Below are 57,125 nucleotides of genomic sequence, written 5' to 3'. Positions count from 1 at the left end.
CGTAGAACTGCTCGCCCTCCTGCGTCAGGTCCAGCGCTCGCGTGGAGCGCCGCACCAGTTGCGTGCCCAGGCGCGCTTCAAGCCTGGCGATGAGCTTGCTCACGGCAGAGGGCGTCATGTTCAGGGAGCGCGCAGCGGCAGAGAAGCCGCCACGCTCGACCACTCGAACAAAGACTTCCATCTCGGCAGCGCGATTGATTTCGACCCGGGCCATCAAGACGGTTTATTTATGATTTGAATTCACCAATCTTAGTCTTCGAAGCGCCCTAGTCAAAACTGAAGCTGGCCCGCAAAGTACTGCCCATCATGCCAATCTCACTTCTAGCTTTGGCTGCGGGCGCCTTCGGCATCGGCAGCACCGAATTCGTCATCATGGGCCTGCTGCTGCAGGTTTCCACCGACCTCGGCGTCGGCGTCACCACCGCCGGCCTTCTGATCTCCGGCTACGCGCTGGGCGTTGCCGCGGGCGCACCGTTGCTCACGCTCGCGCTGCGCAAGCAACCGCGCAAGCGTGTGCTGCTCATGCTGATGGCCATCTTCACCCTCGGCAACGTGGCGTGCGCGCTGGCGCCGAGCTACGGTTGGCTGATGGCCGCGCGCGTGCTAACGGCGCTCGCCCACGGCACCTTCTTCGGCGTCGGATCGGTGGTCGCGACCGGCCTGGTACCGCCCGAGCGCCGCGCCTCGGCGATCGCCATCATGTTCACCGGCTTGACCGCCGCCACCTTGCTGGGCGTGCCGGCTGGCGCTTGGCTCGGACTCCACTACGGCTGGCGCGCCACCTTCTGGGCGGTGAGCCTCATTGGCGTGGTGGCCTTCATCGCCATCGCCGCGTGGGTTCCCGCTCAGCGGCAAGACAAGGCCGTGCCGGCGCTTCGTGACGAATTGGCCGTGTTGATGCGGCCCGGCGTCCTACGTGGATTGGCGCTGACCGTGCTGGGATTTGCAGGCGTTTTCGCGGTGGTCACGTACATCCAGCCGTTGCTGACCGAGGTGACGGGGCTGTCGCAAGCCGCCGTCTCGCCCGTGCTGCTGGTGTTCGGTGGCGGCTTCGCTGTCGGGAATCTGCTTGGCGGGCGGCTTGCGGACCGGGGCACCCTGCCCGCGGTGCTCACCACGCTGGCGCTGCTTGCCGCCGTTCTGGCAGTCATGCAGTGGGCGATCGGCTCGGCCTGGACCGCGGTGCCGTACTTCGCATTGCTTGGCGCCGCCGCATTCGCCACGGCAGCACCCATGCAGATGCGCGTGCTGGAGCAAGCTGCGGGCGCGGGCCAGAACCTGGCGTCCAGCCTGAACATCGCAGCGTTCAACATCGGCAACGCACTGGGCGCATGGGTCGGTGGCATGACCGTGGACCATGGCCCAGGCTTGCCCGCCCTCGGCTGGGTCGCCGCCACGCTCACGGTCGGCGGGTTGCTCATCGCGCTTTGGAGCCGCGGCGCGGACCGCCTCTCCGCCCGGACGATCCCGGCGCAAGCCTGAGCCGATCGAGCCGATCGAGCCGCTTGAGCCGGTCAGTAGCGGCGGCGCGGCGCGTCGAGCAAGGAGGCGATTCGAGCGACTCCACCCGAACCGCTCGCCGCACGCCCGATGAACGCGCCGGCCACCGCGCCAATCAAGGCGCGGCCCAGCAGCGACCGATTGCGGCTACCGGCAACCGCCATCAGCGCCAGGCCGACGCCCAACACGATGATGTGTTCGCCGGGAAAGTCTGGCCGACTCGCATCGGCGTCGCGTATCGATCGGATCCAAGTAGAAGCTTTGTCCATGGGGCTCTCCATTGCGCGTAAAGCTCGTTGATAACCGCCATTGCGAAGCACCACGTGTAGGTGGCCGCCGCGGGCCCACGGCGGCGATCAGGCCTCGATTGTTTCCTTTGAGTGAACGCCGTGGTTCGTTTTTCGAGGGTTTATACCTAGAAAACAGGTTCAAAATTCGTTGCACAGGCAAGCAATTCAGCAAGCCTGGGTGAACAAGGCCCGAGCGCTGTAGTCGACAACCACTTTCAAGACGACGACTGCCCCAGACCCCGTTCGATTTGTTGAAACACCCTCGAAAAAGGAACCTGAAAATGAACACCGCCAAGATCATCGCCGCTACCGCCGTCGCCCTGCTGGCCGCCGCCGGTGCCCAAGCCGAAACCTACGAAGGCGTGCACGCCCTGACCGGCGAGCGCACCCGCGCCGAAGTGCAGGCCGAAGCCCGCGCCGTGGTGGGCAACCCCTACGCCGACGCCCAGTTCGCCGGTGTGACCGCCCTGCCCGGTGGCGCCGTGGACCGCGCCGTCGTCTACCAACAAGCCGTCGCTGCCGCGCACAACCCGCTGCAAAACCTCGACAGCAAGGCTTTCGTGAACAGCCAGATCCCGGCTGCCTACACCCAAGGCTCCCTGGCCGTGCGTCGCCAGGAACAGCGCCAAGCCGGCCTGTAATCTGCTGCGGCGCGCACCGCGCCGTCGATCAAACAAAAAGGGCTGCCAGCTTGTGCTGCAGCCCTTTTTTGCATGTGGGAGATAAACGGCGTCGAGACAGGACCTAGAACGGAATGTCGTCATCCATGTCGTCAAAGCCCGACGACGACTTGGCCGGCGCCTGGCGCGGCGCTGCCGCGGGTGCACGCGGAGCAGCAGCCGGCGCGCGCGAATAGCCGCCACCGCCGCCGCCACCACCGCTTCCGCCTGCGTAACCACCGCCGCCGCCGTATCCCCCGTCATCGTCCGACGGACCGGAGCCGCCCTGGCCTTGACGGCTGCCCAGCATCTGCATGGAATCAGCACGGATTTCGGTCGTGTAGCGCTCGTTTCCGTCCTTGTCGGTCCACTTGCGGGTGCGCAGCGAGCCTTCGACGTAGACCTGCGAACCCTTGCGCAGGTACTGGCCGGCGATTTCGGCCAGGCGGTCGTTGAAGACCACGTTGTGCCACTCGGTCAATTCCTTTTGTTCGCCGGTCTGTCGGTCCTTCCAGCGGTCGGTGGTGGCGATGCGCACGTTGCACACCTGACCACCGCTCGGAAAGGTGCGGGATTCCGGGTCGCGGCCGAGGTTGCCGACGATGATGACTTTGTTGACCGATGCCATGGGAGCTGCCTTCTTTGATTAGGCAGAAGTCTACTCGCCTCCACTCCCGAGGCACGCATCGGCCGATGCGCCAGCCTGGCGTGGGCGCGGATCAGCCTGTCACAATGTGATCTAAGCGATGAACCACGAGCCGGACTTTTTCCAGAATCTGCGCGCCGAACTCTCCGGTTGGCGCTCCTGGATCGACCGGGCAATCGTCCTCACGTACGCCATCGCCGCCGGGCTTTTCGTGGTGGGCTTCACCATCGCTGCCGACTGGGCCTTCGCCCAGTTCGAATCGATCTACCACCGCTGGCCATTGGCGGTGCTGGTCTGGACACCGGCGCTCACGGCGCTGATCGCGTGGATCACGCTGCGCTGGTTCCCCGGGGCCGCAGGCTCCGGCATCCCCCAGATCAAGGCGGCCCTTTCCCCAGCGCTGCCGCCCGAGCGCCGGGGCCTGTTCGTTTCGTTGCGCCTCACCCTGGCCAAGATCGTGCTGGGCGTGGGCGGCTTTGCGGCCGGTCTGTCGGTGGGCCGCGAAGGCCCATCGGTACAGGTTGCGGCGGGCGTCATGCAGCACGCCCGCCGATGGCTGTCGCCGGGCAGCAGCATCGACACGCGCGCCCTGCTCACCGCAGGCGGGGCAGCCGGCATCGCCGCCGCGTTCAATGCGCCGCTGGCCGGGGTGGTGTTTGCCATCGAGGAACTCACAGGCCGCCTCGAAGCCCGCGCCGCCGGCCTGATCATCACGTCGATCGTCCTGTCCGGCCTGGTGGCCGTTTCCGCGTTCGGCAACCTGACTTATTTCGGCGTCATCCGCGTGCCGCCGCTGGGCTGGGAGCTGCTCGGTCCCGGCGTGCTCGTGGCATTGGTGTCCGGCGCGGCCGGCGGACTGTTCTCCCGATTGATGGCCGTCTCGCTCACAGGCATGCCGGACCGCTTCAATGCCTGGCGCGCCCGCTGGCCAGTGCGCTTCGCGGCGGCCGGGGGCCTGGCCATCGCGGTCATCGGCCTGGTGACCGAAGGCGCCACATTCGGCGCCGGATCGGAAACCGTCAAGCGCGTCTTGGCCGGCGAGGTGGAACTGTCACCGCTTTACGCACTGCTCAAAGGCGTCGTCACCTGGATCACCGCCTGGTGCGGGGTGCCGGGCGGCATCTTCGCGCCATCGCTTTCGATCGGCGCCGGGCTCGGCGACGTGGTGGCGCGCCTGGCCGACCCGAGCCTGTCGACCGCGTTGATCGCCATGGGCATGGCCGGTTTCCTGGCCGCCGTGACACAGGCGCCGTTGACGGCCTTCATCATCGTGATGGAGATGGTGGATGGTCACTCCATGGTGCTGAGCCTCATGTCCTCGGCCATGCTGGCCAGCCTGGTCTCGCGCATGATCAGCCGGCCTCTGTACGAAGCACTGGCCGAGCACATGGTCGCCAAGGCCGTCAGCAGTCCGGCGCGGACGGAGCCCGAGAACGAGCGCTGATCAGCGCGGGGCTCTATCATGGCCGGTTGCCCCGCAGCCTGCCGAACCCGCTCCGCCCGTGAACGCCCCCACCGAAAAGACCGAAGCCGCCTACCTCGGCGCCGCCCTTGCCCAGGCGCGCATCAGCATCCGCGGCGCGCGCACCCACAACCTCAAGAACATCGACCTGGACATCCCGCGCAACAAGCTGGTGGTCATCACCGGGCTGTCGGGGTCGGGCAAGTCCAGCCTGGCTTTCGACACGCTTTACGCGGAAGGCCAGCGGCGCTATGTGGAAAGCCTGTCGGCTTATGCACGGCAGTTCCTGCAACTGATGGACAAGCCCGACGTCGACATGATCGAAGGCCTGTCGCCGGCGATCAGCATCGAGCAGAAGGCCACCAGCCACAATCCGCGCTCCACCGTCGGCACGGTGACCGAGATCCACGACTACCTGCGCCTGCTGCTGGCCCGCGCCGGCACGCCGTTCTGCCCCGATCACCAGCTGGCGCTGCAGGCGCAGACGGTGAGCCAGATGGTCGATGCGGTGCTGGGGCTACCCGACGAGCCGCGGCTGATGATCCTCGCACCGGTGGCGCGCGAGAAGAAGGGCGAGTTCACCGAGCTCTTCACCGAAATGCAGGCCGCCGGCTATGTGCGCTTCCGCGTCGACGGCCAGATCCATGAATACAGCGATCTGCCGCAGCTCAAGAAGAACGAGAAGCACGACATCGATGTGGTGATCGACCGGCTGCGCGCGCGGCCCGACATGCAACAGCGCCTGGCAGAAAGCTTCGAGGCCGCCCTGCGGCTGGCCAATGGCCGCGCCATCGCGCTCGAGCTGGGCAGCGAAGGCTCGGCCGACAAGGAGCACCTCTACAACGCCAAGTTCGCCTGCCCGATCTGCCACTACTCCTTGGCCGAGCTGGAGCCGAGACTCTTCTCCTTCAACTCGCCCATTGGCGCCTGCCCGTCCTGCGACGGCCTGGGACACCGCGAGTTCTTCGACCCGACACGCGTGGTGTCCTTCCCGTCGCTGAGCCTGGCCAGCGGCGCGATCAAGGGCTGGGACCGGCGCAACGGTTACTACTTCAGCATGCTGGAGAGCGTGGCCAAGCACTACAAGTTCGACATCGACGCGCCCTACGAGTCGTTGCCGGCATCCGTTCAGCAGACGCTGCTGCACGGCTCGGGCAGCGAGGAGATCAAGTTCAGCTACACGCTGGAATCGGGGGCGCAGGCGGGCAAGAAGCTCACGCGCAAGCATCCCTTCGAAGGGGTCATTCCGAACATGGTGCGGCGCTACCGCGAGACCGATTCGTCGATGGTGCGCGAGGAGCTTGCCCGCTACCGCAACGTTCAGCCCTGCCCGGACTGCGGCGGCTCGCGCCTGCGCATCGAATCGCGCAACGTGTTCCTGGTGGGTGAGCCCGCGCAGGCGGGCGAGCCGCCCGGGCGCATGGCCATCTACGAGATCAGTCGCCTGACGCTGCGCGAATGCCTGGCCTACTTCCAGGGCCTGCATCTTCGCGGCGCCAAGGCCGAGATCGCCGACAAGGTCGTGCGCGAGATCGGCCTGCGCCTGAAGTTCCTCAACGACGTGGGCCTGAACTACCTGAGCCTCGACCGCAGCGCCGACACGCTGTCTGGCGGCGAAGCGCAGCGCATCCGGCTGGCCTCTCAGATCGGCTCGGGCCTGACCGGGGTGATGTACGTGCTGGACGAGCCCAGCATCGGTCTGCACCAGCGTGACAACGACCGCCTGATCGGCACCCTCAAGCACCTGCGTGACATCGGCAACAGCGTGATCGTTGTCGAGCACGACGAAGACATGATCGCCGCGGCCGACCACGTCATCGACATGGGGCCGGGCGCCGGCGTGCACGGTGGCCGGGTGATGGCGCAGGGCAGCTACCAGGAGGTGGCGGACACGCCCGAGTCGCTCACTGGCCAGTACCTGTCCGGCCGGCGCAGCATTGCCGTGCCGGCGCGGCGCACACCGCGGCTGCCGGTCTTGCGCGACGAAGCCGCCGCCAAACCCGCAGCGGCCGAGGCCAAGCGGTCACGCTTTCCGCTCAGCCCTGCTGCCCAGCGCCGCGCGGCCAAGGAAGCCGAGCTGGCAGCCCAGCGCAACGAGGCCGCGGATGCCCACGCGCTGCAGTTGATCCGCGTGATCGGCGCCACCGGCAACAACCTCAAGAACGTCAGCGTCGACTTTCCGGTGGGCCTGCTCACCTGCGTGACCGGCGTGTCGGGCTCGGGCAAGTCCACGCTGGTCAACGACACGCTCTACGCGGCGGCGGCGCGGCAGATCTATCGCGCGCATGAAGAGCCCGCGCCGTACGAGGCCATCGAGGGCCTCGAGAATTTCGACAAGGTGATCAACGTCGACCAGTCGCCCATCGGCCGCACGCCGCGCAGCAACCCCGCCACCTACACCGGCCTGTTCACGCCCATCCGCGAGCTGATGGCCGAGACCAACACCGCCAAGGAACGCGGTTACGGGCCGGGCCGCTTTTCGTTCAACGTGGCCGGCGGACGCTGCGAGGCGTGCCAGGGCGACGGCGTGGTCAAGGTGGAGATGCACTTTCTGCCCGACGTCTACGTGCCCTGCGAGGTCTGCCACGGCCAGCGCTACAACCGCGAGACGCTGGAGGTGCAGTACAAGGGTCGCAACATCGCGCAGATCCTCGACATGACGGTCGAGGCCGCGCACGAATTTCTCAAGGCCGTGCCGGCCATCGAGCGCAAGCTGCGCACGCTGCTGGACGTGGGCCTGTCTTACATCAAGCTGGGCCAGAGCGCGACCACCTTGTCGGGCGGCGAGGCACAACGCGTCAAGCTGGCGCTCGAGCTCTCCAAGCGCGACACCGGTCGCACGCTCTACATCCTGGACGAACCCACCACCGGCCTGCACTTCGCCGACATCGAACTGCTACTCAAGGTGCTGCATCAGTTGCGCGATGCCGGCAACACCATCGTCGTGATCGAGCACAACCTCGACGTGATCAAGACGGCCGACTGGCTCATCGACATGGGTCCCGAAGGCGGCGCCGGCGGCGGTACCGTGGTGGGCGAGGGCACGCCCGAGCACCTGGCCACCAACGAGGCCAGCCACACCGGCCACTATCTCAAGCGCCTGCTCGAACGCGCCTGATTTGTAACAGCCCCGGCTCGACCGATGAATCGGGAGGGCGGGCGTCGTCTATGCAGAGGCGGGCCGACTTCCGGGCCCGAGGAGCACAAGACATGCTGAAAGCCACTTCGGACGACAAGCTCGTCACGTTGATCAACATCTTCACCGTGGCCCCCGAGAACCACGATGCATTGGCGCGCCTGCTCAGGCAAGGCACCGAAGAATGGACCAGCAAGACGCCGGGCTTCGTGACATCGACCGAGCGTGTGCAGGCGCTGGCCAAAATGGAGTCCTTTCATCTGCGACGCCAGTTCCACCGTCACTGCTGGCGCCTGAACTGCGGCGCAAGGCCGCGCGCTACGCGATGGAAGGGCTGGAAACGCGCCCGGTCTGAGCGGGCCTTCCATCCAGCCGCTCAGCGCTGACCGATGCGCGCGTCGGGGCCGAACACGGCCTTGAGGTCGCGCGGCTGCGAGCGCCAGTACTGCGGCGGTGCTTCCACGCTGGCGCCCAGCTCGCCGGCCGCGCGCCAAGGCCAGTGCGGCTCGAAAAGAATGGTGCGGGCGATGGCAATGGCATCCGCGTCGCCTTCGGCAATGACGGCCTCGGCCTGGGCCGGCTCGGTGATGAGCCCCACCGCGATGGTCGGCAGCCCGCAGGCCTGCCGGATCCGCCGGGCGAACGGCACCTGGTAGCCGGGCCCGAGCGCGATCTTCTGCAGCGGCGAGACGCCACCGGAAGAAACATGGATGAAATCGGCCCCGCGCTGTGCCATCTCCGTGGCCAGCACCGCGCTTTGCTCGACGTCCCAGCTCGGCAGGCCGGCTTCGCCTTCCAGCCAATCGGTCGCCGAGATGCGCAGGCCTACCGCGACATCACGAGAGACCGCCGCGCGCACCGCATCGAACACTTCCAGCGGAAAGCGCATCCGGTTCTCCAGCGAGCCGCCATAGGCATCGGTGCGCTGGTTCGAGACAGGCGAAAGAAACTGGTGCAGCAGGTAGCCGTGGGCCGCATGCAACTCGATCAACTGCACACCCAGGCGCTGTGCACGCTTCGCCGCCTGTACGAACGCCGCCTTGATGCGGGCCAGCCCCGCATCGTCCAAGGCCACCGGCGCGGGCTCGCCTTGCGCATGCGGCAAGGCGGAAGGTGCGCAGGTGGTCCAGGCGCCTTCCTCGGGCTTGAGGCTCGCGCCGCCCTGCCAGGGCACGTGGCTCGATGCCTTGCGCCCGGCATGGCCGAGCTGGATGCCGATGGGCATCGACGAGAACCGCCGCATGGCCTCGAGGACATGGGCGAGCGCCGCTTCGTTGTCGTCGCTGTACAGCCCCAGGTCGCCCAGCGTGATGCGGCCGATGTCCTCGACGGCCGTGGCCTCGATGATCAGCAGCCCCGCGCCCGACATCGCCAGCTGGTTCAGATGCACGAAGTGCCAGTCACCGGCATTGCCGTCCAAGCAGGAGTACTGGCACATGGGCGCGATGACGATGCGGTTGCACAGCGTCAGAGGGCCGAGGTCAAGCGAAGAGAAGAGGGCGCTCAAGAGGTGTTCCTTTGCGTGCGTCATGCATTTGCAAAGGCCGGCGCGGCCGGCCACGAGCGCCGGTTATAGCGGGATCGCGACAAGCCTGCAGGGGCAGGCCTACATGCGGCCCTTCCAGGGCACCACCCAGCCTTCGATGCGTCGCATCAGCAGATCGAACAGCAAGGCGACGATGCCAATGACGATGATGCCCATCACCACCACGTCGGTGCGCAGGAAGTTCGATGCGTTGAGCACCAGTTGCCCCAGGCCCGCGGTGGCCGCCACCATCTCGGCGGCCACGAGCGTGGTCCAGCCGAAGCCGATCGCGATGCGCATGCCGGTCAGGATGTCCGGCATGGCTGCGGGCAGCACCACGTGGCGCACCACCTGCCAGCGATTGGCGCCCATCGACAGCGCAGCGTTGATCTGCTCGCTGCCGACCGAACGCACGCCGGCGCGCGCCGCCACGGCCAGTGGCGCAAAGCAGGCCAGGTAGATCAGCACGACCTTCGACGTCTCTTCGATGCCGAACCAGATGATGACCAGCGGCAGGTAAGCCAGCGGCGGCAGCGGCCGGTAGAACTCGATGACCGGGTCGAACACGCCGCGCATCGTGCGCGACACACCCATCAGGATGCCCACCGGAATGGCGGTGACGCAGGCCAGTGCAAACGCGCCGAACACGCGCCCGAGGCTCCACAGGAAGTGCTCCAGCAGCGGCTTGCCGCCCTGGCCCTGTCCTTTCACCGCGGCGACGAACGCGTCCCACACCGAACCCGGAGACGGCAGCACCAGCGGCGGTAGCCAGGCGAAATGCGCCGCCGCCCACCACAGCAGGCAAAGCACCAGCACCGTGGCGATGCTGATGACGGTCGTGCTCCCCTCGCCCGGCCGGCGATGGCCGTGCACCTTGCGGGTGGGCGATACGGGCGATGCGGGCGCCGAAGCAGGTGCCGCGCCAGTCGCGGGCTTGGGCGATTCCGATGGCGCCATGGCCAGATCGTGCATGACGACTCCCATGTCAATGAACCACCACGCCGGCGTGGATGGCGTCGATCACTTCCTCTCGCAACCGGATGAACTCGGGCTGCGACTTGATGGCACGGGCGTTGCCGCCCGCCACGTACTGCCGGCCGAAATCGAGCTGATAGCGCCGCGCCACTCGCCCCGGCGAAGGCGTCATCACGATCAATTCGGTGGCCAGAAACAGCGCCTCTTCCACATCGTGCGTGATGAAGAAGCACAGCTTGGCTTCCCTCGCCCAGATCTGCAGCACCAGCTCCTGCACCTGCTCGCGCGTCAGCGAGTCCAGGGCGCCGAAGGGCTCGTCCATCAGCAGCATGGCCGGATCGGAAGCCAGCGCGCGCGCAATGCCCACGCGCTGCTGCTGCCCGCCCGAGAGCTGATAGACGGCCTGCGTCGCATAGCGCTCCAGGCCCACCGCGCGGATCTGTTTCATGGCGAGGTCGTGGCGCTCTCTCTTGCCCACACCACGCATTCGCAGCCCAAGGGCCACGTTGTCGATCACGTTCAGCCAGGGCATGAGTGCGTGCTTCTGGAACACGACGCCCCGATCGGCGCCGGGCCCGTCGACGTGCCGGCCGTTGACGAAGATGTGGCCCTCGCTGGGCGACATGAAGCCCGCGATGGAAGACAGCAGCGTGGTCTTGCCGCAGCCCGAGGCGCCCACGGCCACCACGAACTCGCCGCGCGCGAAGTTCAGGTCCACGCGCTCCAGCGCCACCACGTCCTTGCCATTGGCGCCGGCGTAGGTCACGCCGACGTTCTCGATGCGCAGGCCAGACATGGTCTCAGGGCGCCACGACGGCCTTGGCCGCATACGCCGGGTTCACGCCCACGCTGTAGTCGGGCAGCGTATTGGCGATCGTGCCTTGCGTCTTGAGGAACGCTGCGGTGGCCGCCAGAGACTGGGCCGCGCCACCCTTGGCGCCTCCGCCCAGCCAGGTGGGCGAAGCCTGCTCGGCTGGCGGCACGAAGCGGTAGAGCGCCATGGCAGGCGGCACGTCGGCTTCGGCAGCGCCGGTGACCTGTGCCACCGCCTTGACCATCGGCGAGCCCACGCTCCACTGCGCCGTGTTGGCACGGTAGCTGGCGTCGGCCTTGGCGATGGCCGACAGGAACTTCACCATGAAGTCGGCATTCGCATCGGCCCAGGGCTTGTTGGCGATGATGCCGTCGAAGGTGGCCTTGCCGGTGTCCTTGGAGATCTGGCCGGAGCTGACGATCTGCTTGCCAGTGGCCTTGACCTTGGAGAGCACGGGCTCCCACACGAAGGTGGCGTCGATGTCGCCGCGCTCCCAGGCCGCAGCAATCTCGGGCGGGCGCATGTTGAGGATCTTCACATCCGAAGGATTGACCCCCGCCGCCTGCAAGGCCACCAACGTGTGGAAGTGGGTGGTGGACGTGAAGGGAACACCGATCTTCTTGCCCTTGAGGTCGGCCACGGCGTTCACGCCGGAACCATTTCGCACGACCATGGCCTCTGCACTGGCGATGTCGTCGAGGATCCAGACCAGTTCGACCGGCATGCCTTGCGACAGTGCCGAGGCCACGCCGGCCGAACCTGCCTCGCCGATCTGCACCTGTCCCGAGGCCATGGCGCGGATCACGTCACCGCCGCCGCCGAACTTGCGGAAGTTGATCTTGTAGCCGGTCGATTTCTCGATCTCGCCGGTCACCTGGGCATAGCGCCAGGGCACCACCATGTCCTGGTGGGCGATGGTCACCTCCTTGGCCTGCGCATGTGCGCCGAAAGCGATGGCGGACAGTACCGCAGCGGCAAGAAGTCGAGGGGCGAATGTCGTCATGGGAAGCTCCAACGAAGGTTGATCGATTTGCGCAATTGACTGTGCGGCGCAAGCGCCATGCCACCAAGTGCCAGCGCCGCGCCTTCGGTGGAGCCAGACGGCGCAAAGCGGCACCCGGCTGGTGCGGCGCGTCAGCGCGCGGCACCGGTTCGGGGCAGCCGCGACGCACGCGGCCAGGCGCAGCCTCAATGCACGAGCCCGCCGCCACCGCGGCGGATGCCGCGCGCCGCAGCCAACTCCTGCACGGCCAGCGCCAGCGCATGGATGCCGGCGTCGATCTGCGCCCCGGAGATCGAAGACAGACGCAGCCTGAACTGCGGACACGGATAGGGCGGGCGGTCGTAGAAGGCCCGCCCCGCCTCGATCAGCACGCCGTGCGTGCGGGCCACGTCGGCCAACTCTGCGGAATCGAGCCACGCGGGCCCTTCGACCCAGACCGAGGCGCCACCCTGCGGCGGCGTGAATTGAAAGTCCGGCAGGTGGCGCTGCAACGCGTCGCCCACGCGCGCCAGGCGTTCCTGGACGATCGCGTTGACGCGCCGCGCATGCGACTCGTGATGCCCCAGCGAAAGAAAGAGCGCATAGGCGTGCTGCAGAAACGCGCTGGGGTGGCGCACCTGCGCATGACGCAACACGCGCAACTCGGCGATCAGTTCGCGCGGCGCCACGATGTAGCCCAGGCGCAGCGCGGGAGAAAGGCTCTTGGAGAGCGATCCGATGTAGATCACGCGACCGCTGGTGTCCAGGCTCTTGAGTGCCGGCATGGGCGCGCCGGCATACAGGTTCTCGGACTCGTAGTCGTCTTCGATGATGACGAAGTCCTGCAGTTCGGCCTTGCGCAACAGCCACTGCCGCCGCTCCAGGCTCAGCGTGCGCGTGGTCGGGCTCTGGTGCGAGGGCGTGACGAAGACGTAGTCGACGTTCGGCATGGCGTCGACCACGAGGCCGTCATCGTCCACCGCGATGTTGACCATCTGCGGATCGCGCACCGAAAACGAGTTGCGCGCATGCGGATGGCCCGGCTCCTCCAGGCCGACGCGCGTGCTTCGATCGAACAGCGCTTCGGCCAGCAGATAGAACGCATGCTGCGAGCCGACGGTGATGAGGATCTCCTCGGGCAGTGCGAACACGCCGCGCTGCGGAAGCAGGCGTTGGCGGATCTGTTCGACCAGCGCCTCCACGTCCACCTTCTCGAAGTCGGGCGTCCAGTGCGGCAGTTGCACGCGGCTCAGGCTGCGCACGCAGCACTCGCGGAAGTCGTCGGTCGGAAAGAGTTCGGGGTCGTAGGTGCCGTAGATGAATTGATAGGGATAGGCGTGCCAGTCCCGCGGCTTGGCCAGCGTGGGCCGCTCGGCCTGCGAACGCAGCACGCGCTCGCGCCAATCCGGAGGCCGCTGGGATGCGGTGCCGCTGGTGGCACGAAACGGGTCCTGCTGAAGTGCAGGGACATCGGCGCGCGCCAATGCCGCGTTGGCCGCCACGAACACGCCACGTCGCGGACGCGATTCCAGAAAGCCTTCTTCCACCAATTGCTCGTAGGCCGCGGTGACGGTGTTGCGACTCAGGCCCAGCGCCTGCGCCAGATCACGCGAAGAAGGCAAGCCGGTCCCCGGGCCCAGGCGGCCGTCGAGGATCGCCTGCACCACGACCGCACGCAACCGCACCTGGATCGGCAGGCCCGGCTGATCGGGCAGCTGGAACAGCCGCGCCCACAAGGGTTGCTCCATCGGCTGGCTCATGTGCACGCCCCTTCGTCATTGCGTGAAAGCGCACGCATCCAGGGCGTACTCCCCGCTTTGGTGCGCGGCCGGCGGCCGGTGGCTTGATCGATCGGTGGCATCTGGCTCTATGGGTATCGCGGTTCGATTTCTAGACTGCACTGCATCTTTCGCGCCACTTTCAGAGAGCCCATTTCCAAGCCATGTCTTCCGCCGAATACGCACCCGCCAGCGTCGAGATGCTCGCCGCCTTTTCCGACGCCTGGAACCGGCACGACTTGCCGGCATTGATGTCCTTCATGCATGCCGAGTGCGTGTTCGAGACTGCCGCCGGGCCACTGGCCTGCGGCGACCGTCACAGCGGGCACGAGGCCGTCGCCGCCGCCTTCGAATCGGCCTGGAAGAACTTTCCGGATGCGCAGTGGCGCAATGGCCGTCACTTCGTCGCTGGCGATCGCGGCGTCTCGGAATGGACGTTCACCGGCACGGCCGCCGACGGCAGCCGCATCGAAGCGGATGGCGTCGACCTGTTCGTCTTCAAGGACGGAAAGATCCTCGTCAAGAACGTGTTCCGCAAGAACCGTCCTCCGCTGCCAGCGGCCTGATCGGGAGCACGACCATGGGCATCAGCACCTCTCGCGAAATGTTCGCCGCCTACGACCCGGCCTACGACCCGCTGGTATCGGACGGACCGGGCCGCAATCGCGACTACGCGCCCACCTGGTGGGCCGCATCGGCCGGCGCGCCGCCCGACGACGACGGCCCCGTCACGCAGGACATGGACGCCGACGTGGTCATCATCGGCTCGGGCTTCACCGGCCTGGCTACGGCCCTCTTCCTGGCCAGGGAACACGGCATCAAGGCCGTCGTGCTCGAAGCCAACCGCGTGGCCTGGGGCTGCACCAGCCGCAACGGCGGACAGGGCCAGAACGCCAGCGGACGTCTCTACCGCTCGCAATGGATCGAACGCTGGGGCCTGGATGTGGCCAAGAAGCTCGATGCCGAGATCCGCTGGGGCTTCCAGACCTTCACCGACCTCGTCGCTCAAGTGGATTGCGATGCGCAACCGGGCGGACACCTCTTCATCGCGCACCGCGAGAAGAAGATGGAGTTCCTGCGCAACGAGACCGAGGTGATGCGCAAGCACTTCGGCTACGACGCGCGCATGCTCGGCGCGCAAGAGGTGCGCCGCGACTGGTGCGACGACCACGATGCCGTGGGCGCGCAGTACGAATCGGAAGGCATCTCGGTCCATCCGCTCAAGCTCGCGTACGGCTACCTGAAGATGGCGCGCGAAGCCGGCGCCCGCGTGCATCCCGCCAGCCCTGTGATCGGCTGGGAGACGAAGAACGGCGTGCATCACCTCAAGACGCCAGGCGGCACGGTGCGCGCGCGTGCCGTCGGCATCGCCACCGGCGCATACACGGCGCCTGGGCTGCATCGCAGCCTCACCAACCGCTATTTCCCGGTGCTGTCGAACTCGATGGTCACGCGCCCGCTGACCGATGACGAATTGAAGGCCACCAATTTCAAGACCCGCATCGCCATCACCGACACGCGCACGCTGCGCTTCTACTACCGGCTGCTGCCGGGCAACCGGCTTCAGATCGGCAGCCGCAGCGCCATCACCGGCGCCGACGCGCATCGCGAGTCGCACTACCGGCTGCTCACCGATGGCCTGGCGCGCAAGTTTCCCGCCCTCAAGGGCATCCAGATCGACCACTCGTGGTGGGGCTGGGTGGACGTGAGCCACGACATGATGCCGCGCGTCATGCAGCCCGATGCGAAGCAGCAGATCTTCTACGCGCTCGGCTACGGCGGCAACGGCGTCTCGTTCTCCGCGCACGCCGGTCGACGCATGGCGCAACGCATCGCGGGCCTGTCCGACCCGACCTTCGACCTCCTGCCGATCTACCGCGATGCGCTGCCCTTTCCCGCGCAGGGCGAGTGGGCCGCGCCCTTCCGCCGCATGGGCCAGAGCTTTCTCTACAAGTGGTACTGGCTCAAGGACGAAGTGCTCTGAGCCCGCACGCGGAACGCATCTTGCACAGCAACCCCATCGATTGTCTTGAACCCGGAGTGAACTTCATGAGCACCCTGAACCTTTCTCTTTCCCGACGTGCGCTCGCCGTCGCGGCTGCCGCCTTCGTCGCCGGCACGAGCCTGCTGTCGTTGCCCGCATCCGCGCAGGCGGTGAAGGAAGGCGGCACGCTGGTCATCGGCACCGGCCAGGCACCACGCCACCTCAACGGCGCCGTGCAGTCGGGCATCGCCACCGCGCTGCCTTCGACGCAGATCTTCGCCAGCCCGCTGCGCTTCGATGACAAGTGGAATGCCCAGCCCTATCTGGCCGAGACCTGGAAGCTGTCGGAAGACGGCAAGTCGCTCACGCTCAACCTGCGCAAGAACGCCGTCTTCCACGATGGCCAGCCCGTCACTTCGGCCGACGTGGCGTTCTCCATCATGGCGATCAAGGCCAACCATCCCTTCTCGACCATGCTCGCGCCGGTGGAAAAGGTGGACACGCCCGATGCCCACACCGCCGTCATCCGCATGAGCACGCCGCACCCTGCCATCGTGCTGGCCATGTCGCCGGCGCTTTGCCCGATCCTGCCCAAGCACATCTACGGCGACGGCACCGACTTGAAGAACCATCCGCGCAACAGCCAGAACGTGGTGGGCTCGGGACCCTTCAAGCTCACCGAGTTCAAGCCCGGCCAGCGCATCGTGCTGGAGAAGTTCGACAAGTTCTTCCTGCCCGGCAAGCCGCACCTGGACAAGCTCATCATGACCATCACGCCCGACAGCCAGACGCTGGTGCTGGGCGTGGAGCGTGGCGACATCCAGTTGGTGCCCTATGTGTCCAACGCGGTGGACCTCAAGCGCATGAAGGCCAACCCGAACCTGCAGATCACGGACAAGGGCTATGAAGGCATCGGCTCGATCAACTGGCTGGCCTTCAACACCGCCAAGAAGCCGCTGAACGACGTGAATGTGCGCAAGGCCATTGCGACGGCCATCGACAAGAACTTCATCACCAAGGCACTGATGGGTGGCTTTGCCACGCCGGCGGACGGACCGATCGTGCCCAGCAGCCCGTTCGCCGTGCCCGACGTCGTCAAGTACCCGCTGGATCTGAAGAAGTCGGCCGAGATGCTCGATGCTGCTGGCTACAAGATGGGCGACGGCGGCGAGCGCTTCAAGCTGACCATCGACTACCTGCCGGGGTCCGACGAGCAGCAGAAGAACGTTGCCGAATACCTGCGCTCGCAACTCAAGAAGGTCGGCATCGCCGTGGAGGTGCGCGCGTCCGCCGACTTCCCCGCATGGGCCAAGCGCATCGCATCGCATGACTTCGACATGACGATGGACAACGTCTTCAACTGGGGCGACCCGGTGATCGGCGTGCACCGCACTTACCTGTCGACCAACATCAAGCCGATCATCTGGACGAACACGCAGTCCTACAGCAATCCGAAGGTCGACCAGCTGCTCAACGATGCCGGCAGCATCATCGATCCGGTCAAGCGCAAGGCCTACTACGCGGCCTTCGAGAAGATCGTGACGGACGAAGTGCCCATCGTCTACATCAACCTCACGCCCTACCACACGGTGGCCAACAAGAAGGTGGGCAACGTGCCTCAGTCGATCTGGGGACCGGCATCGCCGCTGGACGACGTGTTCCTGAAGTAAGCCCACGGAAACCACGGCCATGAACCTGCTTCGACTTCTTGCTTCGCGCCTGGGCCAGGCACTGCTGCTGGTGCTGGCCGTGGTGGTGCTCAACTTCGCCCTGGTGCATTCCGCGCCCGGCGATCCGGTGGAAACCATCGCCGGCGCCAGCGGCGGCATGTCCGATGAGCTCAAGGCCGAGCTTCGGCAAAGCTACGGCCTGGACAAGCCGCTGCCCGTGCAGCTGGGCGTCTACCTGTCGCGCGTGGCGCGGCTCGACCTGGGCTACTCGTACTTCTTCAACCTGCCGGTGGTCGACCTGATCACCGAGCGCATCCCGGCCACGCTGCTGCTGGTGCTCAGCTCGGTGGTCTGCGCCTTTCTGCTGGGCACGGGCATCGGTGTGCTGGCGGCGCGCAAGCCCAACGGGCTGCTGTCGCAGACGATCACGGTGCTGTCGCTGGTGGGCTTTGCAGCGCCGGTGTTCTGGACCGGCATCATGCTGGTGATCCTGTTCGCGTCGGTGCTGCCCATCTTTCCGGTCTCGGACATGCGCTCGATCGACGGCAGCAGCGAAGGCATCGCCGGCATGCTGGACGTGGCCTGGCACCTGGTGCTGCCCACGCTCACGCTGTCCTTGGTCTACCTGGCGCACTACAGCCGCCTGGCCCGCGCCAGCATGCTCGAAGTGATGGGCTCGGACTTCATCCGCACCGCCCGCGCCAAGGGCCTGGCCGATCGCGTGGTGCTCTACAAGCATGCGCTGCGCAACGCCATCTTGCCGGTGGTGACCGTGCTGGGGTTGCAGTTCGGCAACGTGCTGGCCGGTGCCATCCTGGTCGAGACGGTCTTCAACTGGCCCGGCCTCGGCCGGCTGGCTTTCGAATCCGTGCTTCGGCGCGACTACCCCACCATCCTTGGCGTGCTGCTGCTGTCGGCCATCGTCGTGCTGGTGATGAACATGCTGACCGACCTTTGCTATCGGCTGGTCGATCCACGCATCCAGAAACGCTGAAGGGCCCATCGCCATGTCCGCACTTCCCGTCTTCAAGAGCGCCGCGCCCGCCGCCGCGCAGCCGATGCCGGTTGCGCCCGCTCCTTCGCCGCTGGTAGAAGGCGCGCGCATGTTTGCCCGCAACCCGGCGGCCGTCGCCGGCCTGGTGCTGCTGCTGCTCATCGTCGTGGCCGCCGTGATCGGCCCGATGGTCTTCGTGGTCGATCCCTTCGAGATCCGCGCCGCGCCGCTGTCGCCACCCGGCAGCGCGGATGCCTGGCTGGGCACCGACTACCTCGGTCGCGACGTGGCCATCTCGCTGCTCTACGGCGGACGCGCCACGCTGCTGGTCGGCGCCGTGGCGGCGCTGCTGTCGGTGCTGATCGGCGTGACGCTCGGCGCGCTGGCCGGCTACTACGGCGGAAAGGTCGACGCGACCATCTCGCGCGTGACCGAGTTCTTCCAGGTGCTGCCCGCGCTGCTCTTCGCCATGGTGGTGGTGACGCTGTTCTCGCCCAACCTGCTGACGGTGACGCTGTCCATCGGCCTGGTGAGCTGGACCGGCACCGCACGCCTGGCGCGCGCCGAATTCATGAAGGTGCGCGACATGGAGTTCGTGCGCGCCGAGCGCTCCATCGGCGCCGGCGACGCCCGCATCATCTGGAAAGTCATCCTGCCCAACTGCGTCGCACCGCTGGTGGTGTCGGCCACGCTGGCGATCGGCTCGGCCATCCTGTTCGAAGCGGGCCTGTCCTTCCTCGGCCTGGGCGACCCCAACCTGATGAGCTGGGGAATGATGATCGGATCGAGCCGCCAGTACGTGCTCTCGTCCTGGTGGGCGGTGGCCATTCCCGGCGCCGCGATCTTCATGACCGTGCTGGCCGTCAGCCTGATTGGCGACGGGCTGAACGACGCACTCAACCCCAAGCTTCGCGAACGTTGATGACCCGCCCCCAGTCTTCGCGCACTTCGCGTCGCTTCGCCGGAGATCCATCTTGAATCCATCCACGCTACTTCAGGTCGACGACGTGCGCGTCGAGTTCAACACCCGCCGTGGCCGAGCCATGGTGCTCAACGGCGTGAGCTTCGAGGCGCGTGCCGGCGAGACGCTGTGCATCGTGGGCGAATCGGGTTGCGGCAAGAGCATGACCGCGCTCACCGTGCTCGGCCTCGTGCCGCAGCCGCCAGGCCGCGTGAGCGGCGGGCGAGTGCTGTTCGGCGACGAGGACCTGCTCCAGGCCAGCTCCGAGCGCCTGCGCGAGGTGCGCGGCAACCGCATCTCGATGATCTTCCAGGAGCCGATGACGTCGCTCAACCCGGTCTTTACCGTGGGCGAGCAGATTGCCGAATCGCTGCGCCTGCATGCCGGGCTGGACCGCAAGGCCGCCCATGCCCAAGCCATCGAGATGCTCAGGCAGGTCGGCATTCCCGCGCCCGAGCGCCGGGTGGACGAATACCCCCACCAGCTTTCCGGCGGCATGCGCCAGCGCGTGATGATCGCGATGGCGCTGGCCTGCCGGCCCGACGTGCTGATCGCCGACGAGCCCACCACGGCGCTCGACGTCACCGTGCAGGCGCAGATCTTCGACCTGCTGCGCGACCTGCAGGCCGAGCGTGGCACGGCCATCGTGCTGATCACGCACGACATGGGCGCCGTGGCCGAGATGGCCGACCGCGTGATCGTGATGTATGCCGGCCGCGTGATCGAGCAGGGCACCACCGACGAGGTGCTGCGCAGTCCCCAGCACCCCTACACGCGCGGCCTCATCGCTTGCCTGCCCGAACTGGGCAGCAGCCAGGAAGGCGAGCGCGGCGAGCTGGCCGAGATTGCCGGCGTCGTGCCCTCGCTGTGGGAACTGGGCAATGGCTGCGCCTTTCGCGAGCGTTGCCCCAACGCCCACGCGCGCTGTGCCGAAGAGGTGCCGCCGATGTTCGACGCACCCCTTCCCGGCCAGGCCGGACATGCGGCCGCCTGCTGGCTGCTGGCCGAAGCCGACTCGACCGCCCGGGAGGTCGCCGCAGCATGAACAACCTGATCCCCTTTCCCAAGAGCAACATGGCTACCCCGACCGACACCGCGCCGCCGGTGCTGCTTTCCGTCACCGACCTCAAGGTGCACTTTCCGCGGCCGCGCAGCGGCCTGTTGGCCAAGCCGGAGGTGGTGCGCGCGGTGGACGGCGTGAGCTTCGAGGTGCGCCGCGGCACCACGCTGGCCGTGGTCGGCGAGTCGGGCTCCGGCAAGACGACCACTGCCCTGGCCGTGATGCGCCTGGCGCCGATCACCGATGGCAGCGTTCGCCTGGGCATCACCGATCTGAGCCTGCTGGGTGACGAGGCGATGCGCCAGGCGCGCCGGCGCGTGCAGATGATCTTCCAGGACCCGTATTCGTCGCTCAACCCGCGCCAGCGGGTGGGCGAGGCGGTGCGTGCGCCTCTCGACCTGATGAACATCGGCACGAAGGCCGAGCGCGACGCGCGCGTGGATGAACTGTTCGCTGCCGTCGGCCTGCGGCCGGAGCAGCAGCAGCTTTTTCCGCATCAGTTCTCGGGTGGGCAGCGCCAGCGCATCAACATCGCACGAGCCCTGGCGACCAACCCGGAGCTGGTGGTGTGCGACGAGCCGGTGTCGGCGCTCGACATCGCCATCCGCGCCCAGATCCTCAACCTGCTGGCCCGCCTGCAGCGCGAACTGGGGCTGACGTACCTGTTCATCTCGCACGACATGGCGGTGGTGGAACACATCTGCGACGAGATCGCCGTGATGTACCTGGGCCAGATCGTGGAGCGCGCACCGCGCAAGACCTTCTTCGCCCGCCCGTTGCATCCCTACAGCGCGGCGCTGCTGTCGGCGGTACCCACCGTCAGTGGCGGCCGCACCCGCGCCGCGCAGCGCATCAAGCTGGTGGGCGATCCGCCCAGCCCCATCAACCCGCCGACGGGCTGCCGCTTCGCCGGTCGCTGCCCCGTGGCCGAACCGCAGTGCAGCCAGCCGCAGCAGCTTCGCGAAGTGCAACCCGGCCATTGGGTTGCCTGCCACCGCGTCGAGGTGGTGGCTGGAAAGCCCGTCGGCCCATTGCAGTGGCCCACGGCGGCTTGAGCCGCGCCAGCCCTCGTTTCTCCTGACTGCCTCACTTCTGCTTTCAACATGACTTTCACTGTCTTCCAGGCCCGCAAGATCCTCACCATGAACCCGCAGCAGCCGCAAGCCACCTATGTGGCCGTGCGTGACGGCCGGGTGCTGGCCGTAGGCGACCTGGCGCGCATGAACGCGCTGGGCGAATTCAAGCTCGACACCCGCTATGCCGACAAGGTCCTGATGCCGGGCCTGGTGGAAGGCCACTCGCACCTGATGGCCGGCGGTCTGTGGAAGTTCACCTTCGTCGGCTTTCACCCGCGCACGTCGCCCGACGGCAAGGTGTGGGAAGGCTGCAAGAACTTCGACGAAGTGATCGAGCGGCTGCAGCAGGTCGAGCGCGCCATGACCGATGCCAACGCGCCGCTGATGGCCTGGGGCTTCGATCCCATCTTCTTCGGCAGCGAGCGCATGACGGTCGAGCATCTGGACCGCGTGTCCACCACGCGGCCGGTGGTCATCCTGCATGCCAGCCAGCACCTGATGAACGTCAACCGCGCGGCGCTGGAAAAGGCCGGCATCACCCGCGACACCGAGATCGAAGGCGTGGCTCGCTTTCCGAACGGGGAGCCCAACGGCGAGTTGCAGGAATTTGCCGCGATGTTCCCGATCACGCGCCTGACGGGCAACATCTTCCGCCTGGCCGGCTCCGATCCCGCCAGCCTGCGCCTGTTCGGGCAGATGGCGCAGTTGGCTGGCGTGACCACCGCGACCGATCTGGTGAATGACCTGTCGGACGGCAACTGCGCCGCCATGGCCGACGTGACCTCCGACCCCGACTACCCTGTTCGCCTGGTGCCGGCCTACCTGAGCATGGACGGCTCGGTCCATCGCTCGCAAGGCGGCGAGCGCATCCGCGCGCGCCAGCAACAGGCCAACGACAAGCTGCACTACGGCCTGGTGAAGATCGTGGCCGACGGCTCCATCCAGGGATTCACGGCGCGCCTGCGCTGGCCGGGCTATCACAACGGTGCGCCCAATGGCATCTGGATCCTGCCGCCGGCCGAACTCAAGGCCGCCATCAAGGATTTCCACGCGCAGGGCTTTCAGCTGCACATCCACACCAACGGCGACGAGGCCACCGAAGTGGCGCTGGACGGCATCGAGGAAGCGCTGGCCGAGCATCCGCGCTGGGACCATCGCCACACGCTGCAGCATTGCCAGATGGCCGACGAATACCAGTACCGCCGCATGGCCCGACTGGGCGTTTGCGCCAACCTGTTTGCCAACCACATCTTCTACTGGGGCGATGCACATCGCGAACTGACCATGGGCCCGGACCGCGCTTTCCGCATGGATGCCTGCGCCACGGCGCTGCGCAACGGAGTGCCGATGGCCATTCATTCCGATGCGCCCATCACCCCGCTGGCGCCGCTGTTCACGGCGTGGTGCGCTGTCAACCGCATGACCTCCAGCGGCCAGCAGTTGGGCGAGTCCGAATGCATCTCGGTGCCCGATGCCCTGTACGCCATCACCATGGGCGCCGCCTTCACGCTGTCGATGGACCACCTCATCGGCTCGATCGAGATCGGCAAGTTCGCGGACTTCTGCGTGCTGGAAGACGATCCCCTGGCGGTGGAGCCGGCCCGGCTGCGCGACGTCCGCGTCTGCGCAACGGTGATCGGCGGACGTCCGCTGCCGCTGCCCGGCCAGGCCTGAGGTGCGAGACATGTCCGCTGCGCGCATTCCGCTCACCGTCATCGGCGGCTTCCTGGGCGCCGGCAAGACGACGCTGCTCAATCACATGCTGTCGGTGGCCGGCGAGCAGGGCCGTCGCCTGGCGGTGCTGGTCAACGACTTCGGCGCGATCAACCTGGATCAGTCGCTCATCGCCAGCCATGATGGCAAGACTCTGGAGCTGACCAACGGCTGCGTGTGCTGCCAGATCGGTGACGACCTGAGCACCGCGCTCATCGCGCTGATCGAATCGCCGCGCCCGCCCGAGGCCATCGTCGTCGAAGCCAGCGGGGTCTCCGACCCCTGGCGGATCGCGCAGGTGGGCATCGCGGATCCCGCGCTGACCCTCGATGGCGTGATCGTGCTCCTGGATGCGGCGGCGCTGCCGGCGCAGGCGGCCGACGCACTGCTCGCCGATTCGGTGATCCGGCAACTGCGCGCGGCCGACCTGCTCGTAATCAACAAGTGCGAGCTGCTGTCGCCCGAGGAGTTGGCTTCGCTGCGAAGCTGGCTGGACGCACAGGTGCCCGGCCGGCCGCGCCACGAGACTTCGTTTGGGCGCGTACCCGCGCCGATGCTGGGCCTCGGCCTGGGCCCCGCCCTGCACCTGCCTGCCGCGTCAGGCACGCTGGGACATTCGCCGCGCTGGAGCGCCGGCCAGCCCGACCACGGCGCGATGTTCGACACCTGGGTGCTGCCGGAGCCCCCCGCCATGCGTGCGGCACAATTGCGCCTGCTCCTGAAAGCCATGCCGGCCGGTGTGCTGCGCCTGAAGGGCCTGGTGCGCACGGACGAACATGCCATGGCCGAGATGCAATTTGCCGGACTACACGGCTCGTTGCGCGCGGCCCGACATGCCGGGCCCGCCTCCAACGCCTGCGTCATCGCCATCGGTCTGCGTGGACAATTGCCCCATCAGGCGCTGTCAGATGCCTTCGAAGCGGCCGCCGTCACTGACGAGGCCACGCTCTCTTCATGAAAAATCAAACTCCGTTCGGTGGCCGGGACCTCGCGGCCGCGTTGGCCGTCGTCGTCATCTGGGGCCTCAATTTCGTGGCCATGAAGTTCTCGCTGCGCGACTTCACGCCGTTTCAACTCGGCACCTTCCGCTACATCTTCGCCGTCCTGCCGCTGGTGCTGTTCGTGCGTCGGCCCCAGCTTTCGTGGGGTTGGCTGGTGCCCGCCGGACTGGCCCAGCTCGGGCAGTTCGGCCTGTTGTTCGTGGCGCTGCAGGTGGGCATGACCGCCGCGCTGGCCTCGGTGCTGATGCAGACGCAGGTGTTCTTCACCACGCTGCTGGGCGTCTTCCTGCTCGGCGAGCGCCTGTCCGGTGCGATGCGCGCAGGGCTGGTCCTGGCGGCGCTGGGCCTGGTGTGCTTCGGCCTGAACTTCGCCGACCACGGCGGAACTGGCGGCATCACGCTGCTGGCCCTCGCGCTCAACCTGATGGCCGCGCTCATGTGGGCGGCCTCGAACATCATTGCGCGCAAGGCGCAGGCCGCCCAGCCGGGCTACGACGCGCTGCAGTTCGTGGTGTGGATGTCGCTGGTGCCGATCCTGCCCTTTGCCGCGATGGCCTGGCTGTTCGAACCCGAGGCCACCCGCTGGCAGTGGATGCACGCCAGCGTGGGTGGCTGGCTGGGCGTGGCGTACCTCGGCTGGTTCGCCACGATTGCGGCCTATGCGCTGTGGACCGGCCTGCTCAAGCGGCATGCGGCCAATCGCGTGGCGCCATTCAGCCTGGGTGTTCCGGTCATCGGCCTGGCCGCCGGCATGCTCACCCTGGGAGAAGGCGTCTCCGCCTGGCAATGGGCTGGCAGCGCTTGCATCATCGCGGCGCTGGTGGTGGTGATGTACGGGCCGAGGCTTTGGGCGGGCCTGCGGCCGCTGTCGCGCGCCGCCAGCGGGCCAGCTGCCCCGGGTGCCAACTCGGGCAAGTGACGGCGCAAGCCTAGGCGGCGCGCGAGCGGCGGCTCAGGCCGGCTCGCCCACTGGCTCGCCCTGCGAGCGGCGGTAGTAGCCGGGGGCCTGGCCCGTCCACTTCCTGAATGCCTTGCGGAAGTTGGAGGCGTCGGAGAAGCCCACCCGCTGCGCCACTTCTTCGACCGACAGCAGGGTGCCGGACAGGAAATCGATGGCCAGCGAGGAGCGCACCTCGTCCACGATCTCCTGGTAATGGCGACCGAGGTCGGCCAGGCGTCGCTGCAACGTGCGAGCCGACAGGCCCAGCCTGGCCGCCATTTCGTCCAGGACCGGGAAGTCGCCGCAACTGTTGTAGCAGGCGGTGCGTATGGCTCGCTCCAGATCCGATTCGTCGGGCAGGTCGCGCAGCATCCGTTCGCACATCTGCGCGCACATCTCTGCCGTGAGGGGATTGGCATTGGGGCATGGCTCGGGCAACACGCTCGCGTCGAAATGCCACTCCATCGCCCCGGCGTCGAAGCGGACCGGACAGCCGAACACGCGCTCGTACGCCGCAGCATGCGCCGGCCTCGCATAGGGCAGCAGCAACAGCCGCGAAGGCATCGGCGCCTCGAGCACGCTGGCGATGAGCTTGTGGATCGAGCTGAACCAGTATTCGGTCGCCAGCGGTAGCACGTCGCCCAGCGCCATCACGTCGCGGGCCTCGAAGATGGCAGTGCCGTTTTCCACCCGGAAGCGCTTCTCGAGCACCGGCCCGGCCAGCCGGACGTGCCGCATCCCAAGCGCCACCGCGTCGGCAAAGGTCGGGCTGCTGACGAGCGCATAGCCGTACAGCCCGAAATCGCTCAGGCGGGTGCGGCTCCCGGCTCGCAGGCCGAGGTCGGGCACGCTCGACAGGCGGCGCGCGTTGCGAAAGATGCGCACCTTCTGCTCGCTGGACATGTGCGCATGCGGATCGGTGAACTGGCGGGGGTTCAGCCCCGTGCCCTGCAGCAGGGCCTCGGCGGCGATGCCCTGGCTTTCCATTTCGGCCACGAGCGTGCCCAGGCCCAGCATGCTGTGAGCACCCTGGCCGGCTCCTGCAACGAGTTCTGAGCCAATGATCTCCATTTAAGTGTTTTCCCTGGGTTTGCGCGAGTTGGCGCATTTTCACCCTCCGGGTGGCGCCCATCAACCTCGTGAAAACCTCCCCCGAGGACGACACTCGCGCATTCTTTCACAGCGTAGTCCGGCTCATGCCTGCCGACCGGCTACCGCGAGCGCCATCCGCGCAGGCTCCACCGGAAGCCCCCAGGAGACACCATGAACGACCGATTGCCGTTGGCGCAAGCCGAATCCGCGAGCCGCACCCAGGCGTTGTTTGCCGCCCAGCGCGAGGCCTACGACCGCCATCCCTACCCCTTGGCCGAAGAGCGCAAGACGGCGCTTCGCCAGCTCAGGAAGCAGTTGCACCGCTACCAGGACGTGCTGGCCCAGGCGATGAGCGACGACTTCGGCTTCCGCTCGCCGGCCGAGTCCAAGATGCTGGACATCCTGGGCTCGACGCTCGAGATCAACCACGCGATCTCGCACCTGTCGCGCTGGATGCGCCCTCGCCGGCGCAGCACCGAGCTGCTTTTCCTGAGCAACAGCCTCCAGGTGACCTACCAGCCCAAGGGTGTGGTCGGCGTCATCGTGCCGTGGAACTTCCCGATCTACCTGGCGCTGGGCCCGCTCGCCGCGGCGCTGGCCGCCGGCAATCGGGTGATGATCAAGATGCCCGAGGTCACCCCGGCCACCAACGCGGTGCTGCGGCGCATGCTGGGCGAGGTGTTCGCGGAAGACCAGGTGGCCGTGGTCGGCGAAGAGCTGCTCGATCCCAACGAGTTCACCTCGCTGCCCTTCAACCACATCGTGTTCACCGGCTCGCCGGCTGTGGGCCGGATCGTGATGCGCACGGCCGCCGAGAGCCTGACGCCGGTCACGCTGGAGCTGGGCGGCAAGTCGCCGGCGCTGATCACCCGCCACTATTCGCTGGCGGAGGCCGCCCGTCGGATCACCCACGGCAAGACCACCAACAGCGGCCAAATCTGCGTGTCGCCCGACTACGCGCTGGTCCCGCGCGAAGGCGTGTCCGAATTCGTGGCCGAGGTGAAGTCCTCCTTTGTCAACCTTTTCGGCAAGAGCATTGCCGGATCGGAGGACTACACCGCCATCGTCAACGACCGCCAGGCGGCGCGCATCCAGTCGCTGCTGGACGACGCCCGCGCGAAGGGCGCCAGCATCGAGGTCTGCGCCCAGACGGGCTCCGATCGCCGGATGCCGCTGCACATCGTCACCGGCCTCACGCCCGACATGCGCCTGATGCACGAAGAGATCTTCGGCCCGGTGCTGCCCGTGCTGCCCTACGACCAGATCGACGATGCCCTGGCGCACATCAACGCCGGCCCGAGGCCGCTGGCCCTCTACTGCTTCGGCCACGACGCGAGCGAGCGCCAGCAGATCCTGCGCCGCACGCACTCCGGCGGCGTCACCGTCAACGACTGGGGCTGGCACACCATCAACCACGACGCGCCCTTTGGCGGCATCGGCAATTCGGGCATGGGCACCTACCACGGCGAAGAGGGCTTTCGCGAACTGTCGCATGCCAAGACCGTGTTCAAGCGCCACCGCTTCTTCCCGATCAGTCTGTTCTATCCGCCCTACGGCAACTTCGTCCAGCGCCTGGTGCTGAAGTTCTTCCTCGGCGACGGCGATTCATCGCTGTCGGCCGGCCAAAACAACATCAAGAAGCACTAGAGAGACAACCATGAGCACTTCACAAGAATTCGACTATGTCGTCGTCGGCGCCGGCTCGGCCGGTTGCGTGATCGCCGCGCGCCTGACCGAAGACCCCAACGTCACGGTGTGCCTGCTCGAAGCCGGCGGCCCCGACAGCAGCGTACTGATCCATGCGCCCGTGGGCGTGGTGGCGATGATGCCCACCAAGATCAACAACTATGGCTACGAGACGGTGCCTCAGCCTGGCCTGAACGGTCGCAAGGGCTACCAGCCACGCGGCAAGACACTGGGCGGCTCCAGTTCCATCAACGCCATGCTGTACGTGCGCGGCAACCGCGCTGACTACGACCACTGGGCGTCGCTCGGCAACAATGGCTGGTCTTACGAAGATGTGCTGCCCTACTTCAAGCGCAGCGAAAACAGCGAGGTCTTCGGCAGCAACCACTACCACGGCGCGGGCGGGCCGCTGAACGTGATGTATCCGCGGCACACCAGCCCGCTCAACGACCTGTTCCTGCAGGCAGCGGCCAGCCAGGGCATCGGACGCACTTCCGACTACAACGGCGAGCAGCAGGAAGGCGCATTCCTCTACCAGGTGACGCAGAAGAACGGCGAGCGCTGCAGCGCCGCCAAGGCCTACCTCACGCCCAACCTGTCGCGCCCCAACCTGAAGGTGATCACCCGCGCGGTCACTTCGCGCGTCGAGATCGAGAACAAGCGAGCCACCGGCGTCTCCTACTACCAGGACAACCAGCTCAAGCAGGTGCGCGCCCGGCGCGAGGTGATCCTTTCCTCGGGTGCCTTCGGCTCTCCGCAACTGCTCATGACCTCCGGCATCGGGCCGGCCGCGCACCTTCGCGAAATGGGCATTCCGGTCGTCCAGGACCTGGGCGGCGTCGGCCAGAACCTGCAGGACCACATCGACCACGTGCAGACGTGGCGCGTGGGCAGCGACACCGAGAGCTTCGGCGTGTCGGCGCGCGGCAGCGCCAAGTTCACGCGCGCGATGCTGGAGTGGCGCAAGCATCGCACCGGGATGATCACCAGCCCGTTCGCCGAGGCCGGCGCCTTCATCCGCTCGTCGGCGCAGGCCAAGCTGCCCGACCTGCAGTTGATCTTCGTGCTCGCCATCGTCGACGACCATGCGCGCAAGATGCACCTGGGTCACGGCATTTCCTGCCACGTCGATCTGATGCGTCCGTTCAGCCGCGGCGAAGTTCGCCTGCAAAGCGCCGATGCGCGCCAGGCGCCGCTGATCGACCCCCGCTTCCTGAGCGACGAGCGCGACCTGCCCGTGCTGGTCAAGGGCGTGCAGATCCAGCAGCGCATCATGGAATCGAAGTCCTTCGATGGCGTGCGCGGCAAGCAACTCTACACCACCCGTGCCGACGACGTCGCGGGCATCGCCGCCGACATCCGCAACCGGGCCGACACGCAATACCACCCCGTCGGCACCTGCAAGATGGGCAGCGACGCCATGGCCGTGGTCGACGACGAGTTGCGCGTGCGGGGCATCGAAGGCCTTCGCGTCGCCGACGCCTCGATCATGCCCACCATCGTTGGCGGCAACACCAATGCGCCGACCATCATGATCGGCGAGAAGGCCGCCGACCTGATCCGCGCCGCCACCCGCAAGCCCGCGAGTGCCCAGGTGCCCGCCTTCGCATAGATCCCCTTCACAGCGAATCCCTCTCCCTTTTCTCGAAACGACAGAGACAAGCCATGCTTCTCAAGCCCATTGCCATCGCAGCCGCGCTGCTCACCGCGCTGTCCGCCGCCGCCCACGAGGCCAAGGCCCCCACCGCTGCCACCGCCGAGTTCAACCAGAAGTTCGGCGCCAACCTCGACCTGGCCAACAAGCAGGACTTCGAGGACGCATCGCGCGGCCTCGTCGCGCGTCTGCCAGAGCCGGTCGTCAAGGACGCCAAGGGCAACGTCGTGTGGGACACCTCGCGCTTCGACTTCCTCAAGGGCGACGCACCCGCCTCGGCCAACCCCAGCCTGTGGCGCCAGGGCAAGCTCAACGCCGAAGCCGGCCTCTATCAGGTGACCGAAGGCGTCTGGCAGATCCGCGGCGTCGATCTGGCCAACATGACGCTGGTGGCCGGCAAGACCGGCTGGATCATCATCGACCCGCTGCTGACGGCCGAGATGGCCAAGGCCACGCTCGAGTTCGCGATGGAGAAGCTCGGCAAGAAGCCGGTGGTCGCCGTCATCTACACCCACAGCCACATCGATCACTTCGGCGGCGTGCGCGGCGTCGTCGATGAAGCCGACGTCAAGTCGGGCAAGGTTCCGGTCATCGCACCCGAAGGCTTCATGGATCATGCGATCGCCGAGAACGTGCTGGCCGGCAATGCCATGACGCGCCGCTCGCACTACCAGTTCGGCGCGCCGCTGACCTACGGCGAGCGCGGCAGCCTGGGCAGCGGCCTGGGCAATGGACTGAGCATCGGCTCGATGGGCCTGATCGCGCCCACCGACTACGTCAAGAAGACGGGCGAAGAGCGCACGCTGGACGGCCGCAAGGTCATCTTCCAGATGGCCAACGGCTCCGAGGCGCCGGCAGAGTTCACCTTCTACTTCCCCGACTTCAAGGCCCTGTGCCTGTCCGAGGTGGTCACGGCGAACATGCACAACATCTACACGCTGCGCGGCGCCAAGGCGCGCGATGCGCTGGGATGGAGCAAGTACATCAACGAGATGAAGGACTTCTACCCCGAAGCGACCGTGGCCTTCCGCAGCCACCACTGGCCGGTGTGGGGCGCCGAGCGCATCCAGAAGCACCTGTCGAACCAGCGCGACGCCTACCGCTACATCCACGACGCGGCCCTGAACATGGCCAACAAGGGCGCGAAGATGGACGACCTGGGCAACATGGACTACTTCCCCAAGGGTCTTCGCAACGACTTCTCGACCCGCGGCTACTACGGCACGCTCAGCCACAACCTGCGCGGCGTCTACAACTTCTACCTGGGCTACTACGACGGCAACCCGGCCACGCTCGACCCGCTGCCCATGACCGAAAGCTCCAAGCGCTACGTCGCAGCGCTGGGTGGCGTCGATGCCGTCATGACCAAGGCGAAGGCCTCGTTCGACAAGGGCGACTATCGCTGGGCTGCCGAGCTCAACAACCACGCCGTGATGGCCGATCCCACCAACGAGAAGGCGCGCCTGCTGCAGGCCGACATCCTCGAGCAACTGGGCTATCAGGCCGAGTCCGGCGTGTGGCGCAACGAATACCTGGTCGGCGCGCAGGAACTGCGCGGCGGCGTCAAGCAGGTGCAACTGTCCACCCAAGGGCCGGACATGGTGCGCGGCATGACGCTGGACATGATCTTCGACTTCCTGGCCGTGCGCCTGAATCACCAGAAGGTGGACGGACTCGACATGGGCATCCAGGTGAACTTCACCGACAGCAACGAGACCTACGCGCTCGAGCTTTCCAACGCCGTGCTGAACAACACCAAGGGCCGCAAGCTGGCGTCGCCGCAGGCCACGCTGTCGCTGGGCCGCCCCGCATTCTTTAAGATGCTGCTCGCCGGCGTGCCGCTGCCCAAGCTGCTCGAAGCCGGAGAGGCCAAGCTCGAGGGCGACCCCAAGGCGCTGGGCGCCATCTTCGCCAACCTCGACCAGTTCAACCCCTTGTTCAACATCGTCACGCCCTGACCCACAGCGCGGACTAAGAGGAGACCACCATGCAAGAGCGTCCTTGGCTCGCCACCTATCGCGAGTTCGGCATCCCGGCCGAGATCGCGCCTGCCGCCTTCCCCAGCGTCACCGCCATGCTGGAAGCCGCCATGACACGCTTCGCGGACCAGACCGCGCTGCGCTCGCTCGGCCAGTCGCTCACTTACGCCGAGGTCGACCGCCTGTCGCGCGACTTCGCGGCCTGGTTGCAGTCCGAAGGCGTCAAGCCCGGCGACCGCGTGGCGGTGATGACGCCGAACATCCTGGCCTTCCCGGTCGCCATGCTGGGCATCATCCGCGCCGGCGCCATCCAGGTGAACGTCAACCCGCTGTACACGCCGCGCGAACTCGAGCACCAGCTCAATGATTCCGGCACCAGCGTGCTGGTGATCTACACCGGCTCGACCGCCACCTTCGCGGAGATCGCCGGCAACACGTCGGTGCGCCGCGTCGTCACCGCGGGCCTGGGCCTGGCGGCCGACAGCAAGCTGCCGAGCCCGCCGGCCGATGAGCGCCTCAAGAATGCGGTCAGCTTCGCCGATGCGCTCGCGAAGGGCAAGGACCTGCCTTTCACGCCCGTGCAGCAAAACGCCGACGACGTGCTCTTCCTGCAGTACACCGGCGGCACCACGGGTCTGTCGAAGGGCGCGACGCTCACGCACGGCAACCTGCTGGCCAACTGCGCGCAGTACGCGCTCTTCATGCCCGATGCCATGCGGCCCGGCGAAGAAGTCGTGGTGACGGCCATCCCGCTGTATCACATCTTCGCGCTGATGGTGAACCTCATCAGCTACTTCAGCGTCGGCGCGGACAACTGGCTGGTGGCCAATCCGCGCGACATGGACGGCTTCGTCGAGACGCTGCGCCAGGCGCGTCCCACGATCATCACGGGCGTCAACACGCTGTACGCGGGCCTGACGCTGCACCCGAAGCTGGCCGAAGTGGACTGGTCGCGGCTGCGCCTGGCCGCCGGCGGCGGAGCCGCCATCGTGCCGACGGTGTCGGCGCGCTGGCAGGCCGTCACCGGCCAGATGATCCGCGAAGGCTACGGCCTGTCCGAGACGAGCCCGGTGCTGTCGTTCAACCCCGCTGCGGTGAAGGAGTTCACCGCCACCACCGGCCTGCCCATGTCATCGAGCGACGTCAAGCTGCTGGACGATGCCAACCGCGAAGTCGGCATCGGCGAAGCGGGCGAGATCTGCGTCAAGGGCCCGAACGTCATGCGCGGCTACTGGGATAAGCCGGAAGCCAATGCGGCGGCCTTCACCGAAGACGGCTACTTCCGCACGGGCGACGTGGGTGTGTTCGACGAGCGCGGCTTCCTCAAGATCGTGGACCGCAAGAAGGACATGATCATCGTCTCGGGCTTCAACGTCTATCCGAACGAAGTGGAAGCCGTGGCCACCGCCTGCCCCGGCGTGGCCGAATGCGCCTGCATCGGCGTGCCCGACGAGAAAACCGGCGAGGCGGTCAAGCTCTTTGCCGTGCTCGTTCCCGGCGCGACGGTCACGGAAGCCGACATCGCCGCCCACTGCCGCGAGCAGCTGACCGCCTACAAGGTGCCGCGCCAGGTGCAGATCATCCCGGCGTTGCCCAAGTCGACCGTCGGCAAGATCCTGCGCCGCGAACTGCGCTAGTCGCCCGGCGCGTGGCGCGTGGCGCGCATGACCTCGCAGGTCATGGACGCCATGCGCCTGCGAGCCGACAGTGAGGTCATCCGGCGCTGGTGCGGCGCCGGCCGCCAAAGGCCCCGGCTTCGCGGGCCGTCAGCAAAGACGGAAAGACCTCTCTCATGAACGGCATCGACCTCCTCCCCCTGGCCGTGGCCCTGCTCATCGGCATTGCCGCGCTCGGATCGTGCCTGGGCATCGGCAACCTGGGCGGCAAGCTTCTGGAAGCAGCGGCCCGGCAGCCCGAGCTGAAGGCCCAGTTGCAAAGCACCTTCTTCCTGGCCGCCGGCGTGACCGACGGCGCCTTCATCATTGCCACCGGCATTGCGCTGTGGTTTGCGACGGCCAATCCTTTCGGGGGTTGAGGCCGGCGCCGCAGCCGCCGCACCTGCCACGCTACGCGCGCGTCTGCGTCATCTTCCAGCCGTTGCCGGAAGGATCGCGGAAGTTGGCATCCACGCTGCCGTAGCGCTCCACCGGCTCCTGCGTGAACTCCACGCCCTTGGTGCGCATCCGCTCAAAGGCGGCCCGGCAGTCGGTCACTTCGAGCAGCAGCGGCGGCATGGCGCCCTTGGCCACCAGGGCCTGCAGCATCTGCGCAGACTGCGCATCCACCGTCGGCGGGCCCGGCACGAACAGGCCGAGCTGGAACGAGGGCTGATCGGGATGCTGCACCGTCAGCCAGCGGAAGTCGCCATTGCGCACGTCGGTATGCACGCGAAAGCCGAGCTTGTCGGTATAGAAGGCAAGCGCCTCGTCCTGGTCTCGAACGTACAGGCCGATCATCTGAACACCTTGGGTCATCGGGAATCCTCTGGTTTGCGGTCCCCGTTTTTATCGACCGCCGACTGGCGCCGCTTCTCCAAAACTGCGATCGTGAGGTCGGGCCGCTGCGCCGCGCTGAGAAAACAGCCCGGCACCTGACCCAGGCGATTCGCGGCAGCACGTTCCTGCTGGCGCACCGCGCTCGGCGAGTCGCCGGTGATGTCACGAAAGATTCGCCCGAAGGTGCCCAAGCTCGCCCAGCCGGTCGCAAAGGCAATGTCGGTCACGGGCAGGTCGGTATCGCGAAGCAAGGTCTTCGCGCGCTCGATGCGCCGTGTCAGCAGATAGCGATGCGGCGGGATGCCGAAGGCTTCCTTGAAGGCCCGCGCGAAATGCGCCGGGGAAACATGGCTCACCTGCGCCAGGCGAGCCACCGGCCAGTCTTCGTGCGAGGCGGCATCCATTCGGTCCTTGGCACGCAGCAGGCGGCGAAGGAGATCGGCGGATTGGCTGGGAATGTCCATGCGCTCGGATTGGCGCGCCGCCGGTTGCCGACGATCAGGGCTTGACCGTCAACGCCACCGACGCATCCAGCGGCACGGCCGCCACGGCGTTCTCGGGCGAGCCTTCGACCAGCTTGTCGGAGTAGGTCAGGTAGACCAGCGTGTGCCGCTTCGCGTCGACCATGCGCACCACGCGCAGCCGCTTGAAGAGGATGGACTGCCGCTCGCTGAACACCTCTTCCTGTTTGGGCAGTGGCGCGGCGATGCTGACGGCCCCGACCTGCTTGCAGGCGATGGCCGCTTCGGCCTTGTCCTCGGCCAGTCCCAGCGCACCCGACACGCCCCCGGTGACGGCGCGCGAGACGTAGCAAGAGACGCCCTTGACCTTCGGGTCGTCATACACGTCGACCACCACCTTGTGGTCCGGGCCGATCAGTTTGAAGGCGGTATCGACCTCGCCCACGCGCTCGGCGCGAGCGCCTGCACAGGCAAGCAGGGCCACGGCGAGCGATGCAAGCCGGATTGTTCGTGCATGCATCGCAACCACCTTTCAATCCTTCAAGACGCGCAGCATGCCTTCCTGCGCGGTGGAGGCGACCAGCCGGCCGTCGCGGGTGAAGATGCTGCCGCGGCACAGTCCGCGCGCACCACCGGCGCTGGGCGAATCGATGACGTAGAGCAGCCACTCGTCCATGCGGAAATCGCGATGGAACCACATGGCGTGGTCCAGGCTGGCGACGCGCAGGTTGTTGCTGAAGAAGGTGAGCGCGTGCGGGTTCATCGCGGCGCGCAGCAGGCCGTTGTCGGAGGCATAGGCCAGCAGGGCGCGATGCACCAGCGGATCGTCAGGCAGCGGCGCGATGGCACGCATCCAGATCATCGATCGCGGCGCGCTGGGCGTGGGCTTGACCAGATCCGGCGCATTGACGACACGCACATCGAGGCCAGGCGAGATCAGCCCGCGAAAGCGGAACTGCTCGGGCACGCGATCGCCCAGGGCGATGCGGCGCTCCAGTTCGCTGGGCTGCGACAGCGGATCGGGCGCATCGGGCATCGCGTCCTGGTGGTCGATGCCTTCGTCGCGTGTCTGGAACGAAGCCGCCATCTCGAAGATCTCGCGGCCTTCCTGCTTGGCGATCACGTGCCGCGTGGTAAAGCTGCGCCCATCGCGGGCGCGATGCACGGTGTAGTCGATGGGCGCATGCTGGCCTGGCAGCAGGAAGTAGGCATGCATCGAATGCACCGGGCGGTCGTCCGGCACCGTGAGGCTGGCCGCCACCAGCGACTGCGCCAGCACCTGGCCGCCGAACACGGCCGGCGTGCCGATGTTTTCGCTCTGGCCACGAAAGCGGTCTTCGCCAGTGGCTTCGAGCTTCATCAATGCGACCAGATCGGCGACGTGACGGGCCGCGGTGGCGGCATCGGGATTGGGGGTGGGCGTGCTGGTCATGGGCGCGGGGATTCGGCTAGGGAAAACCCTCCGAACATAGCAAATCCAGCGACCTGGCGCTGTCACGAACGCTATGCGCGCCCCACGCCGCCTGCCGGGCGACTCAATACTGCAGCCGCGCCAGCCCCCGCAGCCGCTCGGCCGTCGTGCTCGGCAGGCCGAAGAACTCGAGGTACGCCGGAATCATCTCGAACAGCATGTCGGTGCCCACTTGCACCTTGCAGCCGCGCGCCTGTGCGGCGGCCAGGAGCGCGGTGGTCTCACTGCGCATGACGACCTCGCCGACCATCGTTCCGCTCTGCAGGCGGTCGACATCGAAGGGCAGCGGATCGTCGGCGTTCATGCCCAGGGGCGTGGCATTGACCACCAGGCCGAAGCCGTGCGGATCGGCGCTTCCGGTGCCAACCGGCAGCCTTGGATATTCAGTGCGCAAACGTGCGGCCAGAGCTTCGGCAGACGCGGTATTCACGTCGAACAACGCGATCTCCGCAATGCCAGCCAGCGCCAGCGATGCTGCAATGGCGCAGCCCACCCCGCCCGAACCCACCACCAGGCCGCGCGTGCGCGTCAAGTCCATGCCCTTGCGCTGCAGGCCGCGCACGAAGCCGGCGCCATCGAACTGGTCGCCCGCCAGTCGTCCGTCCGGCAGGCGCTTGACGGCGTTGCAGGCGCCTGCCACGCGCACGGTGGGCGTGACCTCGTCCAGCAGGCCGACCACGCTCACCTTGTGCGGCATGGTGATGAGCGCGCCGCGCACGTTGTCCATCCGGAACAGGGTGGGCAGCGTGTCGGCGAAGTGCTCCGCCCGGCAGGCGAACGGCACCACCACCGCGTTGATCCCCTCCGCCTCGAAGTACGGGTTGTAGATCATCGGCGCCTTGAAGGCGTGGGTGGGGTAGCCGAGGTGCGCAATCACCTCGGTGCGGCCGTCGATGTGCACGAGCGAAGACTCCCTGTTCCTAAAGCCGCTTACTTGCGGACCTTGTCCAGCTCGGCCATGACGGCGGACACGGTGGCTTCGCCCACCGATGCGCTGTGCTTGGCGATCACCGGCTTCATCTTCTCGCGCAGCTTGGCCACTTCGGCCGGCGGCAGCTCGCTCACCTGCATGCCGCTCTTCTTGAGCTCTTCGAGGATGCTGGCGGCCTGGCTGCGCGATTGCTCACGCTGGTACTTGGCCGATTCGACCGCCGCGTCGCGCAGGATCTTCTGCTCGTCGCTCGACAGCGATTCCCAGAAGCGCTTGCTGATGACCACCGACTGCGGGTTGTACTGGTGGTTGGTCAGCGTCATGTACTTCTGCACTTCGTACAGCTTGGCGCCACGGATGGTGGCGACGGGGTTCTCCTGCCCGTCGACGGCCTTCTGCTCCAGCGCGGCGTACAGCTCTGGAAATGGCAGCGGGGTCGGGTTGGCGCCCAGCGCCGTCACCCAGTCGACGTTGATGGGATTGGGGATCACGCGCAGCTTGAGGCCGGCAATGTCTTCCACCTTGGTGACCGGGCGCTTGCTGTTGGTCAGCTCGCGAAAGCCCAGCTCGTAGTAGGTCAGGCCCACGATTCCTTTTTCTTCCAGCTTCTTGTGCAGGCCGGTGCCGAACGAACCATCGACCACCGCGTCGGCTTCCTTGGCGTTGCCGAAGAGGAAGGGAAAGTCGTAGATGGCAAAGTCCTTGACGATGCTGGCGAAGATGCCCGAGTTCATCGAGGCCATCTCCAGCGTGCCGCCCTGCAGCGCCGAAACGTTGGCCTGGTCGCTGCCCAGCGCGCCGCCCGGGAACACGTTCACCTTCATCTTGCCGCCCGACTTGGCCTCGACGATCTGGGCGAACTTCTCCATGCCCAGCACGATCGGATGACCGGCCGCATTCTGGTTGGCGAACTTGATGGTGCGCGTCTGTGCCTGGGCCAGGCCCATGGCCGCCAGCGCGGTTGCCGCAATGACCGTCTTCAGAAAGATGCGCTTCATGACAAGTGTCTCCGTTGTCGTCGTTGGAAAAGTGTTGTGCGCTCAGCCGTGCAGCCAGCGCGCCGGTACGGTGACCAGGCTGGGGAAGAAGACCAGCAGGAACATCACGGCGAACTGGGCCACCATGAATGGCCACACGCCTTTGGCCACGTCGTCCATGCTGATCTTGCCCACGCCGGCCACCGTGCTCAGCACCGTACCCACCGGTGGCGTGATCAGCCCGATGGCGTTGTTGATCATGAACAGCACGCCGAAGTAGACCGGATCGATGCCGGCGGCCTTGATGATGGGCATGAACACCGGCGTGAGGATCAGGATGGTGGGCGTCATGTCCATCGCCGTGCCCACCAGCATCGTGATGATCATGATCGCCACCAGCAGCAGCGTGGGGTTGTCCAGCAGCGGCTTGAGCAGCGAGACCAGCTCGGCCGGCAGGTTGGCCACCGTGATCATCCAGGCCGACACCATCGCCGCGGCCACCAGGAACATGATCACCGCCGTGGTCTGCGCCGCGGCCGCGAACAGCCCGAAGAGCTGGTTGAGCTTGAGCTCTTTATAGATCACGGTCGACACGAACAACGCGTAGACCGCGGCGACCACGGCCGCCTCGGTCGGCGTGAAAACGCCGAACTTGAGGCCCACGATGACGATGACAGGCATCACCAGCGCGAAGGTGGCGTCCTTCAGGGCCAGCAGCACCTCGCGCCGGCTGGCGCGAGGCGGCGCCTCGATCTTCTCCTTGCGCACCAGCCACCACCAGGTGGCCCACAGCGCCGCGCCGAGCATGATGCCGGGCGCAATGCCGGCCATGAAGAGCTTGGAGATCGACACGTTGGCCGCCACACCGAAGACCACGAAGCCGATGCTCGGCGGAATGATCGGGGCGATGATGCTGGCCGACGAGAGCAGCCCCGCCGAGCGGGCCGGGTCGTAGCCGGCGCGCTTCATCATGGGCAGCAACAGCGCCGCCAGCGCTGCGGCGTCGGCCACCGCGGAGCCGGACAGCGACGCCATGATGACGGCGGCCATGATGCCCACGTAGCCCAGGCCGCCCTTGATGTGGCCCACCAGGGCCATCGCGAAGTTGACGATGCGGCGCGACAGCCCGCCCGCATTCATGATCTCGCCAGCGAGCATGAAGAAGGGCACGGCCAGCAGCGGAAAGCTGTTGGCGCCCTCGATGGTGTTCTGCGCCAGGATCTGGACATCGAACATGTCCATGTGCCACATGAGCGCGGCGCCGCACACGAGCAACGAGAAGGCGATCGGCACGCCCAGCGCCATGGCGCCCAGCAGCGCCCCGAGGAAGATGACGATGGTCATGCGTGCTCTCCTGTCTGCGCTTCTTCGGATTCGCGCACGGACACGAGGCGCTCCGGGGCCAGTTGGCCGGTGAACAACAACCACAGTTCATGCGCGAACATGAGGCCGGCCAGGAGCGAGAACACCGCCCCGCTGGCATAAAGCCAGGCCATCGATGCTTCCATGACCGCGCTGGTGGTGCCGTAGTTGATGCCGGTCTGCACCCATGCGCCGCGGAACATGAAGACGCAGATCATCAGCATGAGGATGTGCGCGGCAGCAAAGCAGAACTTCTTGCCCGCCAGCGGCAGGCGCGCGACGAGCGCGTCGGTGCCCAGGTGCGCTCCGTTGCGAACGGCGACCACCGAGCCGAGGAAGGTCATCCAGACGAACAGCCAGCGCGACAACTCCTCGGACACCGTGATGCCCGAGTTGAAGCCATAGCGCAGCACCACGTTGCCGAACACCATGAGGACCATCAGCGCGAGCGCGAGGACCATCAGGATGACGAACAACCGGGCTATGCGGTCGATGAGTGTCTGAATCACGGCTTGTCTCCGAGGGTTTGCATTTTGTACGGACTGGTTAGTTTTCGATTGGGGGTTTACCCGGCACCGATGAAACGAGATGCGACGGGCAGCGTCAAGCCCGCCCGCGCGACGGGGCGTGCAGCACTCGAAATCCCGAGGGGCCTGGCTACTTGCGCACGAAGCGCACCACCATCTCCGCGACGTTGGCGCGGCGCTGGGCGATGTAGGCCGGCGAGAGCATGTCCAGCTTGAAAATCACGCCGAAGGTGTGGCGGTTGGACACGTTGAAGAAGCTCAGCGCGGAGATGGATGCATGGATGTCCACCGGGTCCAGGCCCGTGCGGAACACGCCCGACTTGACGCCGCGCTCGTACAGGTGGCTGATCGCGGCGATGGCCGGCACGTTCAGGTCCTGGATGCGCTGGCTGCGCGCCATGTACTGGCCACGATTGATGTTTTCCGACATCACGAGCCGGATGTAGTTCTCGTGATGCAGGTGATGGTCGAACGTGAACTCGACCAGGCGGCGCAGCGCTTCTTCGGGCGACAGGTCCTGCAGGTTCAGCTCGGACTCGACGTCGCGAACGCGCCGGTACGACTCCTCCAGCACGGCAAGGTAGAGGCCTTCCTTGCTGCCGAAGTAGTAATAGATCATGCGCTTGCTGGTCTTGGTCGCCTCGGCGATCTCGTCGATGCGCGCGCCTGCCAACCCCTTCTCGCCGAACTCGGCCTCGGCCACGGCCAGGATGTTGGCCTGCGTGCGCTCGGGGTCGTTGGTGCGTCCGGGCGCCTTGCGCGCAGGAGCACTGCTGCGACTCTTCGGACGCTTTCCGGCGTGTACCAGTTCGTTCATTCATGGAGTATAGGTCGCGCCGCATGCAGCCCTGCAGCCGCCGCGGCGCCTCCTGCGTGCCGGGTTCAGGCCCCGGCCCGCGTCCCGAATCTCAGGTGGACGAAGACGCCGCAGCCGCGTTCTCGCGGGCGATCTCCGCCAGCGCACGCAGGCCCGCCGTGTACGAACGCCACCCCAGCCCCTGGATGGTGGCCTTCACCGCCGGCGAGATGATCGAATGCGCACGCCAGGTCTCCCGTGCCGCGATGTTGGACATGTGGATCTCCAGCACCGGGAACGGCATGGCCTTGATGGCGTCGTGCAGCGGCACGCCGTGCTGCGTCAGCCCGGCCGGGTTCACCAGCGCGCCCGCCGCCAGGTCGATGTTGTCGTGCAACTTGTCGATCAGCGCGCCTTCGTGGTTGGACTGGAAGATCTCCAGTTCGACCTGCAGCTCCTGCGCCAGCGCGGTCAGCCGCTCGTTGATCTGCGCCAGCGTGGTGGTGCCGTAGATGTGGGGTTCGCGACGGCCGAACAGATTCAGGTTCGGGCCGTGCAGCACGAGAAGTTTCAAGACAGCCTCACTTGCCGCGGATGCGCGCCAGTTCGTCGTTGTAGATCTTCACGATGGCCGGGTCGTAGCTGGCAGCGAACTTGTCGGTCACCGGCTTGGCCACCTCACGCATGCGCGCCTGCTCGGCCGCCGAGAGTTCGTTGTATTGCATCCCCTTGGCCTGCAGCTCGCCCACCGCCTTCTTGGCGGCCTCGCGGCTCACCTTGCGCTGGTAGTCGCGCGCCTCGTCGGCAGCGTCGTGCATCATCTTCTGCTCTGCCGGCGAGAGCTTGTCCCAGAACTTCTTGCTCACCAACATGATGTTGGCGGCATACACGTGGTTGGTGGCGCTGACGTACTTGTTCACTTCGAAGAACTTGTTCGACAGGATCACCGCGAACGGGTTCTCCTGACCGTCCACCGCCTTCGATTCCAGCGCGCCGTAGAGCTCCGCGAAGGGCATCGGCACCGGATTGGCCTTGAAGGCCTTGAAGGTGTCGAGGAACACCGGATTGGGAATCACGCGGATCTTCAGCCCTTCGAGGTCTTCGGGCTTGGTGATCGGGCGCTTGCTGTTGGTGACGTTGCGAAAGCCAAGATCCCAATAGCCCAGCGCGACCAGGCCCTTCTCGGGAAGCTTGGCGATCAGCGCCTGGCCCAGCGGGCCGTCGAGCAGCGCATCGGCCTGGGCGTAGTCGCCCACCGAGAACGGGAAGTCGATCAGGCCGAATTCCTTGACGATGCCCGCCAGCGAAGTCGTGGCCGGGGCCGACATCTCCTGCACGCCGCCTTGAAGGGCAGCCTGCTGCTGCATCTCGTTGCCCAACTGGTTGGACGGGTACTCCTGCACCTTCAACTTGCCACCGCTCTTGGCAGCCAGCAGCTCGGCGAACTTCTTGACGCCCATGCTGACCGGGTGGTCCGTGTTGTTGAGGTGGCCGAACTTGATGACGCGCTCCTGCACGTCCTGGGCGGAAGCGATGCCCGTCATGGTGGCGAGGGCGGCGAAGGCGGCGCCGAAGAGGGCGCTGCGCACGAGTTTCTTCACGAGGTGTCTCCTTGTTCGATGAGATGGCACGTCCCCTTCCGGACGACGTACTGCGGCATGATAGGAATGTCATCAGAACGTTATTCCACACTGGAAACTGCTTTCATCATGCGAAGTCCGTCGCCTGCCCAACCTGCATCGCCCACCGGCACCGTGGAGCGCGTCCTGGCGCTGCTCGAGCAACTGGCGCATCAGCCCGAAGGCATCGCGCTGGGCGAACTGGCCGACGAGCTGGCCCTGCCGCGCAGCGCCTGCCATCGCCTGCTGGCCGATCTGGTGCGCTGCGGCTACGTGCGGCAACTGCGCGAACAAGGCGACTACGTGCTCACGACCAAGATGCCGGCCCTGGGCCTGAGCTTTCTCGGGGGTGCCGGCATCGTCGACATTGCGCAGCCCATCATCGATCGACTGGCCGACACCTCGGGCGAGCTCGTGCGGCTGGCGCTGGTCGACGGAGACAGCCTGATCTTCGTGGCCAAGGCGCAGGGCGCGCGCACCGGCCTGCGCTACGACCCGGACATGGGCATCGACGTGCGTTTGTCATGCAGCGCAGGCGGCCACGCGTGGCTGATGACGCTCAGCGAGGAACGCGCCACCGAACTGGTGGCGCGGCAGGGCTTCGGTTCACCGGCGCAGTTCGGCCCCAAGGCGCCCACCACCTACAAGGCGCTGATGAAGGTGCTGGACGACGATCGACGTCGCGGCCATGCGCAGATCGTGGAGCAATACGCCCCGGGCATGACGGCGATGGCCGCACCGGTCGTTCGGCGCAAGCAGGGGACGATCGCCGTGATCACCATCGCCGGTCCGATGTTGCGACTGACGCCCGCGCGCATGGACACGCTGGCCACGCCCTTGCTGCAGGCTTCCCACGAACTGGCGTTGGCCAGCACGAGCTCGCCGCTGTTCACACTGCCGCAAGGCAAGGGCGCCAGCCAGGCGTCATGACTTCACGGCCGGCTGCGCGGGCCGGGCCAGTTCTTCGACGGAGACCACCATCTCGCGCATCTCCAGCGGCCCGTAGTTCGAAAGAAACGCGACGTCCGCCGCATCTCGGCCATAGGCCACCACGATTCGTCCGCCGCGCGGCCGCGACTGGGTGGCATCGAAGGTGTACCAGCGACCGCCGACGTACGCCTCGAACCAGGCATGCATGTCCATCGGATCGAGGCCGTGCAGATAGCCGACCACCAGGCGCGCCGGAATGTGCAGGCTGCGGCACAAGGCGATGCCCACGTGCGAGAAGTCGCGGCACACCCCCGCTCCTGCCTCCAGCGTCTGCAAGGCATCGGTCGATGCGTTGCTCACGCTGTACTGGTAGGTGATGTTCTCGTGGATCCAGTGCCGGATGGCCTCGACCTGGGCATAGCCGGCCATCTTGCCCTGCACGATCGTCTCGGCCCGATCGCCCATCTTGTCCGAAGGGCAGTAGCGGCTTTGCAGCAGGTACTGCAGCGTGTCGGAGGCCAACTTGTGGACCGGCACGGCCTCGGCATCCGGTGCCACGGCAATGACGTCGTCGGCTTCCATCACGGCATCGACTTCGATGCGCATGTCGCCCTTGGGAACGACCATGCGCTGGCAGAGGTTGCCGAAGGTGTCGACATATTCGCTGGTGGGCACCCAGGGATGCAGCTCGTAGCGCTCGCTCACCATCCATTGCGCCTCGCCGCTGCGCGGCCGCAGCATGGCCACGACGGGGCAGTCGCTGCTGGCGGTCACCCGCATCTTGCACGTGGCACGAAGTCGCATGGGTTTGTCCTGACGAAGATGCAGCGATGGCCGGGGCGTCAGCCGCCGATTACCAGAATGAAGCGTCGGCCGTCCTGGCTCATGCATTCGCCCTGGCCGCTACCGAACGAAGTGGCGAAATAGCATTCGACGATGCGCTGGCCATCGGGCGAGCGCAGCAGGGCACGCCCGCCGCCGTAGCCCGTGCCGGTCGAGACGCCCACGCCACCGAAACCGCCGCCCCAGCTGCCGCCGCCCACGCCGATGCCCAGGCTGATCGGTGGTGGATTGCTGTAGGTGCCGGTGTAGCGTTCGCCGTCGATGAACGCCTCGGCGGTGCCGGAGACGCCGTTGTAGCTTCCGGGATAAGTCCTGCCGTTTTCCAGCAGTTGCATCTGGCCTGCGCAGCCCGCCAGCAGCACGGGCGCCACCCAGGCCAGCGCCGCGGCGAGACGCGATCTGGCTGCTGGACGGTCGGCGGTGTGCATGGCAGCGACTATCGACCATTCGGCCGCGAAGCGGAAGAGGCGGGTCGTAGGCGCCGCGCTGAAGGCGGCGTCGTCAAGCACCCATGTCGACAAGGGCGCGGGCGCGCGTCATGGGCGCACGCCCGAACAGCTCAGCTCAGCCGGGCCCCATCGGCCTGCAGACGGGCCTGAAGCGCAGGCACGTCGATGTCGGCAAAGCGCGCGTTGTCTTTGAGCATGGCGGCGGCCGTTCCGGCGGCCTGCCCCATGACGAAGCAGGCGCCGCTGGCGCGCGCGGCCGACTGGCCTTCGTGCGTCATCGATGCGCAGCGCCCGGCCACCAGCAGGTTGTCCACGCCTTGGGCGACCAGCATGCGCCAGGGCAGCTCGTTGACGGCGTTGGCCTCGTCGCGCGGAAAGCGCCAATCCACGCGCCCTTCGGCATGCAGCTCCATCGGCCAGGCGTTCAGGCCGATGCTGTCGTCGAAGCGGGCAGAACCGAGGATGTCTTCGCCGCTCAGGGCATACAGGCCCCGGATGCGCCGCGTCTCGCGGATGCCCACCTGGGGCGCGATGTCGACGATGGCCGACTGCGCGAAGCCGGGGATCTCGGCCTTGAGGAAGCGGAAGAACTCGGCGATCTGGCGCCGCCCTTCCAGCTCGCCCTCGCTCAACTCGCGGGCGTCCACGCCGTTCATGGCCTTGCCTTGCGCATTGCGGATCTGCGTGACATTGACGCGCCATTCGCGCGGATCGATGTTCGGCCGCAGGATCGCGCCTTCGCGCGCGAAGCGGTAGGCGCCCGGCTTGGCGGCCTTCACGCGGTCGATCCAGTCGTTGATGGCCTTGAACTCGCCCACCGCCTCCAGCGCCGGAGCGGCATCGACCTGGCCGACCCTGAACATGGTGGTGGGAAACAGGCCGCTGCCCGCGCCGTCGCCGACCTCGAACGGCACGCCGGCGAAAGCGGCAACGTCGGCATCGCCCGAGCAATCGATGAAGCTCCCGGCGCGGATGGCCTGTCGCCCCGACTTGGTCTCGACCACCAGTGCCTCGATGCGCGAGCCCTGTCGGATCACCGAAGCGGCCCAGGCGTGGAACAGCAGTTGCACGCCCGCTTCCTGCAGCAGGGGATCGGCAGCGCATTTGTAGGCCGACACATCGTAGGAACGCACGCGGATCCGTCCGCCCATGCCGTCCTGCGGCTTGTTGAGGCCGCCCAGCGCATCGATGCGCGACAGCAGCTCGTCCGCCACGCCGCGCACCACTTGCTGCATCTGCCCGCCCACGCGGCCGTAGAGGCCGGCGAAGTTCGTCACGCCGCCAGCCGTACCCATGCCGCCGAGAAAGCCGTAGCGCTCCACCAGCAGCGTGCTGGCACCATGCCGCGCCGCGCTCACCGCCGCAGCAATGCCTGCGGGCCCGCCGCCGACCACGACCACATCGAAACTGCCGAACACCGGCAGCGACCGCTGCGGCTCAACCAGACTGTTCAAACCGGATTCCTTTTGACTATGGTTGCGGGCCTCGCCTCGCGGCCAGCGAAGCGAAGCCCCTCGGGCGTCAGTTCAGCTTGATGCCCTTGGTGGAAATGATCTTGCCCATGATCGCCGCCTCGTCCTTCACGCGCAGCTTCATGCCTTCGGGCGAAGTGCCCACGGCTTGCCAGCCCTGGTCGAACAGCTTCTTGCGAACGTCGGGCGACTTCATGATCACCGCCAGCTCGGTGCTCAGGCGCTTCTGCGCGACTGGCGAGAGGCTCGCCGGGCCGAGCAGCGCTGTCCACACTTCGAGGTTGAAGTCCTTCACGCCGATCTCGGACAGCGAGGGCAGGTCCGGCACCAGCGCGCTGCGGCCCGCGGTGGTCAGGCCGATGGCCTTGACCTTGCCCGCCTGCACCTGCGGCATCGCCAGGCCCGGCGGGATGAGCGCCAGCTGCACCTGCCCGCCGATCATGTCGGTCAGGATCTGCGGGTTGCCGCGATACGGCACGTGCACCGCCTTGAAGCCCGGCACGCGCGACTCCATCAGCTCCATGCCCAGGTGCCCCACCGAGCCCACGCCGACCGAGCCGTAACTCCACTTCTGTCCGCTCGCTGCGGCAGCCGGCAGGAACTCCTTGCCGGTGGGCAGGTTGTTGTTGGCCACCAGCACGAGCGGCGCCGTGGCGAGCAAAGAGATGTAGCTGAAGTCCTTGGCCGGGTCGTACGGCAGGTTGGGATACAGCATCTGCGAGGAGGTCAGGTTGCCGTTGATCACCACGCCGATGGTGTGATCGTCCGTGGCCTTGGCCACCAGGTCGGCCGAGATGTTGCCGGACGCGCCGGGCTTGTTCTCCACCACGATGGGCTGGCCGAGGGCCTTGGACAGCGGCTCGGCGACGATGCGGGCCACCACGTCGGGCGTGGAGCCGCCCGGGAATCCCACCAGCAGGCGCACCGGCTTGGTCGGCCACGATTGGGCACTGGCGGTGCCGGCGAATGCCAGCAGGGCGGTGGAACAAGCGGCGACGATGGCGGATCTGCGTGCGATAGGCATGGGTTGAATGGCTCTTTGCTAGTCTCGTTGTGACGAAAGGTGAACGGGCAAGTCTAGCCCGCCCTTCGCGTCAGCGCCCCAGCAATTGCCCCAGCAGCACGATGACGGCCAGCGCCAGCACCAAGGTAGCGGCCTGCCAGAAGCGCACCGGGTGGCGCTCGATCAACGGCGGCGCGCCGCTGCGATGGAACTGCGCACCGGGCTTTTTCAGGTCCTGCGCGAACTCTGCTGGCGACTCCTGGCGCTTGGCCGGATCGGGATGCAATGCCTTGGCCAGCACCGCATCGAGCCACGCCGGCAATTCGGGGCGACGATGGCGCAGGGGCTCGTAGCGCAGGCGTCGCAGGTCCGACGGCCCACGCAGTTGGGTCACCTGCAAACCGTAGGGCAGATGCCCGCTGAGCATCTGATAGGCCAGCACGGCCAGCGAGAAGAGGTCCGAGCGCTCGGTGCCCGCGCCGCCGGTGAAGTACTCGGGCGCCGTGTATTGCAGCGAGCCCAGGATGGCGCGGGCCTCGGGCTCGGCCATACCTTCGGCAAGCCCCGCCACGTGGACCGCCGCGAAGTCGATGATCCTGACCGTGCCGGTATCGTCGACCATCACGTTCTCGGGGCGCAGGTCCTGGTGCAGCATCTCCTTGCCGTGAAAGGCGCAAAGGCCCATCGCGATCTGCGTGACGATGGCGCGCACCACGTCGAGCGAAGGCCGTGGATGGTCGGTCATCCATTGCGCCAGCGTCTGGCCGGGCGCGAACTCCATGGCGGTGAACAGATGCCGGCGTGGCCGCTCGTTCACCGCCGGTCGCAGCACGTTCGGATGGTGGATGCGCCTGGCGACCCATTCCTCCAGCACGAAGCGGTCGAGGTAGTCGGGCTGCTCGCGCAGGTCCACCGACGGCGTCTTGACGACGACCTGTGCCCCGCTTTCGTCATCCACCGCCAGGTGCACATGGCTGCGCGCGCTGGCGTGCAGCGAGCGCACGATCGTGTAGCCCTCGAAGCCCATGCGCGGCGCCAGCGATGGTGGCAGCGCCAAGCCTTCACGCGACAGCGGCAGGCTGTCGGATCCCGGCTCGGGCAACGCCTCGATGCTGAGCAACTGAAGCGTGGCGTCGTCGTCGCTGCCATGCGCGCGAGCGCGGGCCACCAGTTGTTCGGCAGCGCGGTCGAGGTCGCCCGCGGACTGCGCCAGCGCGACTTGCACCGCCGCCCCATCGAGCGCATTGCAGGCGCCGTCGGTGGCCAGCAGGAACACGTCGCCCGGTTCGACCTGCAGGCAGTGATAGTCGATCTCCACGCCCGCGTTCACGCCCAGCGCACGGCCCAGGTAGGACTCGGCGGAGGAAAGATGCACGCGATGGTCCTGTGTCAGCTGCTCCAGCGATGCGCCATGGACGCGATAGATGCGCGAATCGCCCACGTGCAGCAGATGCGCTTCGCGCCCCTTCAGGATCAATGCGCTGAAGGTGCAGACGTAGCCGCTGTCCTTGTCGAAGCGCGCGTGGCTGCGCTGGTTCTGCGCGTGCAACCATGCGTTGGTGGCGGCCAGCACGCGCTGCGCCGAGCGCCGTACCGACCATGCCTCCGAGGTGGCGTAGTAGTCGTCCAGGAAGCCGCGCACGGCCGCCGCGCTGGCGACCTGGCTGACGCGGCTGGAGCCGATGCCGTCGGCCAGCGCCAGGGCAATGCCCTTCGATTGCAGTTGGGCACCGCGCGGCAGCATCGCACCATGGAAGTCCTGGTTGATGCCGTCCTCATGCGCGGCTTGCGAATGCTGGCCAAGGCTGACGCGCAACGCGCCGCCCGGCGGGCCCGTGCGAGCGGGCTCCGGGCCGAGCGGGCTTTGCGTGGTGCGCGCCGGTGCGTACACACGTGGCCTTTGTCCGGCCGATCGATCCGATCAGGCGGTGGCGCGCGAGGTGTTGGCCTTGGCCGATGCGTTGGCGGAAACCGTGCGCTTGGGCGCCGTCTTGTAGTGCGTGGAATAGAGCGTTGCGCCGACAAAAGTCAGGCCACCCACCAGGTTGCCCAGCACGGTCGGGATCTCGTTCCAGATCAGGTAGTCCATCAGCGTGAAGTTGCCGCCGAGCATCAGGCCGGTGGGGAACAGGAACATGTTGACGATCGAGTGTTCGAAGCCCATGTAGAAGAACACCATGATCGGCATCCACATGCCGATGGCCTTGCCCGAGACGCTGGTCGACATCATGGCCGCCACCACGCCGGTGGACACCATCCAGTTGCACATCACGGCGCGGATGAACAGCGTCAGCATGCCGCCGGCGCCGTGGGCCGAATAGCCCACCGTGCGGCCTTCGCCGATGTGGCCGAGCTTCTGGCCGATGACGTTGGGCGCCTCGGTGAATCCGAAGGTGAAGATGATGGCCATGAACACGGCCACGGTGAAGGCGCCTGCGAAGTTGCCGCAGAACACCAGGCTCCAGTTGCGCATCACACCGGCCCAGGTCGCGCCGGGACGACGGTCAATGACGGCCAGCGGCGCCAGGGTGAACACGCCGGTCAGCAGGTCGAAGCCCAGCAGGTACAGCATGATGAAGCCGACCGGGAACAGCACGGCGCCGGCCAGCGCGTTGCCGGTGTTGACCGTGATGGTGACGGCAAAGGCCGCCGCCAGCGCCAGGATGGCGCCGGCCATGTAGGAGCGGATCAGCGTGTCACGGGTGGACATGAGCAGCTTGGATTCGCCGGCGTCGACCATCTTGGTCACGAACTCGGCAGGGGCGATGTAGGCCATGTGAAGTTTCCTTTTGCGAGCGGGCCGGGCGCTGCGAGGCGTTTCGCCAAGTTCAGCGCACCAACGACAAAACGGCGTCGCGAGCGCATCCACACCGACAAGGTGCAGATGTCGCCCGGGACGCCGTCATCCTGGGTGCATGAGGTTCCGAAAGCCGCTGCTGGCGCACCGGTTTCGGGCAAGCGAGCCGCCATTAGCTCGACACCCCCGCTGATCGCAAATTGCGTGCCACATGCTGCGCCGCCGCATCGTGGGCGCGGCCGTGGGCGAGCCTCAGCGCGAGCGCGGTTTTGCGTCCGCAGCAGCGCCCTGCTGAGCCAACTGCTGGAAGGCCTGGTCGGGCAGGGCCAGCGTCGCCTCGGCCACATCGAGCAGGCGGCGGTTCTGGTCCATGGAGGTCTTCTGCAGCGCGCGGAACGCCGCCTCCTCGGTCATGCGAAGGCGCGACATCAGCACGCCCTTGGCGCGCTCGATCACCTTGCGCTCGTGCAGGGCACGCCGGGCGGCGTCGAGTTCGCTTTCCATGCTCGACAGGCGTGCCGACTGCGAATGCACCAGTTCCAGCAGCGAGGTGGACTGGCCGCTGCTGCCATCGATCACCTCGGGCACCGCGCCGGGCTGGCTGGCCAGGTCGAAGTAGCGCTCCACCGCATGCTGGTGCAGGGGTGGCCGGTCACGCAGATGGCGCAGCACGGCCTCGGAGTCGTGCAGGTCCTGCTCCGCCTGGCGCACCTGTTCGGCGCAGGCTTCGCGCAAGCGTCGGGCCAGGGCCAGTTCGAGTTCCCACAGCATGTCGATGCGCTCGCTGCAGACCTCGAACCAGGCATCGCTGTGTTGCGCATCCAGTGCCGCATCGGCCCGCGCCGCGCACAGGGTGCGACGCAGCCGCTCCAGGCGGGCGGTACCCGGCAGCAGTTGCTGCGCCTCCCACTTTTCGCGCAGCGGCGCGTCGACGAAATCGCAGAACACCTGCAGGTTGCGCTCCTGCGCCTCGATCAGGTGGTTGATGCGCTGCTGGTGCGCCTCACTGCACTGCCCGGACGCGAACAGCAGCGCGCCTACCGCGCGCTCCTGGCCCGCCTCCTCCTTGCCTTGCACCAGATGCAGGAAAGCCACCAGGAGGCTGGAGACGCCAGGCACCTGCGCCGCGTCGGCCAGGTGATAGATCAGCTCCACCAGGCCGGCGATGATGGCGCTGAAGCCGGCCACTTCCTCATGCGCGCTCAGGGTGCGTCGCTCGATGCGAGAACGCAGGTCCTGCATGGCGTCCAGGCCCAGCAGCGTCCAGGCCATCAACGCCAGCACCCGCGCGCTGGCGCCCTGCCCGGGGGCCTCGTAGGCATCGAACATCGCGCGCACGCTGGACTCGGCCTGCCGCGCGCCTTCGGCCATGGCAAGGCGAACGTCCGAGAAGCGCTGGCCGCCCGATGCCAGGTAGATGGTGGATGCGCCCCGCTCGCGCTGCAGTGCGTGGATCAGCGTGCCGATGGCCTCGGCCAGCTCGACCCGTCCGGCCAGCAGGCGGACTGCATCGATCTCGCGGCGACGCGCGGCGAGCGCGAGTCGGGCGGCTGGCGAGGGCAAGGCCCGGTCTGGCATGCAAGAACTCCTGGCTTTCTTCGTGGGCGTGGGAAACCGAGGGCGATTGTCCACGCCTTCGAATTCCTTTCACCTCACGTGCAAAGCAGGGGCCGTGCCGGGCCCGGATGCGCAGCGCGTCGGACTCAGCTCAGAGCAACCAGCACCTGGCCCTCATGCACGCGCACGGGATGCGTGCGCACCGAATGCTCGGGCATCTCCAGGCATTCGCCGGTCTGCAGGTCGAAGTGGTTCTTGTACAGCGGCGAGGCGACGACGACACGCTCGCCCAGGTTGCCCACCAGCCCGCGCGAAAGCACGCTGGCGCCGGACTTGGGGTCGACGTTGTCGATGGCGAAGAACTGGTCTTCGCCCAGGCGGAACACGGCGACGTGCCGCCCCTCCACCCGGGCGCACACGCCGGCGTTGGGCAGGATGTCGCCGGCCGCGCAGATGGCGGTCCAGCGTTCGATGGCGGCGTGGGCGTCGTTCATGGCTTGCGAGACGTGCATGGCGGTGTTCCTGTTGGCGGCGGCGTTCATGCTTCGGCGGGTGCCAGCGCACGCTCTTGGGCATTGGCCGGGCGGATCTGCCCGCGTTCGTTCACGAAGATGATGTGCTCGTCGGGCTTGTCGCTGTTGACGAAGGAGCGGAAGCGCGCGCGCGTCGCCGGATCGGTGACCGCCGTCTTCCATTCGCACTGGTAGCTGTCGACCACCGCCTGCATCTGCGATTCAAGCTCGGCGTTCAGGCCCAGCGTGTCGTTCAGCAGAACGCCCTTGAGGTAGTCCAGGCCGCCTTCGAGACCCTCGCGCCAGGTGCTGGTGCGCTGCAGCCGATCGGCAGTGCGCACGTAGAACATCAGGAAGCGGTCGATGAGGCGAACCAGTTCTTTCTCGGTGAGGTCCGACGCGAGCAGTTCGGCATGGCGCGGCTTCATGCCGCCGTTGCCGCACACGTAGAGGTTCCAGCCCTTCTCGGTGGCGATCACGCCCACGTCCTTGCCTTGCGCCTCGGCGCATTCACGGGTGCAGCCGGAAACGCCGAACTTGATCTTGTGGGGCGCGCGCAGGCCCTTGTAGCGGTTCTCCAGCGCCACCGCCATGCCCACGCTGTCGCCCACGCCGAAGCGGCACCAGGTCGAACCCACGCAGCTCTTCACGGTGCGCAGCGCCTTGCCGTAGGCATGGCCCGATTCGAAGCCGGCAGCGATCAGCTCTTCCCAGATGAAGGGCAATTGCTCCACGCGCGCACCGAACAGGTCCACCCGCTGGCCGCCGGTGACCTTGGTGTACAGGCCGTACTTCTTGGCCACCTGTCCGACGGCGATGAGCCCATCGGGCGTGACTTCGCCGCCAGGCATGCGCGGCACGACCGAGTAGCTGCCGTCCTTCTGGATGTTGCCCAGGTAGTAGTCGTTGCTGTCCTGCAGGGTGGCCAGTTCCTTCTTGAGCACGAACTCGTTCCAGCACGAGGCGAAGATGCTCGCCGCCGCGGGCTTGCAGATGTCGCAGCCCAGGCCCTTGCCGTGCGCTGACAGCAGCGCGTCGAAGCTCTTGATCTGCCCCACGCGGATCAGGTGATAGAGCTCCTGGCGCGAGTAGGCGAAGTGCTCGCAGATGTGGTTGTTGACCGCCATCCCCTGCTTCTTCATCTCGGACTTCATGATCTGCGTGACCAGCGGCACGCAACCGCCGCAGGTCGCGCCGGCCTTGGTGCACGACTTGATCGCGCCGATGCTGGTGGCACCGTCGCACACCGCGGCGCAGATCTGGCCCTTGCTCACGCTGTTGCACGAGCAGATCTGCGCGCTGTCGGGCAGCGCGTCGACGCCCAGGCCGGGGCGCGCCTTGCCGTCGCTCGACGGCAGGATGAGGAATTCCGGGTCGGCCGGCAACGCGATGCCGTTGAGCGCCATCTGCAGCAGCTCGCCGTATTCGGTGGCGTCGCCCACGAGCACGGCGCCCAGCAACTGCTTGCCGTCTTCGCTCACCACGATCTTCTTGTAGACCTGTTTGCGCTCGTCCACGTACTGGTAATTGCGCGCGCCCGGCGTCTTGCCCTGCGCATCGCCGATGCTGGCCACATCGACGCCCATGAGCTTGAGCTTGGTGCTCATGTCCGCGCCGACGAAGGACGCATCCGCCTGCCCCGTCATGTGCTTGGCAGCGACGCGCGCCATGTCGTAGCCTGGCGCGACGAGGCCGAAGACCTGGTCGTTCCACGAAGCGCATTCGCCGATGGCGTAGATGTCGGGGTCGCTCGTCACGCAGTTGCTGTCGATCACCACGCCGCCGCGCGGACCGATGGCCAGCACGCACTGGCGCGCCAGATCGTCGCGCGGGCGGATGCCGGCCGAGAAGACGATCATGTCGGTCTCGAGGTACGTGCCGTCGGCGTACACCATGCGGTGGCGGGCGCCGGCGCCGTCGGTGATCTCCACCGTGTTGCGGCTGGTATGGGCCGTGACGCCCAGCGCCTCGATCTTGCTGCGCAGGACTCGGCCGCCGCCTTCGTCCACCTGCACCGCCATCAGGCGCGGCGAGAACTCCACCACGTGCGTTTCCAGGCCCATGTCGCGAAGCGCCTTGGCGCATTCCAGGCCGAGCAGTCCGCCGCCCACGACCACGCCGCTCTTCGACTTGGCGCCCGACGCTTTCATGGCCTCCAGATCTTCGATGGTGCGGTAGACGTGGCAGTGCGCGCGCTCGCGGCCCGGCACCGAGGGCACGAAAGGATTGGAGCCGGTGGCCAGCACCAGCTTGTCGTAGTGCAGCACGTCGCCTTCGGACGTGGTGAGCAGGTTCTCGCGACGCTCGACGGCGGCCGCCTTCACGTTCAGGCGCAGCTTGAAGCCGGTGCGCTCGAAGAAGCCCGGCTCGACCAGCGACAGGTCGTCTGCGCTCTTGCCGCTGAAGAATTCGGAGAGATGGACGCGGTCGTAGGCGGGGCGAGGCTCCTCGCACAGCACGGTCACGTCGAGATCGGGGATGCCCGACTCGGCCAGGCTTTCCAGGAACTTGTGGCCCACCATTCCGTGGCCGACAACAACGATTTTCATGACTGAACCTCCGCAAGGATTCGGTGTGGGTTGGAAGTCCCGACAGGCGAGCCCGAGAAAAGGGGCGTGCACGAGTCGGGTTCCGCCACCATCAGCGGAGAGGTCGCGCAGGGCTGGGTGCCCGCGCTGTCCGCGGCGACCTTACCGGCGGACGCGGATCACGACGCAAATTGCGTGCCACGCGTGCTGCGCCGCGGCAATTCGAGGTCTGTCAGAGGGAGAAGCGGCGGACGGCCGGATCCGAAGCGCCGCAAAGGCAAAGGGGGTGCGCGACATTCATGCGCCAGCGCGCGCCATGCGTGTTCCAGGTCGGTGCGCCGCAACCCAAGTTGGGGACGTGGGCGCCACGGCCCATCGGCGCCAGCGCGCCAAGGGCATGTCGCCCGCCGCGCTAGAAGCGCTTCTTGTCGGGATCGAAGGCGCTGCAACTGCCCTCGAAGGTCTCGATGCCGACGATCCGGATGTGTCCGCTGCGCCGATCGATGTCGACGGTGGGCTGGTTGAGGGCATTCAACCGGTAAGACGCGGTGATGCGGTCCGCGCCGATCTTCAGCTCGCGCAGGTCCCACCAACCGTCATGGTCGCCCGATGCGAGCGGGGGCAGCAGGCGCTTGGGCGGACGAATGCGACCCTGGCCGTCGTGGATTTCGATCTGGGCGCTCCCCTCGATCTGCGTGTTGTCGTATTGGATGTCGCTTCGATCGGTGTATTCGTGCCGCTTGCGATCCCACTTGAACCCGTAGCTCTGATGCGCTTCGAGCCGCTCCCCGATACCCGGGCAGATGAGGTCGAAGCTCGTGGTCTGTCCGGACGCCGGTGACATCCAGATGGCAGACAAGGCCGAGATGGCGGCCGTCAGCAAGGTGCGATGCATGGAAAGACTTTCAAGGGTGACGTCTATCGACAAGTTGCCAAGCCTAAAGGCAATCCTCGCGCGTCTGCCGAATACCCCGTGCAGTCGCCGGACGATCCGCATCGAGCCCCACATGCTCGCGCGGCACCCGCTGCACATGGCACAGCAGCTCGTAGGCAATGGTGCCCGCGGCCATCGCGACTTCATGGACGGACACGCTGGCGCCCCACAGTTCCACGACGCTGCCGATGCCCGCGTGCGGCAAGGCCGTCAGGTCGACCGTCAGCATGTCCATCGACACGCGCCCGATGATGCGCGAGCGGAGCCCGTCGATCGCCACCGGCGTTCCGTCCGCGACGCTTCGCGGATAGCCGTCCGCGTAGCCCACGGCGACCAGTCCCACGCGGCAGGGCGCATCGGCCACGAAGCGCCCGCCGTAGCCCAGCGACTGGCCCGCCCGCAATTCGCGCACGGCGAACACCTCGCTTTGCAGCGTCATGACCGGTTTCAGTCCGTGCTGCCCGCCTGGCATCGGGTCGGCGCCGAAAAGCAGGATGCCCGGGCGTGCCCAGTCCCGACGTGCCGCCGGCCAGGCGAGCAGGCCGGCGGAATTGGCGAGGCTCTGCGGGCCCGGCAAGCCGGCGGTGGCGGCGTCGAAAGCGGCGAGCTGGCGGGCCGTCTGGTCTTTGTCCGGCTCGTCGGCAGAGGCCAGGTGGCTCATCAGGGTGACGGCGCCGACCTGCGGGCACGCATGCAGGCGTGCGTAGGCCGCCTGTGCGTGCTCGACCGGAAAGCCCGCCCGGCCCATGCCGCTGTCGAGCTTGAGCCACACGTTCATGTCTCGAACCGGCTGGGCAGCCTCTTCCAGCGCGCGCAGTTGCGCCTCGTGGTGCACGACCACCCAGCAACCCTGCGCGTGGGCCTCCTTCAGCTCCGCGGCCGAGAAGCATCCCTCCAGGATCAGGATGGGGCTCGAGACATCTGCTCGGCGCAGCGCCAGAGCCTCTTCGAGAAAGGCGACGGCGAGCCCGTCGGCCATCGGCTCGAGCGCCTTGGCGCAGGCGACGCTGCCGTGGCCGTAGGCGTTGGCCTTGAGCGTGGCCAGCACGCGCCCGCCGTGGATGCGGCGGGCGGTGGCGTAGTTGTGGCGCAGCGCCGCGAGATCGATGATCGCTTTGCTGGGCCGGCTCATGCGTGCGTGCTGACCACAGTGCCCGCGGCTTGCGTCAGACCTCGGCGGTCGCCCCGGCGCTCGCCTTGGCGGTCGCGATGCCCATCGCTTCCAGGGTCTCGGCGATGGCGGCCACCGCGCCGGGAATGCCCGCCTCGCCGAAGTGGCCGATGCAGCCCACGCGGAACGTCTCGACCTGTGTCAGCTTACCGGGGTACAGGATGTAGCCACGCTTCTTCACCTCCGCGTAGAAGCGCTTGAACTCGTAGTTGGGGTGCGCCGGCGCATGGAAGGTCACGATGATCGGCGCCTGGATGTCGGGGCTCAGGAACGAACGAACGCCGATGGCGGCCAGCCCTTCGATGAGCGCCTCGCAGTTGCGCGTGTAGCGCGCGCCGCGCGCCGGAAGACCGCCTTCGTCCAGGTATTGGGTGACGGCTTCGTCCAGCGCCGCCACCACGTGGGTGGGCGGCGTGAAGCGCCACTGCGTGGTCTTGCGCATGTAGGCCCACTGGTCGTACAGATCGAGGGCCAGCGAATGGCTGTTGCCTTCGCAGGTCTCCAGCACGCTGCGGCGGATGATCACGAAGCCCATGCCGGGCACGCCTTCCAGGCATTTGCCCGATGCCGCGACGACCGCGTCGAAAGGCGTGCGTGCCGCATCGATGGGGAGGGCGCCGAAGGAGCTCATGGCGTCCACGATCAGGCCGCGGCCATGCTTGGCCGCCACCACTGCGATCTCGTGCAGCGGATTGAGCACGCCGGCGCCGGTC

53 protein-coding genes (2 of these 53 running past the window's edge) are annotated in these 57,125 nt (G+C 67.0%); 21 read left to right on the top strand and 32 right to left on the bottom strand.

Annotated elements, in window-relative coordinates; all coding sequences use genetic code 11:
• Positions 1-214, bottom strand: the 5' portion of a protein-coding gene (locus tag QTH91_RS09900; protein ID WP_286659909.1) for a LysR family transcriptional regulator. The gene continues 710 nt to the left of window position 1, outside the view; only the first 214 of its 924 coding nucleotides appear in the window; the start codon lies at positions 212-214; its stop codon lies off the left edge, out of view.
• Positions 215-306: 92 nt separating this feature from the next.
• On the opposite strand from QTH91_RS09900, the gene QTH91_RS09895 reads away from it, so the two are divergent.
• A complete protein-coding gene (locus tag QTH91_RS09895; protein WP_286659908.1) occupies positions 307-1,482 on the top strand; it encodes an MFS transporter in 1,176 nt (391 codons plus the stop codon).
• A gap of 32 nt (positions 1,483-1,514) precedes the next feature.
• Here QTH91_RS09895 and QTH91_RS09890 read toward each other — a convergent pair whose 3' ends face one another.
• Positions 1,515-1,769 (bottom strand): hypothetical protein, encoded by a 255-nt coding sequence (locus tag QTH91_RS09890; RefSeq protein ID WP_286659907.1) that lies wholly within the window; start codon positions 1,767-1,769, stop codon positions 1,515-1,517.
• Between the two features lie 302 nt (positions 1,770-2,071).
• Here QTH91_RS09890 and QTH91_RS09885 point away from each other — a divergent pair, with 302 nt between their 5' ends.
• Complete coding sequence (locus QTH91_RS09885) at positions 2,072-2,431, top strand: alpha/beta hydrolase (protein WP_286659906.1); 360 nt, start codon at positions 2,072-2,074, stop codon at positions 2,429-2,431.
• Positions 2,432-2,534: 103 nt separating this feature from the next.
• On the opposite strand, the gene ssb is transcribed toward QTH91_RS09885, so the two are convergent.
• Complete coding sequence (ssb, locus tag QTH91_RS09880; protein WP_286659905.1) at positions 2,535-3,077, bottom strand: single-stranded DNA-binding protein; 543 nt, start codon at positions 3,075-3,077, stop codon at positions 2,535-2,537.
• 118 nt (positions 3,078-3,195) lie between these two features.
• Between ssb and QTH91_RS09875 the strand changes: the two genes are divergently transcribed.
• The 3 genes from QTH91_RS09875 to QTH91_RS09865 all read left to right on the top strand — a co-directional run bounded on the left by QTH91_RS09875 (position 3,196) and on the right by QTH91_RS09865 (position 8,079).
• Positions 3,196-4,539: a chloride channel protein gene (locus QTH91_RS09875; RefSeq protein ID WP_286659904.1), complete on the top strand. Its 1,344-nt coding sequence runs from the start codon at positions 3,196-3,198 to the stop codon at positions 4,537-4,539.
• Positions 4,540-4,597: 58 nt separating this feature from the next.
• A complete protein-coding gene (uvrA, locus tag QTH91_RS09870) occupies positions 4,598-7,675 on the top strand; it encodes an excinuclease ABC subunit UvrA (RefSeq protein ID WP_286659903.1) in 3,078 nt (1,025 codons plus the stop codon).
• Between the two features lie 92 nt (positions 7,676-7,767).
• Positions 7,768-8,079, top strand: coding sequence for a hypothetical protein (locus QTH91_RS09865; protein ID WP_286659902.1), 312 nt, complete (start codon positions 7,768-7,770; stop codon positions 8,077-8,079).
• On the opposite strand, the gene QTH91_RS09860 is transcribed toward QTH91_RS09865, so the two are convergent.
• The 5 genes from QTH91_RS09860 to pdxR all read right to left on the bottom strand — a co-directional run bounded on the left by QTH91_RS09860 (position 8,070) and on the right by pdxR (position 13,749).
• Positions 8,070-9,200 carry an NADH:flavin oxidoreductase/NADH oxidase gene (locus tag QTH91_RS09860; RefSeq protein ID WP_286659901.1) on the bottom strand — a complete coding sequence of 377 codons (1,131 nt, stop codon included), beginning with the start codon at positions 9,198-9,200 and terminating at the stop codon, positions 8,070-8,072. The two genes, QTH91_RS09865 and QTH91_RS09860, sit on opposite strands and share 10 nt — an antisense overlap.
• Before the next feature lie 99 nt (positions 9,201-9,299).
• Positions 9,300-10,175: an ABC transporter permease subunit gene (locus tag QTH91_RS09855; RefSeq protein ID WP_390367951.1), complete on the bottom strand. Its 876-nt coding sequence runs from the start codon at positions 10,173-10,175 to the stop codon at positions 9,300-9,302.
• A 28-nt stretch (positions 10,176-10,203) separates the two neighbouring features.
• The gene (locus QTH91_RS09850; protein ID WP_286659899.1) at positions 10,204-10,989 is read right to left on the bottom strand and encodes a taurine ABC transporter ATP-binding protein; all 786 of its coding nucleotides are present in this window, start codon (positions 10,987-10,989) and stop codon (positions 10,204-10,206) included.
• 4 nt (positions 10,990-10,993) lie between these two features.
• Complete coding sequence (gene tauA, locus QTH91_RS09845; protein ID WP_286659898.1) at positions 10,994-12,010, bottom strand: taurine ABC transporter substrate-binding protein; 1,017 nt, start codon at positions 12,008-12,010, stop codon at positions 10,994-10,996.
• Positions 12,011-12,195: 185 nt separating this feature from the next.
• The gene (pdxR, locus tag QTH91_RS09840; protein WP_286659897.1) at positions 12,196-13,749 is read right to left on the bottom strand and encodes a MocR-like pyridoxine biosynthesis transcription factor PdxR; all 1,554 of its coding nucleotides are present in this window, start codon (positions 13,747-13,749) and stop codon (positions 12,196-12,198) included.
• A 182-nt stretch (positions 13,750-13,931) separates the two neighbouring features.
• Between pdxR and QTH91_RS09835 the strand changes: the two genes are divergently transcribed.
• The 10 genes from QTH91_RS09835 to QTH91_RS09790 all read left to right on the top strand — a co-directional run bounded on the left by QTH91_RS09835 (position 13,932) and on the right by QTH91_RS09790 (position 25,145).
• Positions 13,932-14,333, top strand: a complete 402-nt coding sequence (locus QTH91_RS09835) for a nuclear transport factor 2 family protein (RefSeq protein ID WP_286659896.1) — start codon at positions 13,932-13,934, stop codon at positions 14,331-14,333.
• Positions 14,334-14,347: 14 nt separating this feature from the next.
• Complete coding sequence (locus QTH91_RS09830) at positions 14,348-15,751, top strand: NAD(P)/FAD-dependent oxidoreductase (RefSeq protein WP_286659895.1); 1,404 nt, start codon at positions 14,348-14,350, stop codon at positions 15,749-15,751.
• 65 nt (positions 15,752-15,816) lie between these two features.
• Entirely contained in the window at positions 15,817-17,421 is a 1,605-nt protein-coding gene (locus QTH91_RS09825; protein WP_286659894.1) for an ABC transporter substrate-binding protein, read from the top strand.
• A 19-nt stretch (positions 17,422-17,440) separates the two neighbouring features.
• Positions 17,441-18,415 carry an ABC transporter permease gene (locus QTH91_RS09820; protein ID WP_286659893.1) on the top strand — a complete coding sequence of 325 codons (975 nt, stop codon included), beginning with the start codon at positions 17,441-17,443 and terminating at the stop codon, positions 18,413-18,415.
• Between the two features lie 64 nt (positions 18,416-18,479).
• Positions 18,480-19,337: an ABC transporter permease gene (locus QTH91_RS09815; RefSeq protein WP_286660631.1), complete on the top strand. Its 858-nt coding sequence runs from the start codon at positions 18,480-18,482 to the stop codon at positions 19,335-19,337.
• 49 nt (positions 19,338-19,386) lie between these two features.
• Positions 19,387-20,421 (top strand): ABC transporter ATP-binding protein, encoded by a 1,035-nt coding sequence (locus QTH91_RS09810; protein ID WP_286660630.1) that lies wholly within the window; start codon positions 19,387-19,389, stop codon positions 20,419-20,421.
• A 29-nt stretch (positions 20,422-20,450) separates the two neighbouring features.
• Positions 20,451-21,491, top strand: a complete 1,041-nt coding sequence (locus QTH91_RS09805) for an ABC transporter ATP-binding protein (RefSeq protein WP_286660629.1) — start codon at positions 20,451-20,453, stop codon at positions 21,489-21,491.
• Between the two features lie 48 nt (positions 21,492-21,539).
• The gene (locus tag QTH91_RS09800) at positions 21,540-23,186 is read left to right on the top strand and encodes an amidohydrolase (RefSeq protein WP_286659892.1); all 1,647 of its coding nucleotides are present in this window, start codon (positions 21,540-21,542) and stop codon (positions 23,184-23,186) included.
• 10 nt (positions 23,187-23,196) lie between these two features.
• The gene (locus tag QTH91_RS09795; RefSeq protein ID WP_286659891.1) at positions 23,197-24,183 is read left to right on the top strand and encodes a CobW family GTP-binding protein; all 987 of its coding nucleotides are present in this window, start codon (positions 23,197-23,199) and stop codon (positions 24,181-24,183) included.
• Entirely contained in the window at positions 24,180-25,145 is a 966-nt protein-coding gene (locus QTH91_RS09790; RefSeq protein ID WP_286659890.1) for an EamA family transporter, read from the top strand. Before QTH91_RS09795 ends, QTH91_RS09790 begins: the two co-directional genes overlap by 4 nt.
• Positions 25,146-25,178: 33 nt before the next feature.
• On the opposite strand, the gene QTH91_RS09785 is transcribed toward QTH91_RS09790, so the two are convergent.
• Positions 25,179-26,237 carry an AraC family transcriptional regulator gene (locus QTH91_RS09785; protein WP_286659889.1) on the bottom strand — a complete coding sequence of 353 codons (1,059 nt, stop codon included), beginning with the start codon at positions 26,235-26,237 and terminating at the stop codon, positions 25,179-25,181.
• Between the two features lie 192 nt (positions 26,238-26,429).
• Here QTH91_RS09785 and QTH91_RS09780 point away from each other — a divergent pair, with 192 nt between their 5' ends.
• The 5 genes from QTH91_RS09780 to atpE all read left to right on the top strand — a co-directional run bounded on the left by QTH91_RS09780 (position 26,430) and on the right by atpE (position 33,612).
• On the top strand, positions 26,430-27,905 hold the full coding sequence (locus tag QTH91_RS09780; protein ID WP_286659888.1) for a coniferyl aldehyde dehydrogenase: 1,476 nt from the start codon (positions 26,430-26,432) through the stop codon (positions 27,903-27,905).
• 10 nt (positions 27,906-27,915) lie between these two features.
• Positions 27,916-29,556 (top strand): GMC family oxidoreductase, encoded by a 1,641-nt coding sequence (locus QTH91_RS09775; RefSeq protein ID WP_286659887.1) that lies wholly within the window; start codon positions 27,916-27,918, stop codon positions 29,554-29,556.
• 53 nt (positions 29,557-29,609) lie between these two features.
• On the top strand, positions 29,610-31,556 hold the full coding sequence (locus QTH91_RS09770) for an alkyl/aryl-sulfatase (RefSeq protein ID WP_286659886.1): 1,947 nt from the start codon (positions 29,610-29,612) through the stop codon (positions 31,554-31,556).
• 29 nt (positions 31,557-31,585) lie between these two features.
• Complete coding sequence (locus QTH91_RS09765) at positions 31,586-33,214, top strand: AMP-binding protein (protein WP_286659885.1); 1,629 nt, start codon at positions 31,586-31,588, stop codon at positions 33,212-33,214.
• Between the two features lie 155 nt (positions 33,215-33,369).
• A complete protein-coding gene (atpE, locus tag QTH91_RS09760) occupies positions 33,370-33,612 on the top strand; it encodes a F0F1 ATP synthase subunit C (protein WP_286659884.1) in 243 nt (80 codons plus the stop codon).
• A gap of 31 nt (positions 33,613-33,643) precedes the next feature.
• On the opposite strand, the gene QTH91_RS09755 is transcribed toward atpE, so the two are convergent.
• The 11 genes from QTH91_RS09755 to QTH91_RS09705 all read right to left on the bottom strand — a co-directional run bounded on the left by QTH91_RS09755 (position 33,644) and on the right by QTH91_RS09705 (position 42,198).
• Positions 33,644-34,051 carry a VOC family protein gene (locus tag QTH91_RS09755; protein WP_286659883.1) on the bottom strand — a complete coding sequence of 136 codons (408 nt, stop codon included), beginning with the start codon at positions 34,049-34,051 and terminating at the stop codon, positions 33,644-33,646.
• Complete coding sequence (locus QTH91_RS09750; protein WP_286659882.1) at positions 34,048-34,536, bottom strand: helix-turn-helix domain-containing protein; 489 nt, start codon at positions 34,534-34,536, stop codon at positions 34,048-34,050. The genes QTH91_RS09755 and QTH91_RS09750 overlap by 4 nt, the downstream gene beginning before the upstream one ends.
• 34 nt (positions 34,537-34,570) lie before the next feature.
• Positions 34,571-35,053 (bottom strand): CreA family protein, encoded by a 483-nt coding sequence (locus QTH91_RS09745; RefSeq protein WP_286659881.1) that lies wholly within the window; start codon positions 35,051-35,053, stop codon positions 34,571-34,573.
• Between the two features lie 12 nt (positions 35,054-35,065).
• The gene (locus tag QTH91_RS09740; protein WP_286659880.1) at positions 35,066-35,965 is read right to left on the bottom strand and encodes an acyl-CoA thioesterase; all 900 of its coding nucleotides are present in this window, start codon (positions 35,963-35,965) and stop codon (positions 35,066-35,068) included.
• 103 nt (positions 35,966-36,068) lie between these two features.
• Complete coding sequence (locus QTH91_RS09735; RefSeq protein ID WP_286659879.1) at positions 36,069-36,905, bottom strand: shikimate dehydrogenase family protein; 837 nt, start codon at positions 36,903-36,905, stop codon at positions 36,069-36,071.
• A gap of 29 nt (positions 36,906-36,934) precedes the next feature.
• A complete protein-coding gene (locus QTH91_RS09730; RefSeq protein WP_286659878.1) occupies positions 36,935-37,933 on the bottom strand; it encodes a TRAP transporter substrate-binding protein in 999 nt (332 codons plus the stop codon).
• Positions 37,934-37,975: 42 nt separating this feature from the next.
• Entirely contained in the window at positions 37,976-39,256 is a 1,281-nt protein-coding gene (locus QTH91_RS09725; protein WP_286659877.1) for a TRAP transporter large permease subunit, read from the bottom strand.
• On the bottom strand, positions 39,253-39,783 hold the full coding sequence (locus QTH91_RS09720; RefSeq protein WP_286659876.1) for a TRAP transporter small permease: 531 nt from the start codon (positions 39,781-39,783) through the stop codon (positions 39,253-39,255). The genes QTH91_RS09725 and QTH91_RS09720 overlap by 4 nt, the downstream gene beginning before the upstream one ends.
• A 148-nt stretch (positions 39,784-39,931) precedes the next feature.
• Entirely contained in the window at positions 39,932-40,618 is a 687-nt protein-coding gene (locus tag QTH91_RS09715; RefSeq protein WP_286659875.1) for a TetR/AcrR family transcriptional regulator, read from the bottom strand.
• Between the two features lie 91 nt (positions 40,619-40,709).
• Positions 40,710-41,171, bottom strand: a complete 462-nt coding sequence (locus tag QTH91_RS09710; protein WP_286659874.1) for a type II 3-dehydroquinate dehydratase — start codon at positions 41,169-41,171, stop codon at positions 40,710-40,712.
• Between the two features lie 7 nt (positions 41,172-41,178).
• Positions 41,179-42,198: a TRAP transporter substrate-binding protein gene (locus QTH91_RS09705; RefSeq protein ID WP_286659873.1), complete on the bottom strand. Its 1,020-nt coding sequence runs from the start codon at positions 42,196-42,198 to the stop codon at positions 41,179-41,181.
• Between the two features lie 108 nt (positions 42,199-42,306).
• Here QTH91_RS09705 and QTH91_RS09700 point away from each other — a divergent pair, with 108 nt between their 5' ends.
• Positions 42,307-43,146 carry an IclR family transcriptional regulator gene (locus tag QTH91_RS09700; protein WP_286659872.1) on the top strand — a complete coding sequence of 280 codons (840 nt, stop codon included), beginning with the start codon at positions 42,307-42,309 and terminating at the stop codon, positions 43,144-43,146.
• Here QTH91_RS09700 and QTH91_RS09695 read toward each other — a convergent pair.
• The 12 genes from QTH91_RS09695 to QTH91_RS09640 all read right to left on the bottom strand — a co-directional run.
• Entirely contained in the window at positions 43,141-43,950 is an 810-nt protein-coding gene (locus QTH91_RS09695) for a transglutaminase-like domain-containing protein (protein WP_286659871.1), read from the bottom strand. The genes QTH91_RS09700 and QTH91_RS09695 overlap by 6 nt on opposite strands.
• Before the next feature lie 38 nt (positions 43,951-43,988).
• A complete protein-coding gene (locus QTH91_RS09690; RefSeq protein WP_286659870.1) occupies positions 43,989-44,417 on the bottom strand; it encodes a hypothetical protein in 429 nt (142 codons plus the stop codon).
• Between the two features lie 131 nt (positions 44,418-44,548).
• The gene (locus tag QTH91_RS09685; protein WP_286659869.1) at positions 44,549-45,892 is read right to left on the bottom strand and encodes an FAD-dependent oxidoreductase; all 1,344 of its coding nucleotides are present in this window, start codon (positions 45,890-45,892) and stop codon (positions 44,549-44,551) included.
• 67 nt (positions 45,893-45,959) lie between these two features.
• On the bottom strand, positions 45,960-46,934 hold the full coding sequence (locus tag QTH91_RS09680; protein WP_286659868.1) for a Bug family tripartite tricarboxylate transporter substrate binding protein: 975 nt from the start codon (positions 46,932-46,934) through the stop codon (positions 45,960-45,962).
• 70 nt (positions 46,935-47,004) lie between these two features.
• Positions 47,005-48,804: a bifunctional protein-serine/threonine kinase/phosphatase gene (locus QTH91_RS09675; protein WP_438273543.1), complete on the bottom strand. Its 1,800-nt coding sequence runs from the start codon at positions 48,802-48,804 to the stop codon at positions 47,005-47,007.
• Positions 48,805-48,834: 30 nt separating this feature from the next.
• Entirely contained in the window at positions 48,835-49,689 is an 855-nt protein-coding gene (locus QTH91_RS09670) for a formate/nitrite transporter family protein (protein ID WP_286659867.1), read from the bottom strand.
• Positions 49,690-49,962: 273 nt separating this feature from the next.
• Positions 49,963-51,288 carry a nitrate- and nitrite sensing domain-containing protein gene (locus QTH91_RS09665; RefSeq protein ID WP_286659866.1) on the bottom strand — a complete coding sequence of 442 codons (1,326 nt, stop codon included), beginning with the start codon at positions 51,286-51,288 and terminating at the stop codon, positions 49,963-49,965.
• 125 nt (positions 51,289-51,413) lie between these two features.
• On the bottom strand, positions 51,414-51,779 hold the full coding sequence (gene nirD, locus QTH91_RS09660; RefSeq protein ID WP_286659865.1) for a nitrite reductase small subunit NirD: 366 nt from the start codon (positions 51,777-51,779) through the stop codon (positions 51,414-51,416).
• A 26-nt stretch (positions 51,780-51,805) separates the two neighbouring features.
• Positions 51,806-54,328, bottom strand: a complete 2,523-nt coding sequence (gene nirB / locus QTH91_RS09655; RefSeq protein WP_286659864.1) for a nitrite reductase large subunit NirB — start codon at positions 54,326-54,328, stop codon at positions 51,806-51,808.
• A gap of 391 nt (positions 54,329-54,719) precedes the next feature.
• Positions 54,720-55,202, bottom strand: coding sequence for a hypothetical protein (locus tag QTH91_RS09650; RefSeq protein ID WP_286659863.1), 483 nt, complete (start codon positions 55,200-55,202; stop codon positions 54,720-54,722).
• A 43-nt stretch (positions 55,203-55,245) separates the two neighbouring features.
• Positions 55,246-56,373 (bottom strand): alanine racemase, encoded by a 1,128-nt coding sequence (alr, locus tag QTH91_RS09645; RefSeq protein ID WP_286659862.1) that lies wholly within the window; start codon positions 56,371-56,373, stop codon positions 55,246-55,248.
• 34 nt (positions 56,374-56,407) lie between these two features.
• Positions 56,408-57,125 carry the 3' portion of a 2-aminoethylphosphonate--pyruvate transaminase gene (locus tag QTH91_RS09640; RefSeq protein ID WP_286659861.1) on the bottom strand. It continues 428 nt past the right edge of the window, so only the last 718 of its 1,146 coding nucleotides appear in the window; the start codon falls outside the window, past its right edge; it ends in the stop codon at positions 56,408-56,410.

The sequence above is a fragment of the Variovorax dokdonensis genome, from assembly GCF_030316895.1.
Lineage (GTDB): Bacteria > Pseudomonadota > Gammaproteobacteria > Burkholderiales > Burkholderiaceae_C > Variovorax > Variovorax dokdonensis.
The sequence above is the reverse complement of the archived record's forward strand: the minus strand, read 5'-3'. Positions and strand labels throughout refer to the sequence as shown.

Excerpts from the sequence above, each read along its gene's own strand:
- QTH91_RS09750 (WP_286659882.1), bottom strand. The coding sequence starts at position 34,536 with ATGGACATTCCCAGCCAATCCGCCGATCTCCTTCGCCGCCTGCTGCGT.
- QTH91_RS09805 (WP_286660629.1), top strand. The coding sequence starts at position 20,451 with ATGGCTACCCCGACCGACACCGCGCCGCCGGTGCTGCTTTCCGTCACC.
- QTH91_RS09800 (WP_286659892.1), top strand. The coding sequence starts at position 21,540 with ATGACTTTCACTGTCTTCCAGGCCCGCAAGATCCTCACCATGAACCCG.
- QTH91_RS09865 (WP_286659902.1), top strand. The coding sequence starts at position 7,768 with ATGCTGAAAGCCACTTCGGACGACAAGCTCGTCACGTTGATCAACATC.
- QTH91_RS09670 (WP_286659867.1), bottom strand. The coding sequence starts at position 49,689 with ATGGCCTACATCGCCCCTGCCGAGTTCGTGACCAAGATGGTCGACGCC.
- QTH91_RS09755 (WP_286659883.1), bottom strand. The coding sequence starts at position 34,051 with ATGACCCAAGGTGTTCAGATGATCGGCCTGTACGTTCGAGACCAGGAC.
- nirD (WP_286659865.1), bottom strand. The coding sequence starts at position 51,779 with ATGCACGTCTCGCAAGCCATGAACGACGCCCACGCCGCCATCGAACGC.
- QTH91_RS09780 (WP_286659888.1), top strand. The coding sequence starts at position 26,430 with ATGAACGACCGATTGCCGTTGGCGCAAGCCGAATCCGCGAGCCGCACC.
- QTH91_RS09690 (WP_286659870.1), bottom strand. The coding sequence starts at position 44,417 with ATGCACACCGCCGACCGTCCAGCAGCCAGATCGCGTCTCGCCGCGGCG.
- ssb (WP_286659905.1), bottom strand. The coding sequence starts at position 3,077 with ATGGCATCGGTCAACAAAGTCATCATCGTCGGCAACCTCGGCCGCGAC.
- QTH91_RS09725 (WP_286659877.1), bottom strand. The coding sequence starts at position 39,256 with ATGACCATCGTCATCTTCCTCGGGGCGCTGCTGGGCGCCATGGCGCTG.
- nirB (WP_286659864.1), bottom strand. The coding sequence starts at position 54,328 with ATGAAAATCGTTGTTGTCGGCCACGGAATGGTGGGCCACAAGTTCCTG.
- QTH91_RS09740 (WP_286659880.1), bottom strand. The coding sequence starts at position 35,965 with ATGACCAGCACGCCCACCCCCAATCCCGATGCCGCCACCGCGGCCCGT.
- QTH91_RS09790 (WP_286659890.1), top strand. The coding sequence starts at position 24,180 with ATGAAAAATCAAACTCCGTTCGGTGGCCGGGACCTCGCGGCCGCGTTG.
- QTH91_RS09795 (WP_286659891.1), top strand. The coding sequence starts at position 23,197 with ATGTCCGCTGCGCGCATTCCGCTCACCGTCATCGGCGGCTTCCTGGGC.
- QTH91_RS09885 (WP_286659906.1), top strand. The coding sequence starts at position 2,072 with ATGAACACCGCCAAGATCATCGCCGCTACCGCCGTCGCCCTGCTGGCC.
- tauA (WP_286659898.1), bottom strand. The coding sequence starts at position 12,010 with ATGACGACATTCGCCCCTCGACTTCTTGCCGCTGCGGTACTGTCCGCC.
- QTH91_RS09825 (WP_286659894.1), top strand. The coding sequence starts at position 15,817 with ATGAGCACCCTGAACCTTTCTCTTTCCCGACGTGCGCTCGCCGTCGCG.
- QTH91_RS09830 (WP_286659895.1), top strand. The coding sequence starts at position 14,348 with ATGGGCATCAGCACCTCTCGCGAAATGTTCGCCGCCTACGACCCGGCC.
- QTH91_RS09835 (WP_286659896.1), top strand. The coding sequence starts at position 13,932 with ATGTCTTCCGCCGAATACGCACCCGCCAGCGTCGAGATGCTCGCCGCC.
- QTH91_RS09895 (WP_286659908.1), top strand. The coding sequence starts at position 307 with ATGCCAATCTCACTTCTAGCTTTGGCTGCGGGCGCCTTCGGCATCGGC.
- QTH91_RS09785 (WP_286659889.1), bottom strand. The coding sequence starts at position 26,237 with ATGGAGATCATTGGCTCAGAACTCGTTGCAGGAGCCGGCCAGGGTGCT.
- QTH91_RS09875 (WP_286659904.1), top strand. The coding sequence starts at position 3,196 with ATGAACCACGAGCCGGACTTTTTCCAGAATCTGCGCGCCGAACTCTCC.
- QTH91_RS09730 (WP_286659878.1), bottom strand. The coding sequence starts at position 37,933 with ATGAAGCGCATCTTTCTGAAGACGGTCATTGCGGCAACCGCGCTGGCG.
- QTH91_RS09665 (WP_286659866.1), bottom strand. The coding sequence starts at position 51,288 with ATGCCAGACCGGGCCTTGCCCTCGCCAGCCGCCCGACTCGCGCTCGCC.
- pdxR (WP_286659897.1), bottom strand. The coding sequence starts at position 13,749 with ATGAGCCAGCCGATGGAGCAACCCTTGTGGGCGCGGCTGTTCCAGCTG.
- QTH91_RS09700 (WP_286659872.1), top strand. The coding sequence starts at position 42,307 with ATGCGAAGTCCGTCGCCTGCCCAACCTGCATCGCCCACCGGCACCGTG.
- QTH91_RS09765 (WP_286659885.1), top strand. The coding sequence starts at position 31,586 with ATGCAAGAGCGTCCTTGGCTCGCCACCTATCGCGAGTTCGGCATCCCG.
- QTH91_RS09650 (WP_286659863.1), bottom strand. The coding sequence starts at position 55,202 with ATGCATCGCACCTTGCTGACGGCCGCCATCTCGGCCTTGTCTGCCATC.
- QTH91_RS09850 (WP_286659899.1), bottom strand. The coding sequence starts at position 10,989 with ATGTCTGGCCTGCGCATCGAGAACGTCGGCGTGACCTACGCCGGCGCC.
- QTH91_RS09855 (WP_390367951.1), bottom strand. The coding sequence starts at position 10,175 with ATGGCGCCATCGGAATCGCCCAAGCCCGCGACTGGCGCGGCACCTGCT.
- atpE (WP_286659884.1), top strand. The coding sequence starts at position 33,370 with ATGAACGGCATCGACCTCCTCCCCCTGGCCGTGGCCCTGCTCATCGGC.
- QTH91_RS09715 (WP_286659875.1), bottom strand. The coding sequence starts at position 40,618 with ATGAACGAACTGGTACACGCCGGAAAGCGTCCGAAGAGTCGCAGCAGT.
- QTH91_RS09815 (WP_286660631.1), top strand. The coding sequence starts at position 18,480 with ATGCCGGTTGCGCCCGCTCCTTCGCCGCTGGTAGAAGGCGCGCGCATG.
- alr (WP_286659862.1), bottom strand. The coding sequence starts at position 56,373 with ATGAGCCGGCCCAGCAAAGCGATCATCGATCTCGCGGCGCTGCGCCAC.
- QTH91_RS09695 (WP_286659871.1), bottom strand. The coding sequence starts at position 43,950 with ATGCGACTTCGTGCCACGTGCAAGATGCGGGTGACCGCCAGCAGCGAC.
- QTH91_RS09890 (WP_286659907.1), bottom strand. The coding sequence starts at position 1,769 with ATGGACAAAGCTTCTACTTGGATCCGATCGATACGCGACGCCGATGCG.
- QTH91_RS09775 (WP_286659887.1), top strand. The coding sequence starts at position 27,916 with ATGAGCACTTCACAAGAATTCGACTATGTCGTCGTCGGCGCCGGCTCG.
- QTH91_RS09745 (WP_286659881.1), bottom strand. The coding sequence starts at position 35,053 with ATGCATGCACGAACAATCCGGCTTGCATCGCTCGCCGTGGCCCTGCTT.
- QTH91_RS09770 (WP_286659886.1), top strand. The coding sequence starts at position 29,610 with ATGCTTCTCAAGCCCATTGCCATCGCAGCCGCGCTGCTCACCGCGCTG.
- QTH91_RS09680 (WP_286659868.1), bottom strand. The coding sequence starts at position 46,934 with ATGCCTATCGCACGCAGATCCGCCATCGTCGCCGCTTGTTCCACCGCC.
- QTH91_RS09820 (WP_286659893.1), top strand. The coding sequence starts at position 17,441 with ATGAACCTGCTTCGACTTCTTGCTTCGCGCCTGGGCCAGGCACTGCTG.